The following is a 56,419-nucleotide window of genomic DNA, read 5'->3' as shown; positions in this document are numbered from 1 at the left end:
TGCATTTCGAGACCTGCTTCTATCAAGGCATGGACTACGCGATCGCCAACGGCTTTCAACGTTTTGACGCTGGAGCCCAGGGTGAACACAAGTTGATCCGCGGCTTCGAGCCGGTGATCACCCATTCCTGGCATTACCTTCGTCATTCGGGCCTGAAAGCCGCGGTCAAGGATTTCCTGCAACAGGAGCGCCTTGGCGTATTGGCCTATGCCGAGGAGGCGAGGTCTGCCTTGCCCTATCGACAAGGCTGATCCTCGCCCGGGGTTCAGGAATCTTCTTTACCCAGCCATCGATACGTCACGCCACCCATGACCGCGCCGAGCAGCGGCGCCACCCAGAACATCCACAACTGCGCGATGGCCCAGCCGCCGACAATCAATGCCGGGCCGGTGCTGCGGGCCGGGTTGACGGAAGTGTTGGTGACGGGAATCGAGATCAGGTGGATCAGTGTCAGGGCCAGGCCAATGGCAATCGGTGCCAGCCCGGCCGGTGCGCGTTTGTCGGTGGCGCCGAGGATGATCAGCACGAACATCGCCGTCATCACCAACTCGCAGACAAACCCTGCGGCCATCGAGTACTTGCCGGGGGAATGTTCGCCGTACCCATTGGAAGCGAGGCCGGCAGAGAGGTCGAAACCTTCCTTGCCGCTGGCAATGTAGTAGATCAAGCCGGCAGCGATGATCGCACCGATGACTTGGGCAATGATGTAGGCCGGCAATTCCCGTGCGGGAAACCGGCCACCCACGGTGAGGCCCACCGACACGGCGGGGTTCAGGTGGCAGCCGGAAATGTGGCCGATCGCGAAGGCCATGGTCAGCACTGTGAGGCCAAACGCCAGGGCTACGCCCAGCACCCCGATGCCCAGCGGAGAAGACGCGGCCAACACCGCACTGCCGCAACCCCCCAACACCAGCCAGAACGTACCTAACAACTCAGTGACTGAACGTTTGAACAGAGACATGAGCGTGTCCTTGATAGCGTGCTATCGAGACTGTATCGAGTAATGCATCCTGCAGACTTACGACAGGTTCATCTCCAGAACCTGTGGTGAGTACAGCACGATTTATGCGGATTTCCAGCGGCGATAAAAAAACCGCCAGGCCCCGCGGTTGGCGGGCTGTGGCGGTTTATTTGGTCGGGCGAGGTGCCCTGTAGGAGCGGGCTTGCCCGCGATTACGGTGTATCAGTCAACGATTCTGTTCAATGACCCACCGCAATCGCGGGCAAGCCCGCTCCTACAGTGGATTGCGGTGTCCTACGAGATCAATCAATCCCCACAAACCCACCCGTCTGGTGCTGCCACAACCGCGCATACAACCCGCCATGGGCCAGCAGTTCGGCATGGGTGCCGGTTTCGGCAATGCGGCCTTTCTCCAGTACCACCAGGCGGTCCATGCGGGCGATGGTCGAGAGGCGGTGGGCGATGGCGATCACGGTCTTGCCTTGCATCAGGGTTTCCAGGCTTTCCTGGATCGCGGCTTCGACCTCCGAATCCAGCGCCGAGGTGGCTTCGTCCATGATCAGGATTGGCGCATCCTTGAGCAGCACCCGGGCGATGGCGATCCGTTGGCGCTGGCCTCCGGAAAGCTTGACCCCCCGTTCACCGACATGGGCATCGAAGCCTGTTCGGCCTTCGGCGTCTGAAAGCAACGGGATGAACTCGTCGGCGCGGGCCTTGTGCACCGCTTCCCACAACTGCGCATCGGTGGCATCGGGTTTGCCATAAAGCAGGTTGTCGCGGATCGAGCGGTGCAGCAGCGAGGTGTCCTGGGTGATCATGCCGATACGCGCGCGCAGGCTTTCCTGATCGACCTCGGCGATGTTCTGGCCATCGATGCTGATGCGCCCGCCCTCTACGTCGTAGAGACGCAGCAGCAGGTTGACCAGGGTGGACTTACCCGCACCGGACGGGCCGATCAGGCCGATTTTCTCACCGGCCTTGATCGTCAGGTTGAGGCCGCCAATGACCCCTTTCTGTTTACCGTAGTGGAAGTCCACCTGCTCGAAGCGCACTTCGCCGCGCGGCACGACCAGCGGCTTGGCGTCGTCGCGGTCGGTGACGGCGATCGGTTGCGAGATACTCTGCAAACCGTCCTGGACCATGCCGATGTTTTCGAAGATGCCGGTGACCACCCACATGATCCAGCCGGACATGTTGACGATGCGGATTACCAGGCCGGTAGCCAGGGCGATCGCGCCGACGGTGATCAGTGACTGCGTCCATAACCACAGGGCGAGGCCGGTGGTGGTGACGATCAGCAGGCCGTTGAGACTGGTGACGACCAGGTCCATGCTGGTGACCACACGCCCGGCGAGCTGTGCCTTGACCGTCTGTTCGTCAATGGCTTCCCGGGCGTATTGCTGTTCGTAGTTGGTGTGGGCGAACAGCTTCAGCGTGGTGATGTTGGTGTAGCCGTCGACGATGCGGCCCATGAGTTGGGAGCGTGCGTCCGAGGAGACCACCGAGCGTTCCTTGACCCGTGGCACGAAGTAGTAGAGCGCGCCGATGTAGGCGGCGATCCAGCACAGCAGCGGGATCATCAGGCGCCAGTCGGCCTCGGCGAATAGCACCAGCGAACTGATCGCATAGATCAGCACGTGCCACAGGGCATCGACTGCCTGCACGGCGGAATCGCGCAGGGAGTTGCCCGTTTGCATGATGCGTTGGGCGATGCGTCCGGCGAAGTCGTTCTGGAAGAAATTCAGGCTCTGCTTGAGCACGTAGCTGTGGTTCTGCCAGCGGATCAGGCTGGTCATGCTCGGGCTCAGGGTCTGGTGCACGAGCAGGTCATGCAGGCCGACGAACACCGGGCGCAGGATCAGCGCCACGACCGCCATCCAGGCCAGTTCAAGGCCATGATCCTTGAAAAAATTGACGTTGGGCGTGCCCTGGGCCAGGTCGATGATGCGGCTCAGGTAGCTGAACAGCGCCACTTCAATCAAGGCGCCGAACAGGCCCACGGTCAGCAGGACCGCGAAGCTTGGCCAGACTTGTTTGAGGTAGTGGACGTAGAAGGGGAAGACACGGTCCGGCGGAGTGGCCGTCGGGGCGTCACGGAAGACATCGATGAGCTTTTCAAAACGGCGATAAAGCATTGGTTCTCCGCCCGGTAAAGGGCTTTTCCCGGAACTTCTGTAGGAGCGAGCATGCTCGCGATGGTGGTCAACGATTACGCTGGCTGTCTGGATGCCTGCGGTGTCTGGGCTACCATCGCGAGCATGCTCGCTCCTACAGTAAAGGGGGCTTAATCGATGCGCTTGGCCGACTTGATGTACACCGGGTCAGCCGGCACATCCTTCATGCCGCCGCGCACGGTGGTAGGGGAATTGACGATGATGTCGACCACATCCATGCCCTTCACAACCTTGCCAAACACGGCGTAGCCATCACCCTGGTCCAGGAAGTCGTTGTCCTTGACGTTGATGAAGAACTGGCTGGTGGCCGAATTCGGGTTCGAAGTACGTGCCATGGACAGCGTGCCACGCACGTTGTGCAGGCCGTTTTTCGATTCGTTCTGGATCGGTGCCTTGGTTTCTTTCTGCTGCATCTGTTGAGTGAAACCACCGCCCTGGACCATGAAGCCCGGGATCACACGGTGGAAAATCGTGTTGTTGTAGAAGCCGCTGTCGACGTACTCAAGAAAGTTTTTGGTACTGATCGGCGCCTTGACCGGGTCCAGTTCGATTTCGATCTGGCCGTTGGTGGTTTCCAGCAACACGTGTGGCGCCTTGGCCGGTGTGGCGGCCATCAGGTTGGCGGCAAACAGAACGGAGCCGGCGACGAGGGCGATTTTTTTCAGCATGGGTCAGTGATCCTGATTGGGGTGGTATCGACTGCGGTGAGAAACTCGAGCAGGGTTTGGTTGAAGCGTTCCGGTTGATCCAGCGGTGTGGCGTGGCGCGAATCGGCGATCACCACCAACCGCGCATCGGGCAGCAGTTTGACGTAATTCTCTTTCAGCGCGACCGGTGTGTAGTCACGGTCGGCGCTGACGATGAGGGTTGGACAGGACACCTTTGACAGTCGTTCCTGAACACCCCAGCCAACGATGGCATCGAAGCTGGCGAGATAAGCATGTTTGTCATTTTTTGCCCAGCGCTCGGCCATCATTTGCCGCAATTGGGCTTGTTCCGGTTTTGGGAACAGCTTGGCGCCAAGGGCCTTGCCGATGGTGCCCAGGCTCAGCATACGCATCAGGCTCCAGCGTTTGAACCACTGCCAGTAATCGTCGCGGCTGCGCAGCTTGACCTCGGGTGCGCTGTTGACGATGCACAGGCTCTTGAGCAAGGACGGGTGGTCCACCGCCAGTTGAAAACCGATCATGCCGCCCATGGACAGACCCACATAGTGCACGGGCCCGAGGTCCAGATGCTCGATCAAGGCGACCAGGTCGGCGCTGAATCCGGCGATGCTGTAGCGCTCGCGGGGTTTGTCCGAACGTCCGTGACCGCGTACGTCTGGCACGATCACCCGATAACGGGCCGAGAGTGCCGGGATCTGTTTTTCCCAGTCCAGGGTACTGGAACCCAGGCCGTGGACCAGCAGCAGTGGAGCGCCGTGGCCATATTCCTCATAGTGCAGGTGGCAACCTTCATGTTCGAAATAGGCCATCGGTTCACTCCGTGTCAGGCTTGTTCGGGGGCGGCGAAGGGCGCGTCCAGCGGCGCGGTGTCGAAATTGCGCAGCAGGTCGATGAGGATTTGCGTCGCCGGACCCAGCGGTTTGTCCTTGTTCGAATACAGGTAGAAGCTCGGGTTACGGCTGCCGCCCTGATCCAACGGTAGCAGCTTGAGCGAACCTTCCTTGAGTTCCCGTTCGATCATGTGCCGTGGTAACCAGGCGAAACCCAGTCCGCTGCTGACAAACGTCGCGGCAGTGGCCAGGCTGCCGACGGTCCAGCGCTGTTCGGCACCCAGCCAGCCGACGTCTCGCGGCTGTTGGCGACCGGAGTCGCGGATCACCACTTGCATCTGGCTTTCCAGGTCCTGGAAGCTCAATTCACGGTTCAAGCGGTGCAGGGCGTGCTCGGGGTGGGCGACGGCGATGAATTCGACGTCACTCAGTTCCGCCCCCAGGTAACCCGGAATACTGAAACTGGTAATCGCCAGGTCAGCCACGCCTTCGAGCAGCACCTCCTCTACGCCCGACAGCACCTCTTCGCGCAGACGCACTCGACAGCCACGGCTTTGCGGCATAAAGGCAGTCAGGGCACGGACGAGGCGTGCGCTCGGGTAGGCGGCGTCCACCACCAGCCGTACTTCCGCTTCCCAGCCCTGTTCCATGTGGTGCGCCAGGTCTTCGAGCTGGCTGGCCTGTTTCACCAGTTGCCGGGAGCGGCGCAGCAGCACCCCGCCGGCTTCGGTGAGCACGGCCTTGCGCCCATCGATACGCAGCAGCGGCACGCCGAGCTGATCCTGCATACGGGCGACGGTGTAGCTGACGGACGATTGCGAGCGGTGCAGCGCTTCGGCGGCCTGGGCGAAACCGCCGTGGTCGACCACGGCCTGCAACGTTCGCCATTGATCAAGGGTCACGCGGGGCGCTTTCATGTTGAGCTCCTCTTGTCCTAAGCTGGCGGTCCCTTATTGGAGACTGCCGAATGAGAAAATTCTGTTTCGTGCTGCTGGCGATCTTGCCGTTGACGGCGTTTGCCTACCCGATCGACGTACAAAAACAACTGAACGGCATGAGCATCGACTACAACGCCAATGACACGGATACCGACATTGCCTCCATCCAGGTCAACAATTACGGCGACGTCGACGCCTCCTGCAAGGTGGTCTTCAACAATGGTCCGGAGGCGCCGCGTACCCGCAGCATCGAAGTAGCCGCCGGCAAGCACAAGACCGCTACCGCCAAGTTCAACCGGTCCATCATCAAGATGCGCATCAAGCTCACCTGCACCCCGAAATAACATCAGGTTCCGGTGGGGACCGATGGTCCCCATAGGGCATGGACAGCTTATAAACGAATTTATTGATGGGTTGTAGCAGATATTTGCGCTTTTTCATCGATATGACTCTGTTTAACCTTCACTCCATCGACTTACAGCATTCTCAGATGGAGGCTACATCCCATGTCCCGCGTTCTGATCATCGAAAGCAGCGCCCGCCAGCAAGACTCGGTATCTCGTCAACTGACCCAGACTTTCATCAGCCAGTGGAAAGCCGCGCACCCGCAGGATGAGATCACCGTCCGCGACCTGGCCATCAACCCGGTGCCGCACCTGGACATCAACCTGCTGGGTGGTTGGATGAAATCGGCCGAGCAGCGCAACGAGATCGAACAAGCTTCCCTGGAACGCTCCAACGAGCTGACCGATGAAGTGCTGGCCGCCGACGTACTGGTGCTGGCCGCGCCGATGTATAACTTCGCGATCCCGAGCACCCTCAAGGCCTGGCTCGACCATGTGCTGCGTGCCGGCGTGACCTTCAAATACACCGAGACTGGCCCGCAAGGCCTGCTCAGCGGCAAGCGTGCCTATGTGTTGACGGCTCGCGGCGGGATCTACGCCGGTGGCCCGGCCGATCATCAGGAACCGTACCTGCGTCAGGTGATGGGCTTCATCGGCATCCATGACGTGACCTTCATCCACGCCGAAGGCATGAACCTGGGGGGCGACTTCCAGGAGAAAGGCTTGAACCAGGCCAACGCCAAGCTGGCCCAGGTGGCCTGAGCCGTTAATCGCCAGATAATCACCGGATGGTCTAGTGACCTGGCGAATCCCCTTCAAGGTTTCACGCGCATCGAACCTCCCTTTGCACTTTTTGCTCCTGAGTGCTACCGCCCGATTGAACGCTTAGCGAGATCGGGCTTTTTTTTTGCCTGGGATTTTGTGAGCACCCCAACCCTCTGTAGGAGCGAGCAAGCTCGCTCCTACAACTTCAGGGCAAAACCCGCTATCGTCGCCGCCATTCCAAATGAGGCGAACATGGGCTATCTACTTTTTGTCACGCTGATCCAGGCGTTTTCCTTCAGCTTGATCGGCGAATATCTGGCCGGGCACGTCGACAGTTACTTTGCGGTGCTGATCCGGGTGCTGCTGGCAGGGCTGGTATTCATTCCCCTGACACGCTGGCGCTCGGTGGAGCCAGCCTTCATGCGCGGCATGCTGCTGATCGGGGCGTTGCAGTTCGGCGTGACCTACGTCTGCCTGTACCTTAGCTTCCGGGTGCTGACGGTGCCGGAAGTGCTGCTGTTCACTATCCTGACGCCGCTGCACGTGACCTTGATTGAAGACGCGCTGAACCGACGCTTCAATCCCTGGGCGCTGATCGCCGCATTGGTCGCGGTCGCGGGCGCTGCTGTGATTCGCTATGACCGCATCAACCCGGACTTCTTCATGGGGTTCCTGTTGCTGCAATTGGCCAACTTCACTTACGCGGCGGGCCAGGTGCTGTACAAACACCTGGTGGCACGCCACCCCAGCGACCTGCCGCACTACCGGCGTTTCGGTTATTTCTACCTGGGTGCCTTGGCGGTAGCACTGCCGGCGTTCCTGCTGTTCGGCAAACAGAACTTCCTGCCCGAAGCGCCCTTGCAATGGGCCGTGCTTATTTTCCTCGGCCTGGTCTCCACCGCGCTGGGCCTGTATTGGTGGAACAAGGGCGCCTGCCTCGTCAACGGCGGCACGCTGGCGGTGATGAACAACCTGCACGTGCCCGTTGGGCTGCTGCTGAACCTGCTGATCTGGAATCAGCATGAGGAACTGGGGCGGTTGCTGTTGGGTGGGACGGTGATATTGGCGGCGGTGTGGATCAGTCGGTTGGGGATACGCAAAACTACCACTGCACACTGAACCAACTGTGGGAGCGGGCTTGCCCGCGATTGCGACTTCAGATCCAACATTTGTGTTGGCTGATACATCGCTTTCGCGAGCAAGCCCGCTCCCACAAGGGGACTGAGTTTTACATCAAGTGTTTTTCAGGCTCAGGAAGATGACTCGCCCCCAACACCGCCGGCAACAACCCGGCCCTTAGATCCCCACCACTGGGCTGCTGATACAGGCTCAAGCCAAACTCCGGAAGCACCGCCAGCAGGTAGTCGAAAATATCCCCCTGAATCCGCTCGTAATCGGCCCACACCGTGGTGCGGGTGAAGCAATAGATTTCCAGCGGGATGCCCTGGGCCGTGGTCTGCAGTTGGCGCACCATGCAGGTCATGTTTGGCGCAACCTCCGGGTGGCTTTTCAAATACGCTAATGCGTACGCGCGGAATGTACCGATGTTGGTCATGCGCCGGCGGTTGGCCGACATGGCCGCGACGTTGCCCTGGGCCTCGTTCCAGGCCTTGAGTTCGGCTTGTTTTCGATTGATGTAGTCGGTCAGCAGGTGCACCTGGGAGAGTTTTTGTTCTTCGTCGTCGCGGATGAAACGTACGCCGCTGGCATCGATGAACAGGCTGCGCTTGATTCGGCGACCTCCGGATTGCTGCATGCCGCGCCAGTTGCGGAACGACTCGGACATCAGGCGCCAGGTGGGGATGGAGACGATGGTTTTGTCGAAGTTCTGCACCTTGACGGTGTGCAGGGTGATGTCCACCACATCACCATCGGCGCCGACCTGCGGCATCTCGATCCAGTCGCCGACGCGCAACATGTCGTTGCTGGTCAGTTGTACGCTGGCGACGAAGGACAGCAGCGTGTCCTTGTAGACCAACAGGATCACCGCCGACATGGCACCCAGGCCCGACAGCAGCAACAGCGGCGAGCGGTCGATGAGCGTGGCGACGATGATGATCGCGCCGAACACGTACAAGACCATTTTCGCCAGTTGCACGTAGCCCTTGATCGAGCGGGTGCGGGCGTGTTCGGTGCGGGCGTAGATGTCCAGCAGTGCGTTGAGCAGGGCACTGAGGGCCAGCATCATGAAGAGAATGGTGAATGCCAGCGCGACGTTGCCGAGGAAGGTCAGGCTGGTCTTGCCCAATTCCGGCACCAGGTGCAGGCCGAACTGGATCACCAGCGGCGGCGTCATCTGGGCCAGGCGATGAAACACCTTGTTCTGCAAAAAGTCGCTGACCCAGTGCAAAGCCGGTTGGCGCGCGAGCATTTTGGTTGCATGCAGAATCAGGTAGCGCGCCACTCGTCCGAGGACCAGTGCCACCACCAGCAACGTCAGCAGGCCGAGGCCCGAACGCAGGAGCGGGTGCTGGTCGAGCGCTCCCCAGAGGTCCTGAATGTTGATCCAGAGCTGTTGAATATCCATAGGTAAACCGGTTCTTCTGTAGGACGCGTCGAGGTAATTAGAGCATTTAAGGCGCTTTCAATGACAATTGGGGACAAACAACGCAACACAAAAGCCACTGTTTACTGTCGATTTCGTAAAGAAACTCGGCCTTGGCGCTCGAAACCGGTAACCTATGCCGCTGATTTTCTGCATTTCTTCGAGGTAGCACCCGTGTTTTCCGAATTCGCCCTGCACGAACGCCTGCTCAAAGCCGTGGCCGAGCTTAAATTTGTCGAGCCTACGCCTGTGCAAGCAGCGGCCATCCCGCTGGCGCTCCAGGGGCGTGACCTGCGGGTGACGGCGCAAACCGGCAGCGGCAAGACCGCCGCTTTCGTTCTGCCGATTCTCAACCGCCTGATCGGCCCGGCGAAAGTCCGGGTCAGCATCAAGACCCTGATCCTGCTGCCGACCCGTGAGCTGGCGCAGCAGACCTTGAAGGAAGTCGAACGCTTCTCGCAGTTCACCTTCATCAAGTCCGGTCTGATCACCGGCGGGGAAGACTTCAAGGTCCAGGCCGCGATGCTGCGCAAGGTGCCGGACATCCTGATCGGTACGCCGGGACGGATGATCGAGCAACTGAACGCCGGCAACCTCGACCTGAAAGAGGTTGAAGTGCTGGTACTCGACGAAGCCGATCGCATGCTCGATATGGGCTTTGCCGACGACGTGCAGCGTCTGGTGGACGAATGCCCGAATCGCCAGCAAACCATGTTGTTCTCCGCCACCACCGGTGGTTCGGGCCTGCGCGAGATGGTCGCCAAGGTTCTGAACAACCCTGAGCATTTGCAGCTCAACGCGGTCAGCCAACTGAACGAAACCACCCGTCAGCAGATCATTACCGCTGACCACAACCAGCACAAAGAGCAGATCGTCAATTGGTTGCTGGCCAACGAGACCTATCAGAAGGCCATTATCTTCACCAACACCCGGGCCATGGCCGACCGCATTTACGGTCGCCTGGTGGCGCAGGAATACAAGGCGTTTGTCCTGCACGGTGAAAAAGACCAGAAAGACCGCAAGCTGGCCATCGACCGTCTGAAGCAGGGCGGCGTGAAGATCCTCGTGGCCACCGACGTTGCTGCCCGTGGCCTGGATGTGGACGGCCTGGACCTGGTGATCAACTTCGACATGCCGCGCAGCGGCGACGAATACGTTCACCGCATCGGTCGCACCGGCCGCGCCGGCAACGACGGCCTGGCGATCTCGCTGATTTGCCACGGCGACTGGAACCTGATGTCGAGCATCGAACGCTACCTCAAGCAGAGCTTCGAGCGTCGCACGATCAAGGAAGTCAAGGGCACCTACGGCGGACCGAAAAAGGTCAAGGCCTCGGGCAAGGCCGTCGGCGTGAAGAAGAAAAAGACCGACGCCAAGGGCGACAAGAAAAAAACCGCCGCCAAGACCCCGACCAAACGCAAGAGCGTCAACCGACCGAAGGCCGAAGCGCCGTCGCTGGTCAGCAAGGACGGCATGGCGCCGCTCAAGCGCCGCAAGCCTGAGGCGCCCGCCGCCGAATAATCACCCCATAAAAAAACCGGACATATGTCCGGTTTTTTTATGGGCGGGCGATCAACCTTCGGCCTTCTTCTCTGCCGAACCCAGCTCCTTCAAACGCTGGTCGATCAACTGGCACTTATCCGGCAAATCCGCGCTGGCCGTGCCCAGATCCATCTTCTGCAACTCGTCGTTGATCTCCTTGGCCTTGGCCGGGTTCTGCTCGGTCAGCCTGGTGACTTCCCTGGCGAGCTGTTCGCGTTTGGCGGTGGCTTCCTCGGGGGTGCAGGCCCAGGCGGGCAGGGCGCAGGCAAGGGTGGCGGCGAGGGTGATCTTCAGCAGGGTTTTCATGGGGTGGCCTCGGTTCCGTTTGGGCAGTTATCCGATTGAGGGCCCCGGCAGTGGGAAAGTTCCGCACCATCCATTAGTATGTGGCATCACTTTGATATCACGCTGTTTCAGGGATTGGAAATGCTTCGCCGAGTCATCACGACAAGTCTTCTACTGGCCCTGGCCGGTTGCACCAACGTTCAGGTCGAGCCCATCGCACCTTCGTACAACATTTCCCAACTGTGCATCGAGGAAAACCCGAAAGTGGTGGTGGGTGACTTCGTCGACGGCGTGCAAACGCTGTTGCGCCAACACCACATCGACAGCCGCCTGTATGTCGCGCCGGCGCCTGCCAGTTGCGAATATCGACTGACGTATACCGCCATTCGTTCGTGGGATTTCACCGCGTACCTGTCCGATGCCAGCCTGCGGCTGTACAAGGGTGACCAGCAGATCGGTTACGTCAAATACAACCTGACCAATAATGGCGGTCTTTCCCTGTCGAAATTCGGTTCGGTCGAGGAGAAGATGGCACCGCTCATCAACCAACTGCTGGGGCAAGCCAAATGAGCAAGGCAATCAAATATGGATCGGCCCTGTTGCTCCTGCTGTTGCTGACCGGTTGTGGTCACACACGCTCCAGCCAACCCTTCTTCGAACCGCCTGCGCTCCCTGAGGGCAAGGGACGGATCTACATGATGCGCACCCAGGTGATCCAGGGCAGCTTCTACGACAGCGTGTTCAGCATCAATGACAGCGCGGTGGTCGGGCTCAACGAGCAGACCTATTCCTGGGTGCTGGCAAGCCCCGGGATCCACAAGGTCTCCGCTGGGCAAAAACCTGTCTACCTCAACCTGCTGGTCGAGCCGGGCAAGGAGTACTTCGTCGAGTACACCCAGGAGAACAGGGTTGAAATGGTCCGGCTGCGCGACAAGGATGGCAAGTCCATGGTCAAGCGCTATGGGTACATACCGGTGAAGTAACGGCGCAGGCCGATGCCACGGGCGACCCTCGGGTCGCCCGTTTTCGTTTGCGGTCCAGGGCGATCTACCCGCCGTGGCAGCAGCTCGAAGACGCCTTGTCGTCGTAGCGATCGTGATGCCGCACCCATTCCATGATTTCCTCCTCGTTGCGGCCCTTGGGCGTCAGGTCGAGGAAGTTGTAGGCGCCGACCAGCAGGTCGAGGCCGCGGGCATAGGTGGAGTAGGTGTGGAAGATTTCCCCGGCGTCGTTGCGATAAAACACGCTGAGGCCCGGAAGCTCTTCTTCGGCACCGTCGGATTTTTCGTAGTTGTAGGTGGCCTTGCCGGCGGCCACCTCTTCCGCTCGGGCCGAGACGCCAAAGTCGTAGTTGAAATCGCAACCGGTTGACGAAACCCAGTCGAACTTCCAGCCCATACGCCGCTTGAACGCCTGAAATTCGGCCAGCGGTGCGTGGGAAACCGCCACGACCGCGATGTCGTGATGGGCCAGATGCTGATTGGCGCCGTCGATGTGGTCGGACAGGAACGAGCAACCAGGACAGCCTTCGTCCCAGCCTTCGGCGAACATGAAGTGGTAGATGATCAACTGGCTGCGACTGCCGAACAGGTCCGCCAGTTTCAGGTCGCCATCGGGGCCCTGGAAGCGATAGTCCTTGTCGATTTTCACCCAGGGCAGGGCACGCCGTTCGGCGCTGAGCTTGTCCCGTTCGCGGGTGAAGGCTTTTTCGCGGGCCAGGTGTTGTTTGCGGGCGGCGAGCCATTCTTCTCGCGACACCACGGGGTGGTTCTGAATGTCCATCGAGGTTTCTCCTGCGCAATGCTGGGAGGGGACTGACGTAGCTTAGTCGTTCAAGCCCCGCGTCAATCGACATACCGCCGGTCGGTAGTGACTCAGTACCAGGCTGAACGGCTGATCACGCTGCCGGTCACAGCCAAAGAAGGCCATCACAATCACGGGCTTTGGAGGTTGAACAGGATGACGACTTATAACTGGGATCTGATCGAACGCCTGCTGCACGAAGTGCAGAACGGCGCACCGAGTTTTACGCCAAGGCCATATGCCGAACAATATGCGGCCGAGAAGGCCACGGAAGGCGAGCCGACGGAAAACCTCGATCACCTGAAGGCAGTGGCGGGCGAATACGAAAAGTTGCTGCTGGAGCGCGGGTACATTGAGCCTCGTCCCGAGGAAGAGGGCGGCAGCGGGTCGAACTATATTCTGACGATGCGTGGCTCAAGACTGTTGAGCCTGATCGACAGCAGCATCCCCGGTAACGATCACCCACGGCAAGTGCTGGATGACCAGGAAGATGCGCTGGATGAGGTGACGTTTGATGAGGTGGCGTCGAAGGCGCAGATTGCCTGACCCCCTGTGGGAGCTGGCTTGCCAGCGATGGGGCCGTCACATTCAACAGTTGTGTTGACTGATCGGACGCTATCGCTGGCAAGCCAGCTCCCACAAGTCCTGTGGCCGGCTTGCTAACCTTGGCTAGCCGCCCTCAGGCACTTCAACTCGTTAAAGTCCTTGCGCACCCCTTCAATTTTCTTCTGCAAGCGCTGGCGCTGGGCCGGCGTGCTTTCGGCCATCAGGTCCACGATCAGGCTGCGGGCCTGGGCTTCGGTATCGGCGTAAGCCTTGCGGTAGTCGGCGGTCCACAAGCTTTCGCGATTGACCAGCAGGGTTTCGATGCGTTGTGGGAATTGTGGACTCTGGCGCTGTGCCACTGCCGCACTGAATTGCTTTTGCCAGTGGGCACGGTTGGCGATCCATTGAGTGTTCTGATCGCCAAGGGCGTTTGACCAAGTGACCACGCGTTGCTGCTGTGTCGGGCTGATCGGCCCGAGCCAGTCATTCAGGCGTTTTTCCATGCGCTCGCTTCGCTCTTTGATCTGTTGATCGAGGGGCGGCTTCAAGTATTCCTGTTGGCGTTTGCGCAGGTCTTTGGCGAACGCTTCGTTCATTTCCGCCACTTGCTTATCATCCAGTCCCCGCAACAGCTCGACAGCTGAAGGCGTGATTTCCCGCGCCGTCTGGGCGATCGCCTGTTTGGCTTCCTGGGTCCGGGTTTGCAGGGCGGCGTCGGTGACCTGGTGGGTGGCTACCATCCCTTGCAGACGGTCCAGCCAGTCGAGGTAGCCGGGCAGTTGGGTGGTGCAGTGCCAGCTCAGATGCTCTTTCAGGCGTTCGTTGAACCAGCCTTTCTGCTCGCCGTTCATGTCCAGGTAATCGCTGAGCGTCCATGGAATGATCACATCGAGATTGCGATAGGCCAGGCCCACGCGACTGCAGGCGCCGAGGGCGAGACTGAAGGTGATGATAACGGCGAAGCACTTCAACCAGCGTGACATGGGCGAGTCCTTGCGAAAGCCTGGGTTTTCATGTGAACGCAAGATGAGCCTGCCAGTTCAGCCGATCAATAGAACGTGCGTTCAGCCTTGAGGGTGACCAGGCCGTCGCATTGTCCGTTGCGCCCGGAATAGGCACTGCAATCGCTGCCGCTGAGGCTGGAGTCGCTGTAGATCAGGTCGAGGTCGATGCCCATGAACGGTCGGGAAAACTTCAGCGACCAATCGTTGAAACTACTGACATAACCGCCGTCCACCGAGACCGGGGTGTTGAGCTGGTGGGTAGTGTATTTGAGGCTTATCCCGATACCGAACGGCTGGTTGCCACTCAGGTCGGCGAAGAGTGTGCTGTTCTGTTTGTCCGGGTCGTTGCTGAATGCCGCGCCGAAACGGCTGCCCAGCAGGGTCAGGCCACCAAAGAACTCATGGGAGTCGAGGGTCTCTACTTTCGGGTAGCTGTAATGAATCATTCCGACTTCATAGCCCAGGGTCTGATCGAAGGGTTGTTTAAAACCCATGTAGGAATCGACTTCGAGGTTGTTGCCCTCGCTCAAGCCCATGCTGGGAGACCACTGGCCCGCGTAGAAACCGCTGTCGTGGCTCAGGTCAAGGCCGCCGTGGAACGAGCCGGTGGCCGAAGGCTTGACCAGCCCTTGCGCCATGCTGCGGCTCGGCGTGGTGCCCAGTTTGAGGTCGAAGTCTCCCAGTTCACGCTGGAAAACCTGCGCGTTGGCAAGCGAACACCAGAGCAGGCTGCCGAGCAGGAAAAAGAGGGCTTGAGCATGCGTCACTCCATGACTGCGGAGATTCGAGACGAAAACCTGATCAAATGCTTGATCTAGACGCGTGCAAGCATAACGGCGAATGCTCGGCATCGATGGCCGTTCGTCGATTTTTGCAGTGATTGAAGGGTGTTGGGGGGGGCAGTCCAAGCGCTTCGAAGCTCAAAGCGCTCAGGGACTCGATGTCGCGGGGAATTACTTCTTGCCCAGGGAGATCTGCTTGGACGGGGCGAAGGTCTGGCCGCTCACGCCTTTGGCGATTTGCTGAATCTCGCCACCGGATTTGAGGAAAGCGGCAATCTGGTCGTTGATCGATTCGCTGGTTTCAACGGCTGGAGCTGGCTTAACTTTGCTTTGGGATGCTTTTACGCGCATGGCGGCCAATCACCTGTAGGAATTTAATTTGGCCAGCCATCGTACACGAATGACCGGATAATTGCTTGCCAAATATCCATTCGATAACCATCAGCGTTCTGGTGAGGCACCTTAGTTGTGCATAAATATCCCCCTAAGCTGCTGTTTTAAATACGAACATCAGTAATGTTCTACCTGTGGTTGATCGGGTCGGTCCGGCGAATGATTTCATGGCGTCCTGACTAGTGGCCCAACGGGCGCAATCCAGACCATGAAAATGAAGGCTTCAGCGAAATTTTCTCGGGTCGCTGGAGAGGGGATCAGGCGCCGTCTGCAAAAACGGGTAGAATGCCGCCCAAGCAATGAGGGTATTGGAAATGGCTTTAGTCGGGCGTTACAACAGTTTGCAAGTGGTTAAACACACTAACTTCGGTTTATATCTGGACGGCGGTGCGGACGGCGAAATACTTTTGCCTAATCGTTATATCCCAAAGGATATTCCGAGTGAAGATGAAGACTGGCTCAATGTTTTCGTTTATTTGGACAGCGATGACAAACTTATCGCAACTACCGAGAAGCCGAAAGTTCAAGTCGGTGAATTCGCCAGTTTGAAAGTTGTTGAAGTCAACAGCATCGGCATTTTCCTCGATTGGGGGCTGCCGAAGGACCTGTTGCTGCCATTTTCCGAAGAAAAGCGCCAGATGACCGCCGGCGATTACGTGGTGGTGCATGTCTACCTCGACAAGCACACCCGACGCATCACCGCGACCGCACGCCTGGACCGTTATCTGGACAAGACATCGGCTAACTACGCGCCGGGTCAGGAAGTTGATTTGCTGGTTGCCGAAGCCACCGACATGGGGTTCAAGGCGATCATCAACAACAAGCACTGGGGCTTGATCCACAAGAATGAGATCTTCAAGTTCATGCGCTCCGGCATGAAGGAGAAGGGTTTTATCAAGGAAGTCCGGGCCGATGGCAAGATCAGCCTGAGCCTGCAGCCGGTCGGCCAGGAAGCGGCCACGAGTCTCAACGCGAAGATCCTCGCCAAGTTGCGCGAGAACAGCGGTAGCCTGGCGGTCAGTGACAAGAGCGATCCGGCGTTGATCAGCAGCTTGTTCGGCGTCAGCAAGGGCAACTTCAAGAAAGCCATTGGTGCGCTGTACAAGAATGGCCAGATTGTCATTCATGCCGACCGCATTGAACTAAGCTGACGTCGCACCGGCCCCATGTAGGTGGCTTACATGGGGACGTTGTGATGAAAAAGGCGCTGCTTGCGTACGTCACCAGCCTGCTGGTGTTGCTTGTGCTCGACGGGCTGTGGCTCGGCGTGCTGATGGCCTCGACCTACCGGGGGTTGTTGGGGCCGTTGATGCTCGAACAGCCGCTCCTGATTCCTGCGGCGATGTTCTATCTCCTTTATAGCGTCGGTTGCGTGGTGCTTGTGATATTGCCGGCGACCCACTGGCGGCGTGCGGCGGGTCATGGCGCCTTGTTGGGGCTGGTCGCCTATGGCACCTACGACCTGAGCAATTGGGCGACGCTGCAGGGCTGGTCGATGCCTTTGGTGTTGATGGACATGGCGTGGGGGACGGTAGCGACCACGGTGGTCTGTACCCTGGGTTATTGCGCCGCGCGCAAGGCCTGATCTCAACGCTGAGCCGTGGATGCGCCGTTGTTTGTGCAGAGTCCCCGCCCAGTACTGACCGAACCGAACGCCAAGCCTCCGGCCACGAGCAAGCCGCTACCCGCGATGATCAGCGCCGGTTGCAGACCCCCACTGAAATAGCTGCTCGAGGCGGCGAGCAATGGCCCGGCGAGCTGGCCGACGGCGAAGCACGCGGTCAACAGCCCGGCATTACGCTGGGTGGCGTGGGGAGCCAGTTCCCGCGAGCGTTGCATCACCAACTGCATGCAAGCCAGGAACGGCGAGCCGCACAACAGCACCCCCACCGCCAGGCCCAGACCGCTTCCCAGCAGGCAGGCAAACACGCCTGCCGCCTGCAACCACAATGTGGCCATCAACCAATGGCGTGTGGTGTCGGGGTTGTGTCGACGCAGGCTCACCAGCACCACGCCCAGGGCCGATGCCAGGCCAAAGCACGGCCAGAACAGATCCGCCTGCCACTTACCGTGGAACTGCGCACTGGCCATTTGCGAGAGGAACGTCGCCGGGATGATGTAGCCCAGGCCGTACAAGGCGTAGATCATCCCCAGGCGACCGATGCCTTGATTGCCCAATTGGCCTGCGTTCGGTGCAGCGGTGACGCTGGCGGCCGGGCGCGGCAGAAACGGCAGGATCACCAGCAGCATCACCAGGCCGACCGCCGCATACACCAGCCACAAGGTGGCAGAGGTCTGCCCCAGAAGGTTCGAACCCAAGGCCAGCAGTCCTGTCAGGAAAATCCCCAAGCCCGGTCCGGCAAAAACCAGCGCACCCAGTCGTGGACGGCCGGCTGCGGCGGCGATTGACTGGCTCAGTGCGGTAATCATTACCAACACCCAGGCGCTAGCCACGCCAGTGCCGAAACGCAGCAGCAGGTGAGACCAGAAACCGTTGGCCCAGAACGATGCAAGGGTCAGCACTACACACAGCCATAAGCCGCCGAGCAAGCGCTGGCGGACTTGCGCGGGACGACGGCAGAACATCGCGTCCACGGCACCGACGAAATAGCCCAGGTAGTTGGCGGCGGCGATCAGTCCGGCCGCCGTCAGGTCGATCTGCCCTTCACTGAGCAGGTGCGGCATTTGCGGGGTAAGGGCGAAGCGCCCGATGCCCATGGCCATCATGAGCGCGATAAAGCTGGCGAGTAAGCGAATCAGGGGCGACATGGTCTGGGATTCCTGTAGAGGATCATTGACCGTCAGGCTAGGACTGATTGACTTTCTTTAAAAATGAATAATAGTGAGTAACTTGTTCTGATTTGGAGAATGGCGTGGAATTTAGCCAGTTGAGGATTTTTCAGGCGGTGGCCGAGGAAGGCTCGGTCACCCGCGCCGCCGAGCGTTTGCACCGAGTACCTTCGAACCTTTCGACCCGGCTAAAACAGCTTGAAGAACAGCTCGGCGTAGAACTCTTCCTGCGCGAGCGTCAGCGCTTGCAGCTATCACCTGCAGGAAAAGTCTTGCTGGATTACACCGCCAGACTGTTCAGCCTGCATGACGAGGCTCAGGCGGCAGTGCAGGGCGGGCAGCCGGCGGGAGACTTCGTGCTCGGGACGATGTACAGCACCGCCGCGATCCACCTGCCAGGACTGCTCGCCCGCTATCACCGCACGTACCCGGCAGTGAACCTGCAAGTGCAGGCGGCGCCCAGCGGAGAACTGCTCGAAGGTTTGCTCAGCGGTCGCCTCGACGCGGCGCTGGTGGACGGCCCGCTGGAGCTGGCCGGGCTCGACGGCATACCGTTGTGCCACGAACGGCTGGTGCTGATCAGCGAAGCCGATCACCCGCCGGTACACAGTGCGCTGGATGTGCAGGGGCGGGCGGTGTTCACCTTTCGCCAAGGCTGTTCGTACCGCATGCGTCTGGAAGCCTGGTTTGCGCATTATCACGCGACCATGGGCCGGGCGATGGAGATCGAGTCTTATCAGGGCATGCTCGCCTGCGTGATCGCCGGTTCCGGAGTGGCGTTGATGGCGGAGTCGATGCTCGCCAGCCTGCCGGGGCGCGAGAGCGTCGCCGTGCACCCGTTGACCGAGCCGTTCGCCAGTGCGACCACCTGGCTGATGTGGCGCAAGGGCATGGTCGGAGCCAACCTGAATGCGTGGATTGAGCAACAGCAGATGGACTTTCCAGAGGCTGCCATTCCCGTGAAGGTTACGGCTTGAACGATCGGTCAGATATTTGGATCAATTCAGTAACAGATCATTGCGGATTTTGCTGCACATTGCGTAGGACTTCGGACTATTATCAGTGCGAAGGGGCTGCGAAATTTCAGCCACCCGGTATTACCCTGAAGGGGGCACCATGAAAGAGAAAATCCAGAACTGGCTCCATGACCTCGGTGTAGCACTCGGTTTGATCGAACCACCGATGCAACCTGTGCCGATCCGTACGGACGACGAGCAGCGTCGACGCCAGCAGCGCCGCCGGTAATTGCGACCGATAGGCAGTTGCTGTAGCCACTAGCGAGCACCGCGAGGCCAGTGCCGCTTCGGGCGCCGGGCAGCAGGGCGCTGTCGAAAGTGCCCGGTCAATGCCGTCCGATGGCAATCAAAAACCGGCTCAAATCATTCGCCGTCCTGGCGGCCTTGAGTATCCGGTCTTCTTCTGCGGTTAACGCCGTCAGGCCCAATTCATCTTCCAGATGAAAGATCAGGTCTTCGATATCGGCTTTATCCAAACCCAACTCCGCCAGACTGGTGTGATCGTCGAAGTCCTCCTGGTCTTCAAGCAATCGGCTGATGAAGCGATGCACGGCGGCACGCACGGCAGCTTTTTTCATAACGGTTCTTCAACACGTTGTTGGTGCATTGAGTACAGCAGCCTTCACTCGTGCGAGCGCTGCCACTCGTCAATCATGTGCCGTAAATGTTCCCCGGAAAAACTGCCGAAATGGCCACCGTGTACCGTGCGGATGGGCAACGTGCGCAGCCGTTGCAAACTGCGGGCGTAGTCGTCGAGGTTGGAGTGGTAGGCGTCTTCGATCAGTGGTCCGTCGTAGATGATGTCACCGCTGAAGAGGGTTTCGCTGGTGGCTTCATACAGGCTGATACCGCCTGGTGAATGGCCGGGCGTGTGCAGCACCTGCAGGACGCGATTGCCCAGGTCCAGTACGTCGCCTTCTTCGATTGTGCCGGTGGCTGGCGCAGCCTTGACCCGATATTCGGCGTAACACAATGGGCAGTCGGGGTGCGCTTCGAACATGTCGTCGCCGACGAAGGCGCGGCTCAAATCGTTTTCGCCGTCAGGCGTCGCGAGGATGTCGGCTTCGGCGGGATGCACCAGGCGTTCGGAAAATTCATGGTGGCCGGCGATGTGATCGAAATGGCAATGACTGGCCACCGCCACCAGTGGCCGCTCGGTTATCCACGGCAATTGTTCGCGCAGGCTGACCAGGCCGGAACCGCTGTCGAGCAGCAAGTCCTTCTCGCGGCCCTGGATGTGCCAAAGGTTGCAGCGGTAAAAGGGGCGTATCCACGGCTCATGAATCAGGCGGATGCCGTCGCTGAGCTGTTTGACTTCGAACCATTGATTGCGGGGAACGATTTTCATCTAGGGTTTTCTCCGGACGAAAAAAAACGAGTGTGGCGACCGACGCCACACTCGTCGAAGAAAGCATCGTAACTTTATGTTCAGCCTAGATGGCGCTGGCCACCACTGCCGGGCGGCGGGACATCAGGCTCACCACCACAAAACTCACCAGGCCTACGGCCAGGCTGTAGTAGATGGGGGTGTTGGCGTCCAGACCGTCCTTGAACATGAACAGCAACGCGGTGGCAAAACCCATGCCCATGCTGGCGATGGCGCCGCCAGTGGTTGCACGCTTCCAGAAGATGGCCCCCATCAACGGGATCAACATGCCGCCCACCAGCAGGTTGTAAGCCAGGGTCAGGGCGCTGATCACATCGTTCACTACCAAGGCGATACCCAGCACGACCACACCGGTCAACAGGGTCACCAGACGGTTGAGGCTCAGGCTCGATTGCTTGCCGCCGCGCAGTTTGGGCAGCAGGTCTTCACTCAGGGTGGTGGCGGCCGCGAGCAGGCCCGCGCTGGCAGTGGACATCATCGCGGCGAGTGCGGCGGCGATCACCAGGCCACGGATGCCGTCCGGCAGGGACAGTTTGACGATGGCGGCGAACGCATTGTTGACGTTGTCCAGGTCCGGGATCAGCACGTGCGCAGCCATGCCGATCAGGGCGCAGGCCAGCCCGTAGAGGATGCAGTAGAGACCCGCAGCGGTGCCGGCGTATTGCGCGACCTTGGCGGTCTTGACGGTGAATACCCGTTGCCAGATGTCCTGACCGATCAGGATGCCGAAGAAGTAGATCATGAAGTAGGTGATGATCGTGTCCCAACCGATGGTGGTGAAGCTGAAGCTCGCCGCCGGCAGTTTGGTCACCAGTTCATCCCAGCCGCCGACGCGGTACAGGCAGATCGGCAAAAGGATGAACATCAGGCCGACAGTCTTGATGATGAACTGGACGATGTCGGTCAGGGTCAGTGACCACATGCCGCCGATGGCCGAATAGACCACCACCACGCCACCCCCGAGCAGTACCGAGATCCAGAAGGGCAGGCCGAACAGCACTTGCAGCACGGTGCCGATGGCCAGGATCGAGGTCACGCCGATCATCAGTGCGTACGCCAGCATGATCACCGCGCTCGCTGAGCGGGCCATCGGGTTGTAGCGCTTTTCCAGCACCTGCGTCACGGTGTAGATCTTGAGTTTCAACAGCGGTTTGGCGAGGAACAGGTTCAGCGCCACGATCCCGCAACCCAGTGCGGCGCACAGCCAGAAGCCGGAGATGCCATGCACGTAACCCAGGCGCACGGTGCCGACCGTGGAAGCGCCGCCCAGTACCGTGGCCGCCATGGTGCCCATGTACAGGGTTGGGCCGAGGTTGCGTCCGGCGACCAGAAACTCTTCGTTGGTCTTGGCCTTGCGCATGCCGAAGTAGCCGAGAACCAGCATCGCAGCGGCGTAAATGAGTACGACGAATAAATCCAATGCCATGATGGCGTGTCTCCGATTGTCTTTTTTATGGTGAAACAAAGTTCTTTTGGCGAGCACCGCTCCTACAAGGGAAGGTTTCAGGCCACCTGACGCAACGCAGTATCCGCAGCCGCACCCTTGCTACGAACATCCCCCGGCCCGTACACCGCTGCCGGTTCCGGGAACAGACTCAGCAGCACCAGATACACAACCGACGCCAGGCCCAGGGTGACCGGCAGACTGATGTCGATGCCGTCTGCCAGGTTGCCGAGCACGCCGACGAATTGCCCGGGCAGGTTGACGAAGCACAGGCCCACCAGTGCACTCGGGATCCAGGCACCCAGCCCGCGCCAGTTCCAGCCGTGGGCGAACCAGTAACGGCCACCTTTTTCCCCTCGGGTGAACACTTGCAGGTCATCCGGGCAATAGAAGCCCCGACGCACCAGAAGGCCGATGATCATGATCACCATCCATGGCGTCGTGCAGGTGATGATCAGCACGGCGAAGGTCGACACGCTCTGCACCAGGTTCGCGGCAAAGCGCCCGATGAAGATGAAGGCAATCGACAGCACCCCGATCAGCAGCGTGGCCTTGACCCGTGACAGCACGCGCGGGAACACACTGGACATGTCCAACCCGGTGCCATACAGCGAGGTGGTGCCGGTGGACATGCCGCCAATCACTGCGATCAGGCACACCGGCAGGAAGAACCAGCTCGGCGAAACGGCCAGCAGGCCACCGACGTAGTTGTTGGCGGCAATGTAGTCCGGCGCCTTGATCGCGACGATAGTGGCGGTGGCGAGGCCAAACAGGAACGGGATGAACGTGGCGACTTGCGCGAACACCACGGCCAGCATGATCCGGGCCTTGGGGGTGTGGCGCGGGATGTAGCGTGACCAGTCGCCGAGGAACGCACCGAAGGAAATCGGGTTGCTCATTGCCACCAGTGCCGCGCCGATGAACGCTGCCCAGAAGCCCGGTTGACCCAGGTTCACGGTGCCGGCGTAGTTCACATCGAAAGGACCGGCGAAGGCGAAGACGCCCAGCAGGAACAGCAGGCTGGCGCTCCACACCGCGACCTTGTTGACCCACAGCAAAAAACGGAAGCCGTAGATGCACACCGTCAGTACCAGAATCGCGAACAGACCGTAGGCCAGGCCCAGGGTCAGGTCGGTTTCCGGCAGACCGATCAGGCGTTTCGCCCCACCGATCAACGCATCACCCGAGCTCCACACCGACAGCGAGAAAAAGGCGATGGCGGTCAGCAACGACAGGAACGAACCGACGATCCGTCCGTGTACGCCAAAGTGCGCACCGGACGACACGGCGTTGTTGGTGCCGTTAAGCGGGCCGAACAGGCCCATGGGCGCAAGAATCAGCGAACCGAGCAGCACACCGGCCACAATCGCCGCGACGCCCGCCTGGAAAGACAGGCCAAACAGCACCGGAAAGCTGCCAAGCACGGCGGTGGCAAAGGTGTTGGCGCCACCGAAGATCATCCGGAACAGGTCCGTTGGGCCGGCGGTGCGCTCGTTGTCCGGGATCTGTTCGACCCCGTGGGTTTCAATCTGCGTAAGGCTTTGGTCGTTGTTGTTGTTATTCATGATCTGCTCCGATCATAAAGGCGCGCTCATCGTGTGTGAGCGTCACCTGTTTGGCTAAGGTGTGGGCAGCCCTTCCGGCATCGCGGATAAATGTTCGTGACAGGCCAGCCACAAGCCTTGTTGTTCTTGGCCAGACGCTTGTTTTTTGAAAACAATCGTCTCGCGTTCCTGGCTGAAGTGTTGCTCCCCTTGCATGCGCAGCTCGGTGGCCACGTCATGGATGAAAATCGCCACATCACCCTGCAGGCTGACGAAGGCGTTGCTCGAAGTGCACGACACCACCTCGAAGCCATCCTCGGCGCGCCAGCTGTCCCACATCGCCTGGTAGGCATCGCGCGACAGCAGGGGCTGTTCGAGGGTGTAGAACACGAAGCTGGCATCAACGCTGAAGGCGCCGAAATAAGCTTCGCGATCATTGCGGGCGAAGGCGGCTACCAGGTCGGCGGCCGCTTTCAAAACCTGATCATGTTCAGTCATGGCCGGTCCTCAGCGATGGACGACGCCGGGCAGTACGCAGAGCATTTCGTACAGCAGGTTGGCGGCCAGCAGCGAGGTGTTGCCGGTGGTGTCGTAGGCGGGCGAGACTTCTACCAGATCGCACCCGATGAGGTCGAGGCCCTGGCAGCCACGGACGATTTCAATCGCCTGAATGGTCGTCAGGCCACCGATTTCCGGGGTGCCGGTGCCCGGCGCCCAGGCGGGGTCGATGCCGTCGATGTCGAAACTCAGGTACACCGGCCCGCCACCGACTTTCTCGCGAACCTCGGCCATCAGCGGCGCGAGGGATTTGTGCCAGCACTCTTCGGCCTGGACCACACGGAAACCCTGGTCACGGCTCCAGTTGAAGTCGTCGGCGGTGTAACCCTGGGCGCGCAGGCCGATTTGCACGACGCGGTCGGGGTCGATCAGGCCTTCCTCGACGGCGCGACGGAAAGTGGTGCCGTGGGCGATTTTCTCGCCGAACATGTGATCGTTGACATCGGCATGGGCGTCGATGTGCACCAGGCCTACCTTGCCGTGCTTTTTGTGGATAGCACGCAGGATCGGTAGGGTGATGGTGTGGTCGCCGCCCAGGGTGAGCGGGATCACGTCGTGTTCAAGGATGTTGTCGTAGGCTTCTTCGATGATGCGTACGGCATCCAGCAGGTTGAAAGTGTTGATCGCCACGTCGCCGATGTCGGCCACCGACAGCGAGTCGAACGGGGCAGCACCGGTGGCCATGTTGTACGGGCGTATCATCACCGATTCGGTGCGGATGTCGCGCGGTCCGAAGCGGGTGCCGGGGCGCAGCGAAGTACCGATGTCCAGCGGCACGCCTACGAAGGCAGCGTCCAGGCCGGCAGCGGTCGGTACATGGGGGAGTCGGAGCATGGTGGCGATGCCGCCGAAGCGCGGCATTTCGTTGCCGCCCAGTGGTTGGTGGAGAATCTTGTCCACGGGTAAGGCCTCATCGTCGTTGTTTTAGTTATGGCGGTGGCACAGGCCGGGAAGGCTCGGGCACCGTTGTGGGGCGATTCTGCGAAATGGTGTGGGGCGGAAGAATCGCTACGGGCAAATACTTAGTTCAGATTTTTCTAAACTAATGACGGGTGGGGCGATAGACTTCCCGCCAACGCAATCTGCGCTCCCACAGGTTCCGCGCTCGGACAGGAGCTCCCATGGCCAATGCTTTACCCGACCTGAAATTGTTGCGCATCTTCGTCAGCGTGGTCCGTCACCAGGGGTTCGCCAACGCCCAGCAGGAGCTGAACCTCTCGACTTCGGCGATCAGCACCTACATGAGCCAGCTCGAAGCGGCCCTGGGCCTGGTGCTGTGTCATCGGGGACGTGGCGGTTTCAGCCTGACCAGCAAGGGCGAACTGTTTCATCAGGAAACCTTGCGCCTGCTTGGCGAACTCGAGGGCTTCGAACAATACGCGGCGGCCTTGAAAGGCGAATTGCGCGGCACCTTGAACCTGGGGGTGATCGATTCCACCGTTAGCGACAAGGCCTTGCCTTTCGCCGAAGCCATCGGCGCCTACAGTCAGGAACACCCGGCAGTGCATTTGCACCTCTCGGTCATGAGCCCGTATGAGCTGCAACTGGGGGTGCAGGACAACCGCCTGGACCTCGCCATCGGTGCGTTTTCCACGCGCATGAGCGGGCTGGTCTACATGCCGCTGTATCGCGAGCAGCACTGGTTGTATTGCAGCAACCGTCATCCGTTGTTCAACGAGCGGCGCATTCCGGAGCAGGTCATTACACAGCAACGCATGGTCGGGCGTGGGTATTGGAGCCAGGCTGAACTGGCGCGTCACGGTTTCAAGCACAGCGCCGCCACGGTGGAAAGCATGGAGGCACAGTTGATTCTGGTGTTGTCCGGCGCTTACATCGGTTACCTGCCAGAGCACTATGCCCAGGCCTGGGCGGACAAGGGTGATCTACGCGTTCTGCTGCCGGCGACTTTCGGTTACCAGGCACCGTTCTCGATGATCATTCGCCGGGGGCGTAGTCGCGAACCATTGATCCAGACATTCCGCGACCTGCTCAAGGCGCAACTGAACCAGGCCGCTTGAGGAGCAGAAACGATGTCCAGACTCCAATGCCCGCGCTGCCTGCGCCCGCAAACCCACTGCCTGTGTGCGTTGATCCCGAGCCTGGACAGCCGCACCCGGGTCTTGCTGCTGCAGCACCCCAGCGAAGTGAATCACGCGTTGAACACCGCACGGCTGGCGGCGTTGGGATTGACCAATGCCGAGTTGATCGTCGGTGAGGTGTTCGAGGATTTGCCGCGGTTGTTGAACCCGCCGGGTTATCAGGCGCGATTGCTGTTTCCGGGTGACGCTGCACAGCCGATACGGGCCTACCACGCGGGTGATCAGCCAATGCTGCTGGTGGTCCCGGACGGCACCTGGCGCAAGGCGCGCAAGATGCTGCACCTCAATCCGCCGCTGGCAGCGTTGCCCCGGGTGACGCTTGCCGAAGGCGGGGTGTCACGCTACCGGCTGCGCAAGGCGCCGGGGCCGGGGGCCTTGTCGACGGTGGAGGCGATTGTGCAGGCGTTGCAGGTGCTGGAAGCGCCGGGCGATTTTGCGCCGTTGCTCAAGCCGTTCGAGGCGTTGATCGAGGGGCAGATTGCGGCGATGGGGGAGGAGGTTTTTCAGCGTAATCATGGGCCGAAATAGTTGTTGTCAGCGCCGGACCCATCGCGGGCAAGTACTGACAACACACATCAACGCTCGCGCATCGCCTCGGTCCGCGCCTTCAACACCGGTTTCAACAGGTAATCGAGCACGCTCTTCTCGCCGGTAATGATGTCCACGGTCGCCACCATCCCCGGAATGATCAGCAGTGGTTTGACATCCCCGCCCAGATGATTCTTGTCGGTACGTACCTGGATCAGATAGAAGCTGTTGCCCTTGTCATCGGTGATCGTATCCGCGCCGATCAACTCCAGCTTGGCGCTCAAGCCGCCGTAGATCGTGTAGTCATAGGCGGTGAACTTGACCATGGCTTTCTGTCCCGGGTGCAGGAAAGCCACATCCTGTGGACGCACCTTCGCTTCGATCAGCAGGTTGTCTTCGATCGGTACGATTTCCACCATGTCGCTGCCCGGCTGCACGACGCCGCCAATGGTATTGACCTTCAACAACTTGATGATCCCGTGCACGGGTGACACCACGGTGGTTCGGCTCACCCGGTCATCGATGGCGATGCTGGAGGCTGTTATTTTTGACAGGTCGGTGCGTTTCTCGTTGAGTTCCTTCGCCGCTTCGGAGCGGAAGGTTTGCTCCGACTCATCGATCTTGCTTTTAATTTCGGCAATGGCGGCTTCAGCCCGGGGAATCGCCAGTGTCGTGGCATTGAGGGAACCGCGAATTTCCACGGCGCTGCGTTTGAGTCGCAGGATTTCCACTGGTGATACCGCGCCGGTGCCGACCAGGGGCGCGGACATGTTCATTTCCTGTTGCAGCAAGGCCAGGCTGGAGCTGTATTGACCCTGCTTGGAACGAAATTCCGCCAGTTCCTGGGTTTTCTGCCGCAGTTGTTCGGTCAGCGTGCGCTGCTCGCTGGCCAGTCTGCGTTGCCGTTGTTCGTACAGCGAACGTTCGTCCTCGGCCACTTGTGGCGCCTTGTCGATCACTTCCTGGGACACCTTGAACGGCCGTCCTTCAGCCTCGGCGGACAGGCGTTCGACCTGCGCAGTCAGCGCGTAGCGGTCGGCCTCGCTTTCCCCCTTATTTGACAGAAAACGCGTATCGTCCAGGCGCAGCAAGGTGTCGCCCTTGTTCACCATCTGCCCTTCGCGTACGAAGATCTCGGTGACGATGCCGCCCTCGAGGTTTTGGATCACCTGAATCTTGCTCGAAGGAATCGCCTTGCCGTCGCCCATGGTGACTTCGTCCAGCACCGCGAACTTGGCCCAGACCACTGCACTGATGATCAACGCCGCCGCCAGCCACACGGTGATCCGCGACCAGCGTGGTGAATCCTGTAACGAAGCGCCGGCGGTTTCCGGCATGTACTCGCTTTCGGCGCTTTTGCTGAAGCTGTCGAAGTAACCGCGTGAACTTTGTGAAGATGCCATGGCGGCCTCCTAGACGGCCGCAGAGCCGACACGGCCCTTGCGCAGTGCGTCGATGACCGCTTCTTTCGGACCGTCGGCGACGATCCTCCCGTTGTCCAGCACCACCAGCCGATCCACCAGGCTGAGCATCGACGTGCGGTGCGTCACCAGCAGCAGGGTCTTGCCCTGGACCAGGCTCTGCATTTTTTGCCGCAGTACGTCTTCGCTGCTGTTGTCCATGGCGCTGGTCGGCTCGTCGAGAAGCATGATCGGCGGGTCGAGCAGCAGCGCTCGCGCCAGCAACACCGCCTGGCGCTGACCGCCGGACAGCAGCTGCCCACGCTCGCCCACCGGCCGGTCGAACCCTTGAGGATGCTGGCGTGCCAGTTCGGTCACACCGGTCAGTTCGGCCACTTCGAGCATGCGCGAATCGCTGATGTAGCGTGCGCCCAGCGTCAGGTTGTCGCGCAGGCTGCCAGCCAGGAGCGGCAGGTCATGCGCCACATAGCCGATTTGCTGGCGCAAGTCGGCGACATCCAGTTGCCGCAGGTCCAGGCCATCAAGCAGCAGTTGGCCTTCATTGGGTTCAAAAAAACCCATCACCAATCGACCCAGGGTACTTTTGCCCGAGCCGCTGCGGCCGATGATGCCCACTCGCTCACCGGGTTTGAGGCTGAAACTGATGTTGTTCAACGCCGGCGCGTTCTGGCCATTGTAGTGAAAGGTCACGCCGCTGACGTCCAGTGCACCTTGCAGTTGCGTGCGCTCCAGTGGGCGCTGCTTGACGTCACGCTCCTGGGGCAGGCCCATCAGCGCATCGGTGCTTTTCATGGTCAGTTGCGCCTGCTGATAGCGTGTGATCAACCCCGCGATCTGGCCCAGTGGTGCCAGCACGCGGCTGCCGAGCATGTACGAAGCCACCAGCGCACCGACGCTCATGTTGCCGGCGATGATGCTGTAGACGCCCGCAACGATGGTCGCCATCCCGGAGAATTGCTGGATGAACAACGTGCCGTTGGTGGCCAGCGCCGAGAGGTTGCGCGCATGGCTGTCGAGGCGGGTGAGGGCGCCGTGGGTGCTTTCCCACTTGTGCTGGCGTTCGCTTTCGGCGCTGCAGGCCTTGAGGGTTTCCAGGCCGCCGAGGGTTTCGATCAACAGGGCCTGGCGTTCGGCCCCCAGGGCAAGGCTTTTTTGCACGGTGTCTCGCAAGCGCGCCTGAATCACCATGGCAAACACAATGGTGATGGGGAAGGCGAACAAGGGGATCACCACCAGCCAGCCGCCTAGCAGGCCGATCACCGCGAGCATCAGCACCACGAAAGGCAGGTCGATCAGGCTGGTCAGGGTGACGGCGGTGAGGAATTCACGCAGGCCCTGGAAGTCATGGATGCTCTGGGCAAACCCACCGATGGTGGCCGGGCGCGCTTTCATGGACATGCCGGTGATGCGCTCGAACAGGGTCGCGGACAGGATCACGTCGGTTTTCTTGCCGGCGGTGTCCAGCAGGTGCGCGCGCACCACCCGCAACGCCAGCTCGAAACCGGTGCCGATCAGCAAGCCAATGGACAGCACCCACAGCGTTGAGGTGGCTTGGTTCGGCACCACTCGATCGTAGGTCTGCATGACGAACAGCGGCACCATCAAGCCCAGCAGGTTGATCAGGAAACTGGCGAGGATCGCGTCGCTGTACAGCCATTTCGACAGTTTGAGCGTGTCACGAAACCACGCCTCGACCCGCGGCACCAAGGGCGAGCGCAAGTCTTCGAGTTCGTGTCGTGGCCGGGCGAACAACGCCTGGCCGCTGTAGTCCTGCGTGAGTTCTTCGCGGCTGACCCATTGCTCGCCGCCGTCGGCTTCGCTGGGCAGGATCAGCAGGCGGCCATCCTCGCCAAAGCGGCGCAGGATGGCGGTGCGCCCGTTGTTGAGGATCAGCATCACCGGCAGGTTGAGCGGGGAAATATCTTCCAGGTCGCGGTTCAGCAGGCGCGCCTGCAAACTGGCCCGGGCCGCTGCACGAGGCAGCAGGTCCGGGCTCAGGCGTTGGTGTGCCATTGGCAGCCCGGCACTGAGGCTGGCGCGGCTGACGGTCGCGCCATGGAGTTTGCAGAGAATCAGCAGACCGTCCAGAAGGGGGTCATCGAAGCTCAGTCGCGGATCGACACCGGAGTTGCCCGGCTCCATGCTGGTCACAGGGATCGTTCCATTGCGTTATCTCAACTCAGGCAGACGGGCTTCACTCTTCACTTCGCTGCTGGCAATCGCATCGGCGGGCAGCACCACGCGTTGTTTGCTCAGCAACTCGCCCATGTTTGCCAGGACACGGTACATCGAGAACTCCTCGGTGTAGCGAACCTCGGTGTAGCGGCGGTTGGCATTGTAGAGCTCGTTTTCACTGTCGAGCACGTCGAGCAGGGTACGTTGGCCCAGGCCGAACTGATCCTGATAGGCCGCCCGCACGCGGGTGGTGGTCTCGGCATATTCACGAGCGGTCGGGGTCTGTTTGCGCGCGTTGAGCATGGCGTTCCAGGCCAGGCGAATGTTCTCGTTGAGCTGGCGCAGAGCGTTGTTACGGATGTCCAGCGCCTGATTGATTTTGTGCGCGTCGGAGGCCAGTCGCGCCTTGTCGCTGCCGCCGCGGAACAGGTTGTAGTTCATCACGATGCCCACGCGCCACTCGTTGTCGTGGCCTTCTTCACCGGCGATGTTGTTGTTGGCACCCACCGCAGCCTCGGCGTCGAAGCGCGGGTAGAACGGCGACTTGGCGACTTCGTACTGGCTCTCGGCCGATTGCACGTCGGCCTGGGCCGATTTCAGGTACGGGTTGTTCTCCACCATGCTCTGCTGGGCGTCAGGAAGAGAGGGAGGCAGCTCTCCGCGGATCGACGGCGGCGCTTCCAGTTCGTCGGGCATGCGGCCGACGACGGCGTAGAAGTTCGCTTCCGCGTCGGCCAAATCGACTTCGGCGGTGTCGAGGTTGTTCTCGGCCAGTGCACGACGGGCGACGGATTGGTCGGCGTCGGCGTTGCTGCCGATGCCGCGCTGGGTGCGCAGGCCGATCTGGTCGTTGACCCGCAAGTGCGCCTGCAGGTTGTTCTTGGCCAGGGTCACCAGCTCGCGGCGCTTGAGTACTTCGAGGTAGACCTCGATGGTGCGCAGCGCCAGGTCCTGGGCCGTGCCTTGGGCGTAATAGGCCCGGGAGTTGACCACGCCCTTGGTGCGCTGGACTTCGTTCGACGTGTTGAAACCGTCGAACAACATCTGCCGCAGACGCAGCTCAGACTGGGTGTAGTTGAGAATTTCGGTGTGGTGATTGCCGAAGGCTCGGGTATTGGTGTTGTCGCTGTACCCGCGCCCGTACGAGGCATTCAGATCGACCGATGGGTAAAAACCGCCTTTGGCGACTTTCACGTCTTCATCCGCCGACAGACGGCTGTCGACCCGCGACGCCAGTTCCGGGTGAGTGGCGATGGTGCTCTGGATCGCCTCGGTGATCGTGATGGCTTGAGCCTGAGAGATGCAGGCCATGGCCAAAAGAATCGAACTGCAGAGCGGGGTCAACTGGCGCATGGGTACATCTCCCTGAATCCTAATGGTGCTTTATCAGTCGCCAAATATTTGACGGCATTTATGGGTAAAACCGTTTCATACTTGTAACATCAGAGCTAAGAACATTATTCAAAGAAGCTTAGAAGTTTTTTTCATAATTGTTATTCTAAAAAAAACTTATGCACTCCGAAAAATCCAGCACATTGTTCTCAGCGAAAACCCTTGATTTATGTGCGTTACGGAGCTTATCTACGGTTCAGATGAAGTTCCAACAACTTTTCGACATAGGGCGAAGAAGTGCTGGAGGGGAGGGAGGCGGGACGATTTTTGAGCGACGGTTTTTTGTCGTTCGGTGCTTCAAAATCGTTACGCATCGCTCGCAGGAGGGATGGATTCGCAATAGCACCCCAATGTGATTGATTGCATTGGGTTTTAGGCTGAGGCGCACATCCCGGACGCGAGCGAATCGCCTGGCGAGTTCGTCGCCGGGGCGGCGGCTTGCTGGATCAGGCCGCGGCCCGGCAGACGTTCCGCCGATGACATGCCCAAGCCACAAGCCGTTCTTCGAAAACAACAGGATGCCAACAGCCGTTGGCAGCGGAGGAAATGCATATGGCTACGCTCATCGGTATCGTCAGTAAGGTCATTGGTCAGGTGTTCGCCGAGTCCGGCGACGGCACTCGCCGCGCGCTGATCGAGGGGGATCGACTGTTTGCCGGCGATCAACTGGTGACCGGGGCCGATGGCGCCGTGGCTGTGCATTTGCAAAATGGCCAGGAACTCACGCTTGGGCGTGGCAGCAGCCTGCAGATGAACACGCAGTTGCTGGCGGACCGCGTGCCGCATGTCGACACCAATGACGCGGGAACGCCGACCCAGGCGCAACTGACCGACGTCGAGCAAATCCAGAAAGCCATTGCGGCCGGCGATGACCCGACGCAAAGCGCAGAGGCCACGGCAGCAGGCCCTGGTGCTCCTGGCAACCCCGGGGGGGGGCGCCCTGGGCGGCGGCCATAGTTTTGTGATGCTGGAGGAAGTCGCCGGGCGGGTCGATCCGACCGTCGGTTTCCCTACGGCGGGCTTCAACGGCATTCCCGAGTTTCCCCGCGGACTACTGGCGGGTGATCCGGACAACGGCGGCCCGGATGCACCGATTGCCCCGATCGTGCCTGATGCTCCGGACAATCCCGTCACCCTTACGGGCTTGACCGTGGAGGGCGGCGAGCTGACGCTCAATGAAGCCAACCTGGAGAGCGGCACCCTCAACAATCCGGCAGCGTTGACCCAGAATGGCACGTTCTCGGTGTCCGCACCGGACGGGTTGAACAACCTCAGTGTCGGCGGGATCAACGTGGTCAGCAACGGCGTGATCGCCGGTTTTCCTCAGGTGATTACCACGCCGTTGGGCAACACCCTGACCGTGACCGGTTACAACCCGGCTACCGGCGTTGTGAGCTACAGCTACACCCTCAACGGCAACGAAACCCATTCGGCGGGTGACGGCCCGAATAACCTGAGCGAGCACTTTACCGTGGTCGCCAGCGACAGCGATGGTGATACCGCCACTGGCTCGCTCGACGTCAACATCACTGACGACGTGCCCAAGGCAATCGACGACAGTAACGCCGGTACGGCCACGTCGAATCACCTGACCCTGGAAGGCAATGTGCTGACCAACGACGTGCAGGGCGCGGACCGAGTACCGACCGGCCCGACAACTGGGCCGATCACCGCGGGTACGTTCGTCGGCACTTATGGCACCCTGGTCCTGAATGCCAACGGCACCTACACCTACACGCTCAACACCAGCGATCCGCAATTCCAGGCACTGCACGAAGGCGGCAGCGGCACGGAAACCTTTACCTATGTGCTCACCGATGCCGACGGAGACAGCAGCACGGCCAACCTGGTGCTGAACATTCAGAACCACGGCGTCAGCCTGGGTGGCCTGGACGTCACAGGCGGCGAGATCACCGTCTACGAGAAAAACCTCACCGAAGGCACCGACCCTGATGCGACGGCGCTGACCCAGACCGGCACCTTCACCGTCAATGCAGCCGATGGCCTGCAGAGCCTCACCGTGGGCGGCATCGCGGTGATCAGCGGCGGTGTTGCCGCAGGATTTCCGCAGACCATCGTGACCGACAGCGGTGCGCAATTCATTATCACCGGCTACGACCCGGCAACCGGGGTGGTGAGTTACAGCTACACCCTGAAGGACAACAGTGCTCACCCGAATGCCGATGGCAGCAACAGCATTTCTGCGAGCTTCGACGTCGTTGCGACGGATACCGATGGCAGCACGGCCACCGGCCAGATCAACGTTAACATCGTCGACGACGTGCCCACCGCCCATGCGGACAAAGCGTCGGTCGGCGAGGGCGGGATCATTTCCGGCAACGTGCTGGACAACGATGTGCGCGGCGCCGATGGTCTGGCGGCGGGCGGTGGCGTGGTCGGCGTGCGGGCTGGTTCGGACACCTCGACGCCGGCCCACGGAGGCCTGGGCACCCAGATCAACGGCACCTACGGTTACCTGATCCTGGATGCTCAGGGCAATGCCGAGTACCACAGCTATCCAAACGCGGTGAACGGCTCCGGTGAGAGCGATACGTTCACCTACACCATTCGCGATGCCGATGGTGACGAGAGCACGACCACGATCACCGTCGACGTGATCAACAGTTGCCTGACCGTGGTGGGCACGGCTGAAACGACGGTCTTCGAGAAAGCCCTCGACCTCACCAAGGACGGCCAGGACCTGGCTCCAGGCACTGTCGAAGGCAGTCAGCCGGGGCACACGGGCGAAACCGCGACCGGGACCCTGGTCGGTACGGTAACCGGCGGCGCCGGTCACACCTATGCATTGGTGGGCAGTGCAACGGGCACTTACGGTGAGATTCTGATCAACCCGGACGGCACTTACACCTACACCCTGACCTCGCCGGCCAGCACTTCGCCGCAGGCGAACGACGGTCCCAACACCCTCTCTGAAACATTCACCTATCAGGTCACCGACTCCCAAGGCAACACGGTCACCAGCACCCTCACCGTCAACATTGTCGACGATGTACCGACCGCCCACGCGGACCAGGCGTGGGTCGGCGAGGGCGGGATCATTTCCGGCAACGTGCTGGACAACGATGTCAGCGGCGCCGATGGCTACGCCGCAGGTGGTGGCGTGGTCGGCGTACGGGCTGGCTCGGACACCTCGACACCGGCCCACGGCGGCCTTGGCACCCAAATCAATGGTACCTACGGCTACCTGATCCTCGATGCCCAGGGCAATGCCGAGTACCACAGCTATCCAAACGCGGTGAACGGCTCCGGTGAGAGCGATACCTTCACTTACACCATTCGTGATGCCGATGGTGACGAGAGCACGACCACAGTTACCGTCGACGTGATCAACAGTTGCCTCACCGTGGTGGGCACTGGCACTGCGACCGTCTACGAAAATGCACTGGACCTCACCAAGGACGGCCAGGACCTGGCACCGGGCACCGTCGAAGGCAGCCAGCCGGGGCACACGGGCGAAACTGCGACCGGCACCCTGGTCGGCACAGTCGTCGGCGGCGCCGGTCACACTTATACGCTGGTGGGCAGCGCGACTGGCACCTATGGCCAGATCCTGATCAACCCGGACGGGACCTACACTTACACCCTGACCTCGCCGGCCAACACTGCGCCACACGCGAACGATGGCGCCAACACGGTCTCCGAAACCTTCACCTACCAAGTCACCGATTCCCAGGGGAATACGGTCACCAGCACCCTCACCGTCAACATCGTCGATGACGTGCCGACCGCTCATGCCGACAAGGCGTGGGTCGGCGAGGGCGGGATCATTTCCGGCAACGTGCTGGACAACGATGTCAGCGGCGCCGATGGCTACGCCGCCGGTGGTGGCGTGGTCGGCGTACGGGCTGGCTCGGACACCTCGACTCCGGTCAGTGGCGGGCTCGGCACCCAGATCAAAGGCGCTTATGGGTATCTGATTCTTGATGCCCAAGGCAACGCGGAATACCACAGCTATCCAAACGCGGTGAACGGCTCCGGTGAGAGCGATACATTCACCTACACCATTCGCGATGCCGATGGTGACGAGAGCACCACGACCATTACCGTCGATGTGATCAACAGCTGCCTCACCGTGGTGAAAGGCAGCGAAGTGACCGTTTATGAAAATGCCCTCGACCTGACCAAAGATGGCCAGGACCTGGCACCGGGTACCGTCGAAGGCAGCCAACCGGGGCACACGGGCGAGACCGCGACGGGCACCCTCGTTGGAACCGTCACCGGTGGCGCCGGCCACACCTATGCATTGGTGGGCAGTGCAACGGGCACCTACGGTGAGATTCTGATCAATCCGAACGGGACCTACACCTACACCTTGACCTCGCCGGCCAGCACGACGCCGCACGCGGACAACGGTGCCAACACAGTGACTGAAACCTTCACTTATCAGGTCACGGATTCCCAAGGAAACACGGTCACCAGCACCATCACCGTCAACATTGTCGACGACGTTCCCACCGCCCATGCGGACAAGGCATCAGTGGGCGAAGGCGGGATTATCTCCGGCAACGTGCTGGACAACGACGTCAGTGGCGCCGATGGCTACGCGGCGGGTGGTGGCGTGGTGGGCGTGCGTTTCGGTTCGGACACCTCGACTCCGGCCCACAGCGGTGTCGGTACCCAGATCAATGGCACCTACGGCTACCTGATCCTCGACGCAATGGGCAATGCCGAATACCACAGCAACCCGAACGCGGTGAACGGCTCCGGTGCAAGTGACACCTTCACCTACACCATCCGTGATGCCGATGGGGACGAGAGCACCACGACCGTCACCGTCGATGTGATCAACAGTTGCCTCACGGCTTCGGTCGATAACGAAATCACCGTCTACGAGAAGGCGCTGGACCTGAGCAAGGACGGCCAGGACCTGGCCGCCGGCACGGTGACCGGCAGCGACCCGGGCCACACCGGCGAAACCGCTTCCGGCACCCTGGTCGGTTCTGTCACCGGCGGCTCGGGGTCGATCACCTACACCCTGGTGGGCAATGACCACGGCACTTATGGCCAGATTCAGCTCAACCCCAACGGCACCTACACCTACACCCTGACGTCGCCAGCCAGCACCAACCCTTCGGCCAACAACGGCGCGAATACGTTGAGTGAAAGCTTCACCTACAAGGCGACTGATAACCTGGGCAACTCCAGTATCAGCACGATCAAGGTCAACATCGTTGACGATGTGCCCAAGGCTGTCCCTGCCGAGCGCTCCGTGTCGGCGGCGGAGGTCGACACCAACCTGCTGCTGGTGATCGACGTGTCGGGCAGCATGAAGGACGCATCCGGCGTGGGTAACCTGTCTCGCCTGGACCTGGCCAAGCAGGCGCTCAATGCCCTGCTCGACAAGTACGACGATCTGGGGGACGTGAAGGTGCAGATTGTCACGTTCAACCACGACGCCTCGGACAAGACGCCAGTCTGGGTCGATGTGGCCGGTGCCAAGGCGATCATCGCCGGCCTGACAGCAGGCGGTAACACCAACTACGATGCCGCGGTTGCGACGGCCAAGGATGCGTTCGACACCAGTGGAAAACTCACCGGGGCACAGAACGTCAGTTACTTCTTTTCGGACGGTAAGCCCAACGAGGGCGATATTGGCAAGAACGACGAAGCGAACTGGAAATCGTTCCTCGAACAGAATCACATCGAAAGCTACGCCATTGGCCTGGGCAGCGGTGTCAGCAATTCCAACCTCGATCCGCTGGCCTATGACGGCAGCGCCGGCGTCGGTCAGGGCAGCAACACCAATGCGACCGTCGTGACCGACCTCAACCAGCTCAATTCGGTGCTTTCGGGCACAGTGACCGGCGCGCCCGTCACCGGTTCGCTGCTGGGCGAGGGTGGTTCATTCGGCGCCGACGGTGGTTTCGTCAAGTCGATCACCGTTGATGGCACCACCTACACGTTCGACCCCAAAGGCAACAGCAACCAGGGTTCGCTGAATGTCAGTGGCGGTGCCAACCACGGCACCTTCAACACCACCAACAATACCCTGAGCATTGCCACCGGCGGCAAGGGCACCCTGGTGGTCAACCTCGACACCGGCGAATACACCTACACCTCGCAGACGGCCACGACCAAGGTCATCACAGAGAACATCAGCTACACCCTCAGCGACAACGACGGCGACCTGGCCAGTTCCACCCTGGTGGTCAAGGTGGTGCCGAACGCGCCACCGGTGGCGATGGCCGATCACGTCATCACCAACGTGCTGTCGGGCAATATCACGTTGCCGGGTGACGCGCTGCTAGCCAACGACACCGACCCAAACGGCAATCCGCTGAGCGCCTCGCCGACCACGTTCAACACCGGTTGGGTCGCCAAGGGGGCGGACTTCACCGGCAGCAATCCGAACGTCAGCTTCACGAATGGCAATGTGCAATCCATTGCGCTTGCCCGCAGTGCCTTCGTCGCCAATGCCACCGCCATGACAGCGATGCTGGTGGTCAGCGGTGCACTGGGTGCCGTAAGCAATAACAACAGCAATGACGTTGACCGCATCACCGTCAACCTGAAACAGGGTGAGACGCTCAGCCTGGATCACAATCTGGCTGCCGGTCACGTGACGCTGGAATATTCGCTCAACGGAGTCGACTACCAGTTCATCGGCAATGGCCAGTCGATTACCGCCCAGGCTGATAGCACTTACCAGATCCGTGTCACCAACATCGACGACGGTGGCAAGTACGGCAAAGGTGCAGAAAACTACAAGCTGACCATGACGGTCGATTACTCAGGGGCCCATGACGTCACCCCGGACTACCACGGCACCTACACCGCCAACGACGGCCACGGCGGCAGTGATAGCGCCGCTGTGAGCATCTCCTACCAGGACGGTCACACGCTCACTGGCACCACCGGCGATGACGTGTTGGTGGCGGGTGTTGGCAGCAACGTGATCAACGCCGGCGACGGCAACGATGTGCTCACCGCAGGGGCCGGCAACAACGAACTGCACGGCGAGGCCGGCAACGACCTGCTGTACAGCGGCGCCGGAAACGACCTGCTCGACGGCGGCACCGGCATCGATACCGCGAGCTACGCCCACGCCACCGCCGGGGTCAAGGTCGATCTCAGCCTGCTGACCCCACAAAACACCGTGGGCGCCGGCATCGACAAGCTGACTGGCATCGAAAACCTGATCGGCTCCGATTACAACGACACACTGATTGGCGACCACGGCAACAACGTACTCGTTGGCGGCCTCGGTCACGACGTGCTTAACGGTGGCGGGGGCGATGACCTGCTGATCGGCGGCATGGGCAACAACACCCTGACCGGTGGTGCCGGTGCCGACACCTTCCAGTGGCTGCAGGGCAACAGCGGCCACGACGTTGTCACCGACTTCAACCCGGGCATCGACAAGCTCGACCTGTCGCAGTTGTTGCAAGGGGAAAACGGCACTGCGGCGTCGCTGGATGATTACCTGCACTTCAAGGTCACCGGCAGCGGCGATTCACTGGTCACCTCCATCGACGTCAGTGCCATGGCCGGCGCCGCGCCGAACCAGACCATCGACCTGGCCGGTGTGGACCTGGCCAGCCATTACGGCGTGACACCTGGTGCCGGTGGGGTGATCAACGGTGCGGACACGGCAACCATCATCAACGGCATGCTCAATGACCATTCGTTGAAGGTCGATACGGTGTGACCTGAGGCCGAGACGACAAAACCCGCCATCCCCGATATGAGGGTGGCGGGTTTTTTGTGCCTGCAAAGGATCAGGTCAGCGTTTTCTGCCTGAGAATGTAGATCGTCACCAGCACTGCGCTGGTCAGCATGAAGCCGCGTGCCCAGGGCAGCGGCACCAGATAACAGGAGAACAGAATGCTGAACCACATCAGGCCGATGGCGTAGACCTTGCCCTTGAGTGGAATGCCGTTGCCCTCCAGGTAATCACGAATCCACGGACCCAAGCGTGGATGCTCCACCAACCAGTGGTAAAAGCGGGGTGAACTGCGAGCGAAGCAGGCAGCGGCCAGCAACAGGAAGGGTGTGGTGGGCAACACCGGCAGGAAAATACCGATCACTCCCAGCGCCACGCTGAGCCAGCCGATGGCCAGCAGCACGTAGCGCAACATCAAGGGCCGGTTGCCTATGGGGTTGTCCACAGGCACAACCTTAGTGGTGGCGTGGCTTGAGGATCGCCGGTTTTTCGTCTGGCGCGTTGCACAGCAGGTACAGCGCCGTCAGGGCTTCCGGAATTTGAACGATCATGTCGTCCATCAGGTTGGCGTCCGCCGCGATGTCGGAGAACTCGGGCTGCTCGTCGAACAGGCCGGAGCCGACCATGATCGGCAGGAGCATTTCGCTGACTTCTTCTTCGGCGGTTTCGAACCAGGCCGCTTCGCGCAGGAACACGCCCTCCATGAAGCCGATGCACCAGCCGCGCAGGTCGGAGTCGTCCGGGTCGTCGCCCAGGTCCAGCTCGCAAGGCAGCTCGAACTCTTCGTCCGACGCCAGTTGGCGGGCAATGTGCGCCTTGAGGGCGAGCAGCGTGGATTCGATCGCTTCACGCTCGGTATCGTCCGCGTAGTGCGGCTCTTCGGCGAAGAGGGCATCGATCCACTCGCGGTCCGGAACCTGCTCGGAACAGATCGACAGCGCGGTGAGGTAGCCATGGGCGGCCACGTAGTCCAGCGCCTCGTCATGCAGTTCATCGGCGTCGAGGAAGACTTGCAGGCGGGTCAGTTGCTCAGCGAAGGACATTAAAGGGCTACCTTGGGAATTAAACAGATGCGGGAATTCTAGGCCTTCTTGAGCACACAGGCCAGCCGCGCGGTGTAATCGATCCGCAGAACACCGCCATCCCCCCTGTGGGAGCAGGCTTGCTCGCGAAGAGGGCGTGTCAGGCGACATCAACGTTGTCTGACCCACCGCATGCGCGAGCAAGCCCGCTCCCACAGGGGATCTCATTGTATTTGAGTTCTAGTGTCTTCTCAGCGGCACCCTGCGCACGGAAGGCCTCGGGTATACTTGCGCGTTTTGTGATGCCCTGCCGGCGTTGCGGCTCAAATGTACAGCGTCATGCAATGCGCACTTACCATTTGCCAGTGCAGCGTTGTCGCTAGTGAACCAGCCTTGCAGGGATGTTTCGGTGATTTTTGGAGTTTTTATGCTCGAACAGGCTCAACGCGTCCTCAAGGACATCTTCGGCTACGACAGTTTCCGTGGCCGCCAGGGTGCAATCATTGAGCGCGTGGCCAGCGGCGGCGATGCCCTGGTACTGATGCCTACCGGGGGCGGCAAGTCCTTGTGCTTCCAGGTGCCGGCGCTGTTGCGCGAAGGCCTGGCGGTGGTGGTTTCTCCGCTGATCGCGCTGATGGACGACCAGGTCGCGACCCTTGAAGAACTGGGCGTTGCGGCGGCCTCGTTGAACTCCACGCTGAGCGCCGAGCAGCAACGCGACCTTGCCGAGCGGATCCGCCGTGGCGAAGTGAAAATGCTCTATCTGGCACCCGAACGCCTGGTCCAGCCGCGCATGCTGGCATTTCTGCAAAATCTCGATATCGCCCTGTTTGCCATCGATGAAGCCCACTGCGTTTCGCAATGGGGCCACGATTTCCGTCGCGAATACCTGCAACTGGGACAACTGGCGGAATTGTTTCCCCATGTTCCGCGCATCGCCCTCACCGCGACCGCCGACAAGCGAACCCGTGAAGAGATCGTCGAGCGCCTGCACCTGCAGAATGCCGAGCGTTTTCTCTCCAGTTTTGACCGCCCGAATATCTTTTACCGCATCGTGCCCAAGGAACAGCCGCGCAAGCAGTTGCTGGCGTTCCTCGCCGAACGGCGCAGCGATGCCGGCATCGTTTACTGCCTGTCGCGCAAGAAAGTCGACGAAGTGGCCGTGTTCCTCAGTGAACAGGGCTTTCCTGCGCTGCCGTATCACGCGGGGCTGGCCAACGAAACCCGTGCCGAGCACCAGCGGCGATTCCTCAATGAAGAAGGCCTGATCATGGTGGCCACGGTGGCGTTCGGCATGGGCATCGACAAGCCGAACGTGCGTTTCGTCGCACACCTGGATTTGCCCAAATCCCTTGAGTCCTACTACCAGGAAACCGGTCGCGGCGGCCGTGACGGTCTGCCGGCAGACGCGTGGATGGCCTACGGCCTGCAAGATGTGGTGATGCTCAAGCAAATGCTGCAAAACTCCGAAGGCGACGAACGTCACAAACGGCTGGAACAGCACAAGCTCGATGCGATGCTGGCGCTCTGCGAGGAAACCCGCTGCCGTCGACAGACGTTGCTGGCCTACTTCGACGAAGACATGCCCGAGCCGTGCGGCCACTGCGACAATTGCGTCGATGGTGTACAGACCTGGGATGCCACCGAACCGGCTCGCCAGGCGCTCTCGGCGATCTATCGCACCGGCCAGCGCTACGGCGTCGGCCATCTGGTGGATGTGTTGCTGGGCAAGGACAACGAAAAGGTCCGCAGTTTTGGTCACCAGCATTTGTCGGTCTACGGTGTGGGCAAGGCGATGGGCGAGAGCGAATGGCGCTCGCTGTTCCGGCAACTGGTGGCGCGGGGTTTGGCCGACATCGACCTGGAGGGCTACGGTGGACTGCGCCTGAGTGATACCTGCCGGCCGCTGCTCAAGGGCGAAGTCACCCTGGAACTGCGTCGCGACCTCAAACCACAGACCACGGCGAAAAGCAGCAAGAGCCAGGCGAGCCAGTTGGTGCGCGGGGAGGAGCGCGAGCAATGGGAAGCCTTGCGCGCCCTGCGTCGCAAGCTTGCCGAAGAGCACGGCGTGCCGCCTTACGTCATCTTCCCCGATTCGACCCTGCTGGAAATGCTGCGCAGTCAGCCGACTTCGCTGGCGGAAATGGCCCGGGTCAGTGGCGTCGGTGCTCGCAAACTGGAGCGTTACGGCGAGGCGTTCCTCGAAGTGCTTGGCGGTCAGGTCGAGGCACCGAAGGCGGTGGCCGACGTTCGCCACGAATTGATCACGCTGGCACGCGCCGGCATGACCCCGTTGCAGATTGCCGGCCAACTGCAATGCTCGGAAAAGAATGTCTACACCATGCTCGCCGACGCCATCGGCCAGCAGCAGTTGTCGCTGGAGCAGGCGCTGGATTTGCCGGAAGAACTGATGGGTGAAGTGCAGGATGCATTCCTCGACGGTGAAGGCGAACTGCCGTCGGTTGCGCAGGTCGCTGAACTGTTTGCCGGGCGGGTGCCTGAAGGGGTGTTGTACTGCGTCCGGGCTGCGCTGCAATCGGAATTCGAGATCTGACGCGCAAAACTTGATCTCGGTCTATTGATGTAACGATTCAGTGCAGAGCAAACCTTGCCTCGAGCCGAAGGCCATGCTTAGCTGACTAATAATTAGTTTTATCGATTTCAGTCTAACCATGAGTGTTTTATGCCGTTAACCGAACAACACCGCTTTGGCATGCAATTGGCTCAGATGTCTCGCGGCTGGCGTGCCGAACTGGATCGCCGGCTGGCCGGCCTGGGTTTGTCGCAGGCGCGCTGGCTGGTGCTGCTGCACCTGGCGCGTTTCGAAGCAGCACCTACCCAAAGGGAGCTGGCGCAAAGTGTCGGCGTAGAAGGGCCAACCCTGGCACGCCTGCTCGATAGCCTGGAAGGTCAGGGCCTGGTGCAGCGCCAATCGGTGGTGGAAGACCGCCGGGCAAAGAAAATCGTGCTGTGTGCGCCGGCTCGCCCTTTGATCGAACAAATCGAAACCATTGCCACCCAACTTCGCCACGAAGTTTTTCAAGGTGTCGATGAGGCGGATCTGAAGGTGTGCATGCGGGTTCACGGGCACATCCTGGCGAATCTGGAAAAATTATGAGGCACAAACGAATCTCGGCTTTTTGAGAACCCCCGCTGAGCAGACTATAAAGAACTAGTAGGCAATATCGTGTTCGTACCGGATATGCGAACACGCATGGTTGTGTTCTGTTATCTAAGGGATGCTCATGCTTGAGAGTCGGCACGTAGTACTGCGAGGGTTCGCCAGGTGTTTGCTGGCCGTTGGATTAGTGGCTTACTCGGCATGGGCGTCCGCGCTGGGGCTGGGGGAAATCACCGTGCATTCGGCGCTTGATCAGCCGTTTCGCGCCGATATCGCCCTGGAAGATGCAGCAGGACTGGAGGAGAGCGACCTGTCGGTCAGTCTGGCGACAGCGGATGAATTCAGTCGTGCCGGCGTCGAGCGCGTGTTCTTCCTCAATGACCTCAAATTCACCCCAATCCTGCGCGGCAATCGCCACCTGATCCGCGTGAGTTCCAGCAAGGCCGTCACTGAACCCTTTCTCGATTTCCTCGTCCAGGTCAATCAGCCCAATGGACGTGTGCTGCGCGAATACACGGTGCTGATCGATCCACCGGGCACGCCGGGCATCGTACCGGTTGCCGATGAGCCGGACACCCGCACGGCGAATTCTCCGTTTCCAAGTGTCACGCCGGCTGCCGCTGCGCCCCCTGCGGCGAAGAAACCTGCCACAGCCACGCAGCCTGCTCCGCCTGCCGCTGCGGTTGCCGATGAATCCGCCGAGCAGTTGGCCGCCAGCGTGCTGAGCAACCAGCAGCTGCAAAAAAACGTCGACGAACTGAACGCCAGGCTGCAAGCCCAGGACGAACAGATTGCGGCACAGAAAAAACAGATCACCGAACTGCAAACCCGTCTGGCGGAAGTCCAGACGGCACCAGCGGCCGCTCCGCAACAGGCAATACCGGCGCCGGTCGCGGTTGAAGAGCCCGAAGGCATCAACTGGCTGCTGGTTGTCGGTTTGCTGGCATTGATCGCCTCGTTGCTGCTGGTGGCGTTCGTTCGGCGTCAACGCCAGCAAGCTCGGGCGGTGCCCGAAGACTCACCCGCATCGGCGTCGCGCCATGAACCGGTGCTTGAGCCGGTCTTTGAACCGGTGCAACAGTCTTCTCTGTCGAAACCTGAACAAGACCATCACGACGAATCGCCCACCGGCGATGTGTTGGAAGGTGTGGGCCTTTATCTGACTTACGGTCGTTTTGCCGAAGCGGCCGCCCTGTTGCGCGATGCGCTGGCCAAGGAACCCCAGCGCACGGATCTGGCCATGCAATTGCTGGACGTTCTCGGTAAGCAGGGTGACGAACCCGCCTACAACGCCCAGGAAAAAAGCCTACGCGAGGCGGGGTTCGATCCACTGCAACTCCGGGACATGCGAACCCGTTTTCCTAAACTGAGCAAGCCCGCGCCGGTTACAGCGATACCCGTCGTCTCGGCCGCCGCCCCCGTCGTGACTCCCACGATCGAAAACAACGCTGGCGATGAGTTTCAGTTGAACCTCGATGAGCTGTCGATGGATTCAAACTGGGATCTGGTCAGCCCCTTCGAAGGCAGTGAAATGGCGGAAAAACCAACGGATCCGGCATTTGCATCGAACCTGCATGTGTTGCCATTCGAGATGCCGGGAGAACCGACGCGGGATGAGCCCGAGCTGGAGTGGATTGCCGAACCGGATTCCCAGACGCTGGACGATGACTTTCTCAATGAGTTCGCTGATCCCGGTCAGTCGCTTGAGCTTGAAGCGCTGGAGCTGGAACCGTCGGGGACGAGCAACGCGGACAAACTGGAACAGGCGCAGACCTGCATCGATGAGGGTGATCTGGACAGCGCCATTGACCTGCTTAACCAGTTGCTTGAAGACGCTGATGAACCACTCAAGCAAACCGCACGTACGTTGTTGGCCGGTATCCGCTGAGCCTCTATCATGACGGCGCCCTTTGGCTCAGGAATCTGCCCCGTCATGAATACGCAAAAACCCGAAATTGTCATCACCTACTGCACGCAATGCCAATGGCTGTTGCGTGCCGCCTGGTTGGCGCAGGAACTGCTCAGCACCTTTGGCGACGATCTGGGCAAGGTGTCGCTGGTGCCAGGCACCGGCGGAGTGTTCCACGTTTTCTGCAATGGCGTGCAGATTTGGGAGCGCAAGGCGGATGGTGGTTTCCCCGAGGCCAAGGTGCTCAAGCAGCGGGTCCGTGATCAGATCGATCCGGACCGCGACCTCGGGCACAACGATCGCGCTCAGTGAGAGGCGGCTTCGGTAACCATCACTTTTTTGCCGGGTCCGCCTGACAATCTGGCGGACACCACAATGGCGACGATGATCAAGGCGCCACCGATCAGCATGCGTAGCGTCGGACTTTCGTTGAACAATAGCCAGGCCACGGTAATGCCGTAAACCGGCTCCATGGCAAACACGACAGCGGCGGTCCTGGCCTTGATGACGGCGAGACTGGCGACGAACAGGCTGTGGGCCAGTCCCGTGCAGAACACCCCGAGCAGGGCAATCCACAGCCAGTCGAGCGCGTGTACTTCGATCAGTTGAGGCGCGGCCACCGGCAACAGGCATACCGCAACCACCACGTTCTGGCACAGCGCTGCCTGTACCGGGGCTATTTTTGTGGAGCTGGCACGGTTGGTCAGCGACAGCAGTGAAAACAGCAAGCCGGACCCCACCGACCAGAGCAGCCCGATGGTGGCGCCACTCGCGAGGTCGAAATCCGGTGTCACCAGCACCAGTCCGACACTCACCAGCACCACCAGGATGATTTCATTGGCACGAATGCGCTCGCGGAAAATCAGCCCTTCGAGGATGACGGTGAACGCCGGGAAACTGGCAAAACCCAGGGTGGCAATGGCGACACCGGCGACTTTCACGGAAATGAAAAAACTCACCCAATGGCCGGCCAGCAGCAGGCCACCGAGCAGCAGGCGGCGCCAATCCGAAGCGTTGAGCTTGTGCCAGCGCCTTTGGCTGGCCAGGCGTGAGAATACGCCGAGGGCGAGCACGGCGAAGGCTGCACGGCCAAAAACGATGATGGCGGGGGAGGCGGCGGCGAGTTTGCCGAGCACGCCGGTCAGGCCAAACATCAGGGCACCGATATGCAGGGCGCCAAGGGCGGTACGGGGAGTCATTGCAATCCTTGGAGAACGTTGAGTCACGCTGACGGGCATCGTCAGTGGCTCCATTAAAGCGCATCGCCTCCCGCGCGGTCTGTCGCCAGGCTAGCGAGTTTTGTCGCTGGCCTCTCGTCGCAGTTTTCCTGGTGAGGTGCCAAATTCGCGAAGCACGGCTGCGCAAAATGCACTTTGTGAACTGTAGCCTGCCCGGACGGCGATCTCGCCAATGGGCAATGCCGAGGTGCGTAACAGCCGCACCGCCATATGCAGGCGTCGACTGCGGATGTAGTCCATCGGCGTCTGGCCGCATTCGGCAACGAACCGCGCGTGCAGCCGTGCAGTGGACAGGCCGCAGATACGCGCCAGATCAGCCACTTGCAGCGGGTAGGCTGCGCACTGGTCAATGTGGGCATTGAATTCGGCGTAGGGCAGTCGGCGGCCGCCGCCTGTCTCGGGTACGACCCCGTTGAGACTGGCCAGCAGCAACACGGCGCCTTGTTGCGCAATGACCGGGTCGTTGACCGGGCTGTTCGCCAGCCAGTTGACCAGGTTGTCTTGTGCAGTATTCAGAGGCAGGCGCCCGGGATGGTCGAGCAGGTGCCGGCTGGCGTCGGCATGATCGCCAAGGTTTTGTGTCACCCACCCGTCACTCGGCACATCCAGCACCAGGCAGCGGCTACCGTTGGGGCTGCCACAGGCATGGTGGAAGCCGGAAGGAACCACCACGAAACTCTGCTGGACCACTTGGCTGCCACGCCCGTCGACTTCGAAATCCAGTGCGCCCGACAATCCGAACACCAGTTGCGCGTGGTCGTGGCTGTGGACGATCTGGTCATGGGTGTATTGGCGCAGTGTGAGCAGCGGTCTCATCGCGGGTCTCCCAAATAAGGCTGACAGTTTACACCGCGCTCGCCCTGGCGCGTTGTCACAGGACTGACTCGCGCCTGTCATGGGCGATTAACCCGCTCGGCGCAAGCTTGCAAAAACAATCGCAGAGGGTTGCCCATGACCAGCGCCGAGCTCGCCAAACCCAGTCGTAAGCAACGTGTGCGAACCTTGTGGATTTCCGATGTGCACCTGGGCACCCGGGATTGCCAGGCCGAACACTTGTCGCAGTTTCTCAAGGGCTACCACGCCGACAGAATCTACCTGGTCGGCGACATCATCGATGGCTGGAAGCTGCGCGGTGGCATGTACTGGCCCCAGGCGCACACCAATGTGATCCGCTGCCTGTTGACCATGAGCAAGCGCGGTACCGAAGTGATCTACGTCACCGGCAACCACGATGAATTCCTGCGGCGCTATTCCAAGCTGATTCTTGGCAACATCCAGTTGGTGGACGAAGCGATACACGTGACTGCAGACGGTCGCCACCTGCTGGTGATCCACGGCGATCAGTTCGACGTAATCACCCGTTATCACCGCTGGCTGGCCTTCCTCGGTGACTCGGCCTACGAGTTCACCCTGACCCTCAACCGGTGGCTCAACCACTGGCGCGCTCGTTACGGTTACGGTTACTGGTCGTTGTCGGCGTACCTCAAGCACAAGGTCAAGACGGCGGTCAGCTTTATCAGCGACTTCGAAGAAGCCATCGCCCACGAATGTGTCAAACGGGAGTTGCACGGGGTGGTGTGCGGCCACATTCACCACGCCGAGATACGCAAGGTTGGCGAGGTGGATTACCTCAACTGCGGTGACTGGGTGGAATCCTGCACAGCATTGATCGAGCACTGGGACGGCTCGATCGAGCTTTATCGGCTGGCGGATGCCCAGGCGCGAGAGGCGGAATTGAAGGCCCTGAAAATCCCGGAACCTGCTTGACCTCCTGTAGGAGCGGGCTTGCCCGCGATAGCGGTCTTCCAGTCAGAGGAATTGGTGACTGACACTCAGCCATCGCGGGCGAGCCCGCTCCCACAGTAGATGTGGTGCTCACAAATTGTAGGAGCGAGCTTGCTCGCGATCGGGTCACCACGGTCCATCAGGCCGGCGCATGCTCGGCCATCGCCGCCTTGTAGATCGACTGCTTGGGCTGGGTAAACAGGCGTTGCATCATCGGTTCGAAGAAACTCAATGGCAGCGTGTCGTAAGCCGGGTCAAATGCCGCCGCATCGTATTTGGCACAAAACTCGATGGTCGCCTGGTACTGCGGATGGTCGCTGAATTGCTCGCGTAGATGCCGGTCCATGCCCAGGTGATGAAAGAAGTAGTAGCCCTGGAAGATTCCGTGCTTCTCCACCATCCACAGGTTTTCGGCACTGACGAAAGGCTTGAGAATCGCTGCTGCGATGTCCGGGTGATTATAGGAGCCCAAGGTGTCGCCGATGTCGTGGAGCAGGGCGCACACCACATATTCCTCATCGCGACCGTCGCGCCACGCACGGCTGGCGGTTTGCAGGGAATGGGTCAGGCGATCCACCGGAAAACCGCCAAAATCACCCTCGAGCAGTTTCAGGTGCGCCATGATCCGTGTCGGCAATTGTCTGGCGTAGGCACTGAAATCTGCGGCGATGATCGCCCAGTCCTCTTGCGTGCCATCCTGCATGTGGGTGAAGCGGGCATTGGCATTCATCGCTCATCCTCTTGTTCTGTACGAGGGGGGCAGCCTCGGGCCTAGAACGGCACGCGGCCCAGGACCATGTCGCGGTACATGACGAAATCGCCGAGCAGGCTGTAAAAAGGGTGCTGAAAGGTCGCTGGCCGGTTCTTCTCGAAAAAGAAATGCCCGACCCAGGCGAAACTGTAGCCTGCCAGCGGGAGCGCCAGCAGCCACAGCCACGCGCCTTTGCCAATGCTCAGGGCCACGATCAGGATGACCAGCGTCGTGCCGATAAAATGCAGTCGTCGGCAAGTGCTGTTGCTGTGCTCACTCAGGTAATACGGGTAAAACTCAGCAAAGCTGTTGAAACGCCTGATATTTTCCACGACCGCGATCTCTGTGTTTATTGTTATGACTGCAAGTTGTTCTGCGGGGAGCTTATTTGAGTCTAGAGTGATCATTGGCGTCAGCCAGTGACAATGGGCGCCACTTTAGTATCCTTCGGAAATTGGCCGTAAGATGCGGCTCTTCATGTAAGTAAACGCCATGAGCGAAAGAACGACTTCTGCAAGCTGGGCGATGGGGATTGTCAAGGCACTGGAAATGGACGGTCTGGATTGCCGGGCGTTGTTCAAGCAGCTGGGGCTCGACTACGCGTTACTGGAAGATCCGGACGCGCGCTTCCCGCAGGATTCCATGACACGGTTGTGGCAGCGCGCCGTCGAGCTGTCCGGCAATCCGGCCATTGGTCTCAACATGGGCAAGGTGGTGAGACCGGCCTCCTTCCATGTAGCCGGTTATGCCTTGATGTCCAGCCAGACCCTGGCCGATGGCTTCAAGCGGCTGGTGCGCTATCAGCGCATCATTGCCGAAAGTGCCGACCTGAGTTTTCGTCTTCTGGATGAAGGTTATGCGCTGATCCTGACCGTGCACGGCGATCATCTGCCACCGACCCGACAAAGCGCCGAGGCTTCGCTGGCTTGTGCGCTGGCCTTGTGCGGCTGGTTGAGCGGACGCACGCTGCATCCGCACAAAGTGCTGATCCAGGGTGAGGAACCCGTCGATCTTGAACCCTATAAACAAGCCTTCCATGCCCCGTTGGTGTTCAACGCGCCGTATGACGCGCTGATTTTCGAGCGCGCTGACATGGAAGCGCCGCTGCCAACCGCCAACGAGGCGATGGCGCTGCTGCATGATCGCTTTGCCGGGGAATATCTGGCGCGGTTCTCCGAGAGTCGGGTGACCCATAAGGCTCGCCAGGTGTTATGTCGCCTGCTGCCCCAGGGCGAACCCAAGCGCGATGCAGTGGCGCAGACCCTGCACCTGTCGCAACGCACCTTGCAGCGACGATTGCAGGAAGAAGGCACCAGTTTCCAGACCCTGCTCGATGACACCCGTCGCGAACTGGCCGAGCAATACCTGGCGCAACCGACCATGACCCTGCTGGAAATCGCCTACCTGCTGGGGTTCGCCGACCCGAGCAATTTTTTTCGCGCTTTCCGTCGCTGGTTCGATGCCACCCCCGGCGAGTACCGGGTGCGGCTGTTGGAAGCGCCTAACCGGGTCAGTGACGCCAGAACGCCGGAATACACAATACGAACACCGTAATGATCTCCAGTCGGCCCAGTAGCATGCCGAACGAGAGGATCCACTTGGCGGCATCCGGCAGGCTGGCGAAGTTGCCCGCCGGGCCGATGGTTTCACCCAGCCCCGGGCCGACGCCGGACACGGTGCTTGCCGCCCCCGTCAAGGCGGTCATCCAGTCGACGCCCAGCAACGACAGTAGCAGTGCAATAACGCAGATGGTGATGGCGAAGAAGAAGGAAAACGTCAGGATCGAGCGCACGATTTCTTCGTCGAGTCGGTGACCGTTGTACTTCTGCTTGATCACTGCGCGCGGGTGTATCAGCTGGTTAAGGTTGGCCTTGAGCAGGATGTAGGCGACCTGGAAGCGGAAGATCTTGATCCCGCCCGCCGTCGAGCCGGAACAGCCGCCGACAAAACCCAGATAGAAGAACAGCATCAGGGAGAAATTGCCCCAGAGGCTGTAGTCCCCCAGCGCAAAACCGGTGGTGGTCACCACCGAGGTCACGTTCAGCGCCACATGGCGCAACGCATCCAGCCAGTGCAATTGGGTGGTCCACCAGTACCAGGTGCCGAGCACTAACCAGGTCACCAGCAACATGCCGAGCAGGCCCTGTACTTGCTGGTCCTTGAGCAGAGCCTTGCGGTTACCGCGCAGGGTCGCCACGTACAGGGTGAACGGCAGGCTGCCCAGAATCATGATGACGATGGCCACCCAGTGCACCGCCGGTTGTGTCCACTTGGCCAGGGACAGGTCGGAGGTGGAGAAGCCCCCGGTTGAAATCGCCGACATCGCATGGTTGATCGCGTCGAACGGACTCATGCCGGCCCACCAGAAGGCCAGGCTGCCGAGAATGGTGATACCGACGTACGCCGCCACGATCAGGCGCGCGACCATGTGCGAGCGGGGCATGACCTTTTCCGAGCGGTCCGACGATTCGGTCTGGAACAGGCGCATGCCACCAATGCGCAGCAATGGCAGGATCGCAACCGCCATGCCGATAAAACCGATGCCGCCTATCCAGTGCAGCAGCGAGCGCCACATCAGGATGCCCGGAGACATGCTGTCCAGGTGGTTGAGCACCGTGGAGCCGGTCGCCGTGATCCCGGACATGCTTTCGAAGAACGAGTCGGTGTAGCTGATGTGCTGGGTCAGCAGGAACGGCAGTGCCGCGAAAATGCACACCACCAGCCAACTGCTGACCGTCAGCAGGTACATGTCCCGCGGACGCAGGTGCACATGCTCGGGGCGACCGGGGATCACCAGCGCCAGGCCGGCCAGGAAGGTGATCATGCTGGACCAGAGGAACGAGGGCATGTCGCTGGTGCGGTCGAAAATGATCAAGGTGGCCATGGGCACCACCATGGCGATTGCCAACGTGATCAGGAAGAGGCCGATGATGAAACCAATGGTTCGTAAGGTCGGCAACGCCATGAAGTCCGCTCGGGCTGAAAGGGGGAAGGGCGCCATTCTACCCATGGGGCAGGGCATGTAAACCGGCACTGCCGGACGCTTACCGCTAGAATAGCCGGACAATTTTTTCAGGAGGTGGCCGATGCAGGCTCTCGACGCTTTGCTCAACCGTGTTTCCGTTCCGCGTTTGCTCGATCCGGCTCCGACCGCAGCGCAGCGTGAAGTGCTGTTCAACGCGGCGATGCGCGCTCCGGACCACGGTCACTTGCAGCCTTGGCGCTTCCTCACCGTCGAAGGCGCAGCACGGGAGCAGATGGGCGAATTGCTGGCCGAAGCGGCGAAACTGCAGGACAGCGAAGTGTCGGAGGCGGCGTTGGACAAGGCCCGTAACGGGCCGTTGCGCGCGCCACTGGTGGTCGTGGTGATCGCGCGGTTGCAGGATCACGTGAAATACCCGAAGTCCGAACAACGGCTGGCGGCAGGTTGCGCAGCCCACGGGATTTTGCTGGCGGCCTATGCGCAGGGGATTGGCGCCGTGTGGCGCACCGGTGAACTGGCCTACTCGCCGCACGTGGCCAAGGGCCTGGGTCTGACTGAAGGCGAGGAGGTGATTGCCTTCCTGTACCTCGGCACGCCGCAGAAAGACCCGCGTGTAGCGGAGAAAGAAAACCTGACGAAGTTTGTCAGTGCGTGGTCGGGTCAGTAATTGACAGAACTACCCACCCTGTGGGAGCGGGCTTGCCCGCGATAGCGGTCTTTCAGTTTAAAAATTTGGTGACTGACACGCAGCTATCGCGGGCAAGCCCGCTCCCACAAGTGGGGAAAGTACGACCAAGTTACGGCTGCGCCACCACCCCCGGCACCAGCGGCAACTCCAGCGTGGCCACAAACCCGCCCTGCGGATGATTGGCCAGCGCCAGGCTGCCGCCATGCCGTTCCGCCGCACGCCGGGCGATCGCCAACCCCAGGCCATGGCCCGCTGCGGTCTGCCCGGGCGCCCGGTAAAACGGTTCGCCCAGCTGACTCAAATGCTCGTTGTCCACACCAGGACCATGGTCGCGCACCTGAACCACGATTCGTTCGCCTTGACGCCGAGCCTGCACTTCGATCGGTTGACCGACCGGGTTGAAGCGTTGGGCGTTGCGCAACAGGTTATCCACCGCGCGTTCGATCATGGTCGGCCAGCCCCTGAGGCTGAGGTTTTCCTCGGCGTCCAGGTCGACGGTCTGCTCCGGCGAGCCCAGTTGCGCGTCCTTCTGCAGGGTGCTCAACAACGCATTGAGATCGACCTCTTCAGCGCTGGCGTTGTCGGCATCGACCCGCGCCAGCACCAGGATCTCGCTGATCAGTGCTTCCAATCGATCACACTCGCGGGTCAGGCGCGGTGACAGTTTTTCGCGCTCCTGCGGGCTGGCTCGCTCGGCCAGCGCCAGCGCAATGCGCAATCGTGCCAGCGGTGAGCGCAGTTCATGGGACACGTCACGCAGGAGCTGTCGCTGACTGCCAATCAGGCTTTGCAAGCGTGCGCCCATGCGATTGAAATCGTTGGCCAGTACGCCGAACTCATCGCGACGATTGGCCAGTTTCACCAGGCTGTTCTGTTGGTAAGTGGTCTGTCCCAGGTCATGCACCGCGCCACGCAGGCGACTCAGCGGGCGAGTGATGGACAAGGTTACGAGCAGGCTGAACAGCGTCAGCACCACCAGTGCGATGCCCAGGGCGCTCAGTGGCCAGAGCAGGCTTTCGCGGTGCCAGGCGTCCAGTTCCGGGTGGGGAATTCGGTAGATCAGCAGATAGGTGTCGCCGGTCTTGGTGCTGGTGTACTCATCGGTCACGCGGCGCCAAGGCAGGCGTTTGTCATCGTTGTTCTGGCGCGCTTCGAAGGCGGCGGCACGGCGCGGGAAGGTGCCCCGCACCACCGGATCACCGCTTTCGTTGAACACCTGGACATCGATGTGATACTGGCGTTTGCGCTGTTCGAGGATGTCCTGGGCTGCGTCTTCACCCTGCGCCTCGTAGGTCTGCGTCCATTCCTCGGCCAGGGTGTTGAGGCCCGGATGACGGCTGAGGATCCAGGCGTCCTGGTTAAGCATGTGCCCGAGCAGGATCGACAGCCCGGCAACCAGGGCGATGGCCAGCCAGAAGCTGGCCAGGATACGCCAGAACAATGAACGCACGGAAATCTCCAGGCAGACGATGATTGGTGTGGCCCCGCTATTCACTGTAGGAGCGAGCTTGCTCGCGATAGCGTACTGTCAGTTGACCTATTTGCAGACTGACACACCGCCATCGCGAGCAAGCTCGCTCCTACAGGTTTCCGGTGTTGCCATAAACACCCGGGAGCAGCAAAAACAAACCCGGCGGTATCAACCGCCGGGTTCGGGGTTAACGCATTATTGCGCTTTTTGCGGTTGTTGCGCTTTCCAGGCCTTGAACTCGGCCCATTCAGCTTGGCGCTCCGCTCGCTTTTTCTGGATTTCGTCGAATTTCTTCTGTTGATCCGGTTTCAGCAGCGCCCGTACATCGGACTCGGCTTTCTTGTGGTTGGCCGCCATCTCGTCTTTCATGGCTTTCTGGTCCGCTGGCGAGAGTTTCTCCAGGTACTTGTCGACCACTTGCTTACGCTCGTGCATCTGCTCGCCCATGATCTTGCGGATCTGCTCGCGCTGTTCGCGGCTCAGGTCCAGTTGGCTGTAAGGGCCTTTACCGCGCATCTCGTGCATCTGGCCGCCGTGGCGAGGGCCGTCCAGCGGGCCACCCATGGGGCCAGCACCTTCAGGCATGGCCATGGCAACGGTGGGCAGGGCAGCTGCGAACATCAGGGCGATAAGAGTCTTGCGCATGGTGAATCTCCTTGTCTCGTTCCCGGTACGTTCCGGATGAGTTCAGATTACGGAGTTCAAGGTCAGCGGCGGTCAGCGCAACGTAAAGCTTGGGTAAAGACGATTTCGTCGCGTGCTGACACATCAGCAGCCGTGCGTGAGCCCGGCTGCCGCAAAAGGTCAGAGACTGTAGTAATAACCGCGGCTGCGCAGGGCGACGATGCGGGGGCGGCCGTCAGGGTGGGGGCCGATTTTCTTGCGCAGGTTGCTCACGTGCATGTCCAGGCTGCGATCGTACAGGGTCAGTTTGCGGCCGAGGGCGATTTGCGCCAGTTCCTGCTTGTCCAGCGGTTCACCGGGCTGCTTGAGCAAGGCTTCCAGCAAGCGACTTTCGGAGACGGTCAGGCTGAACTCCTGTTCATCGATGCTGACCACGCCACGCACCGGGCTGAAACACAGGTCGCCCAATTCAAGCTGGCTGGATACTGCTGCCGGATGACTGCGACGCAGCACGGCGCGCAGGCGGGCGGTCAGTTCCCGGGGGTCGCAGGGTTTGGCCAGGTAGTCGTCGGCGCCCAGTTCCAGGCCGAGGATGCGGTCCAGCGGTTCGCCTCGGGCCGACAGCATCAACACCGGCAGATCCGGGTGGTCGCCGCGCAGTTGCTTGAGCAACTCAAGACCGCTGCCGTCCGGGAGCATCACATCCAGCACCACGGCCGCCGGGGAGGTTTCGGCCAGTGCCCGGCGGGCGCTCTGGCCATCGTGGCAGGCACGCACCTGGAACCCTTCCTGGCTCAGCCAACTGACCAGCAGCTCACACAGCTCCTGGTCATCATCAATCAGTAACAACTCGCTCATGACTCACTCAATTTAGCCATTGTCGACGTTTTCGACTTGCACCACTGGCGAAGATACCGCAGAGCAGGGCCAAAAGCGCAACTCCCGCACCGATCACAAACCATTGCTGCTGATCTGTGAGGAAACGTTGCAACGGACTGCTGGCCTGGGCCTCCTTGAGTTGCAGCTTCAATCGCTGGTTCTCCTGGCGCAACCGCGCCAGTTGCGCGCTTTCACGTTCGGCATCGACATTTTGCAGTTGTTTGCTCAGTTCTTCCCGCTGCGCCTCGCTAGCCTTCAAGCGTTGCTGCAACTCGGTGATCTGGGCGCCGGCGCTCAAGGACAGCGGCGTCGAATGGCTGCCCTCGGTGG

The 56,419-nt window shown here is 60.6% G+C and carries 54 protein-coding genes and 1 pseudogene (2 of these 55 running past the window's edge); 23 read left to right on the top strand and 32 right to left on the bottom strand.

Translation table 11 applies throughout. The features are described from left to right. Window positions 1-251 carry the 3' end of a GNAT family N-acetyltransferase gene (locus tag AB4N33_RS14755; protein WP_476457631.1) on the top strand. The gene continues 874 nt to the left of window position 1, outside the view, so the window shows 251 of its 1,125 coding nt (coding positions 875-1,125); its start codon lies beyond the left edge, outside the window; its stop codon occupies window positions 249-251. A 14-nt stretch (window positions 252-265) separates the two neighbouring features. On the opposite strand, the gene aqpZ is transcribed toward AB4N33_RS14755, so the two are convergent. The 5 genes and pseudogenes from aqpZ to AB4N33_RS14730 all read right to left on the bottom strand — a co-directional run bounded on the left by aqpZ (window position 266) and on the right by AB4N33_RS14730 (window position 5,550). Beyond that, complete coding sequence (aqpZ, locus tag AB4N33_RS14750; RefSeq protein ID WP_460117249.1) at window positions 266-961, bottom strand: aquaporin Z; 696 nt, start codon at window positions 959-961, stop codon at window positions 266-268. Between the two features lie 302 nt (window positions 962-1,263). Continuing rightward, entirely contained in the window at window positions 1,264-3,096 is a 1,833-nt protein-coding gene (locus tag AB4N33_RS14745; RefSeq protein WP_476457630.1) for an ABC transporter ATP-binding protein, read from the bottom strand. 149 nt (window positions 3,097-3,245) lie between these two features. Then, complete coding sequence (locus tag AB4N33_RS14740; RefSeq protein ID WP_368557584.1) at window positions 3,246-3,803, bottom strand: peptidylprolyl isomerase; 558 nt, start codon at window positions 3,801-3,803, stop codon at window positions 3,246-3,248. A gap of 3 nt (window positions 3,804-3,806) precedes the next feature. Next, a pseudogene (locus AB4N33_RS14735) lies at window positions 3,807-4,612 on the bottom strand (alpha/beta fold hydrolase). Between the two features lie 14 nt (window positions 4,613-4,626). Further along, the gene (locus tag AB4N33_RS14730; RefSeq protein WP_460117247.1) at window positions 4,627-5,550 is read right to left on the bottom strand and encodes a PA3225 family LysR-type transcriptional regulator; all 924 of its coding nucleotides are present in this window, start codon (window positions 5,548-5,550) and stop codon (window positions 4,627-4,629) included. A gap of 50 nt (window positions 5,551-5,600) precedes the next feature. Here AB4N33_RS14730 and AB4N33_RS14725 point away from each other — a divergent pair, with 50 nt between their 5' ends. The 3 genes from AB4N33_RS14725 (at window position 5,601) to AB4N33_RS14715 (ending at window position 7,799) form a co-directional block, all read left to right on the top strand. Further along, window positions 5,601-5,915, top strand: coding sequence for a 3-phosphoglycerate kinase (locus AB4N33_RS14725; RefSeq protein ID WP_460117246.1), 315 nt, complete (start codon window positions 5,601-5,603; stop codon window positions 5,913-5,915). A 162-nt stretch (window positions 5,916-6,077) separates the two neighbouring features. Further along, complete coding sequence (locus AB4N33_RS14720) at window positions 6,078-6,677, top strand: FMN-dependent NADH-azoreductase (protein WP_460117245.1); 600 nt, start codon at window positions 6,078-6,080, stop codon at window positions 6,675-6,677. A 255-nt stretch (window positions 6,678-6,932) separates the two neighbouring features. Further along, a complete protein-coding gene (locus tag AB4N33_RS14715) occupies window positions 6,933-7,799 on the top strand; it encodes a carboxylate/amino acid/amine transporter (protein WP_476457629.1) in 867 nt (288 codons plus the stop codon). 109 nt (window positions 7,800-7,908) lie between these two features. Here AB4N33_RS14715 and AB4N33_RS14710 read toward each other — a convergent pair whose 3' ends face one another. Continuing rightward, the gene (locus AB4N33_RS14710; protein ID WP_460117243.1) at window positions 7,909-9,207 is read right to left on the bottom strand and encodes a mechanosensitive ion channel family protein; all 1,299 of its coding nucleotides are present in this window, start codon (window positions 9,205-9,207) and stop codon (window positions 7,909-7,911) included. Window positions 9,208-9,399: 192 nt separating this feature from the next. Here AB4N33_RS14710 and AB4N33_RS14705 point away from each other — a divergent pair, with 192 nt between their 5' ends. Continuing rightward, a complete protein-coding gene (locus AB4N33_RS14705; protein ID WP_476457628.1) occupies window positions 9,400-10,746 on the top strand; it encodes a DEAD/DEAH box helicase in 1,347 nt (448 codons plus the stop codon). Window positions 10,747-10,797: 51 nt separating this feature from the next. On the opposite strand, the gene AB4N33_RS14700 is transcribed toward AB4N33_RS14705, so the two are convergent. Continuing rightward, window positions 10,798-11,073, bottom strand: a complete 276-nt coding sequence (locus AB4N33_RS14700; protein WP_460117241.1) for a hypothetical protein — start codon at window positions 11,071-11,073, stop codon at window positions 10,798-10,800. A 120-nt stretch (window positions 11,074-11,193) separates the two neighbouring features. On the opposite strand from AB4N33_RS14700, the gene AB4N33_RS14695 reads away from it, so the two are divergent. Both AB4N33_RS14695 and AB4N33_RS14690 read left to right on the top strand, forming a co-directional pair. Continuing rightward, window positions 11,194-11,622, top strand: a complete 429-nt coding sequence (locus AB4N33_RS14695; RefSeq protein ID WP_460117240.1) for an Sbal_3080 family lipoprotein — start codon at window positions 11,194-11,196, stop codon at window positions 11,620-11,622. Then, window positions 11,619-12,035 (top strand): DUF2846 domain-containing protein, encoded by a 417-nt coding sequence (locus AB4N33_RS14690; protein WP_460117239.1) that lies wholly within the window; start codon window positions 11,619-11,621, stop codon window positions 12,033-12,035. The genes AB4N33_RS14695 and AB4N33_RS14690 overlap by 4 nt, the downstream gene beginning before the upstream one ends. Window positions 12,036-12,099: 64 nt before the next feature. On the opposite strand, the gene AB4N33_RS14685 is transcribed toward AB4N33_RS14690, so the two are convergent. Further along, complete coding sequence (locus AB4N33_RS14685) at window positions 12,100-12,834, bottom strand: DUF899 domain-containing protein (RefSeq protein WP_476457627.1); 735 nt, start codon at window positions 12,832-12,834, stop codon at window positions 12,100-12,102. A gap of 177 nt (window positions 12,835-13,011) precedes the next feature. Between AB4N33_RS14685 and AB4N33_RS14680 the strand changes: the two genes are divergently transcribed. Further along, window positions 13,012-13,401, top strand: a complete 390-nt coding sequence (locus AB4N33_RS14680; RefSeq protein ID WP_460117237.1) for a transcriptional regulator — start codon at window positions 13,012-13,014, stop codon at window positions 13,399-13,401. A 113-nt stretch (window positions 13,402-13,514) separates the two neighbouring features. On the opposite strand, the gene AB4N33_RS14675 is transcribed toward AB4N33_RS14680, so the two are convergent. From AB4N33_RS14675 to AB4N33_RS14665, 3 genes are all read right to left on the bottom strand, one after another. Then, window positions 13,515-14,384 (bottom strand): DUF6279 family lipoprotein, encoded by an 870-nt coding sequence (locus AB4N33_RS14675; RefSeq protein WP_476457626.1) that lies wholly within the window; start codon window positions 14,382-14,384, stop codon window positions 13,515-13,517. A 65-nt stretch (window positions 14,385-14,449) separates the two neighbouring features. Further along, a complete protein-coding gene (locus AB4N33_RS14670; protein WP_476457625.1) occupies window positions 14,450-15,172 on the bottom strand; it encodes a TorF family putative porin in 723 nt (240 codons plus the stop codon). A gap of 186 nt (window positions 15,173-15,358) precedes the next feature. Beyond that, the gene (locus AB4N33_RS14665; RefSeq protein WP_460117234.1) at window positions 15,359-15,538 is read right to left on the bottom strand and encodes a hypothetical protein; all 180 of its coding nucleotides are present in this window, start codon (window positions 15,536-15,538) and stop codon (window positions 15,359-15,361) included. Window positions 15,539-15,894: 356 nt separating this feature from the next. Here AB4N33_RS14665 and AB4N33_RS14660 point away from each other — a divergent pair, with 356 nt between their 5' ends. Together AB4N33_RS14660 and AB4N33_RS14655 are read left to right on the top strand one after the other, a co-directional pair. Beyond that, window positions 15,895-16,731 carry a CvfB family protein gene (locus tag AB4N33_RS14660; protein ID WP_460117233.1) on the top strand — a complete coding sequence of 279 codons (837 nt, stop codon included), beginning with the start codon at window positions 15,895-15,897 and terminating at the stop codon, window positions 16,729-16,731. A gap of 44 nt (window positions 16,732-16,775) precedes the next feature. Then, window positions 16,776-17,165: a DUF2177 family protein gene (locus AB4N33_RS14655; protein WP_476457624.1), complete on the top strand. Its 390-nt coding sequence runs from the start codon at window positions 16,776-16,778 to the stop codon at window positions 17,163-17,165. A gap of 2 nt (window positions 17,166-17,167) precedes the next feature. Here the strand turns inward: AB4N33_RS14655 and AB4N33_RS14650 are convergent, their stop codons facing one another. Next, window positions 17,168-18,349 carry an MFS transporter gene (locus AB4N33_RS14650; protein ID WP_476457623.1) on the bottom strand — a complete coding sequence of 394 codons (1,182 nt, stop codon included), beginning with the start codon at window positions 18,347-18,349 and terminating at the stop codon, window positions 17,168-17,170. A 104-nt stretch (window positions 18,350-18,453) separates the two neighbouring features. Between AB4N33_RS14650 and ptrR the strand changes: the two genes are divergently transcribed. After that, on the top strand, window positions 18,454-19,347 hold the full coding sequence (ptrR, locus tag AB4N33_RS14645) for a putrescine utilization regulator PtrR (RefSeq protein ID WP_460140017.1): 894 nt from the start codon (window positions 18,454-18,456) through the stop codon (window positions 19,345-19,347). Window positions 19,348-19,486: 139 nt separating this feature from the next. Continuing rightward, complete coding sequence (locus AB4N33_RS14640) at window positions 19,487-19,615, top strand: PA1414 family protein (RefSeq protein WP_257737111.1); 129 nt, start codon at window positions 19,487-19,489, stop codon at window positions 19,613-19,615. A gap of 97 nt (window positions 19,616-19,712) precedes the next feature. Here the strand turns inward: AB4N33_RS14640 and AB4N33_RS14635 are convergent, their stop codons facing one another. The 6 genes from AB4N33_RS14635 to speB form a co-directional block, all read right to left on the bottom strand. Continuing rightward, window positions 19,713-19,964, bottom strand: a complete 252-nt coding sequence (locus AB4N33_RS14635; RefSeq protein WP_476457622.1) for an acyl carrier protein — start codon at window positions 19,962-19,964, stop codon at window positions 19,713-19,715. Between the two features lie 44 nt (window positions 19,965-20,008). Beyond that, on the bottom strand, window positions 20,009-20,734 hold the full coding sequence (locus AB4N33_RS14630) for an MBL fold metallo-hydrolase (protein ID WP_460117228.1): 726 nt from the start codon (window positions 20,732-20,734) through the stop codon (window positions 20,009-20,011). Between the two features lie 85 nt (window positions 20,735-20,819). Then, window positions 20,820-22,199, bottom strand: coding sequence for a sodium:solute symporter family protein (locus AB4N33_RS14625; RefSeq protein ID WP_460117227.1), 1,380 nt, complete (start codon window positions 22,197-22,199; stop codon window positions 20,820-20,822). Between the two features lie 77 nt (window positions 22,200-22,276). Then, window positions 22,277-23,782, bottom strand: a complete 1,506-nt coding sequence (locus AB4N33_RS14620) for a purine-cytosine permease family protein (RefSeq protein ID WP_476457621.1) — start codon at window positions 23,780-23,782, stop codon at window positions 22,277-22,279. A 54-nt stretch (window positions 23,783-23,836) separates the two neighbouring features. Next, entirely contained in the window at window positions 23,837-24,259 is a 423-nt protein-coding gene (locus AB4N33_RS14615) for a YybH family protein (RefSeq protein ID WP_460117225.1), read from the bottom strand. Window positions 24,260-24,268: 9 nt separating this feature from the next. Then, window positions 24,269-25,219 carry an agmatinase gene (gene speB / locus AB4N33_RS14610; RefSeq protein WP_476457620.1) on the bottom strand — a complete coding sequence of 317 codons (951 nt, stop codon included), beginning with the start codon at window positions 25,217-25,219 and terminating at the stop codon, window positions 24,269-24,271. 221 nt (window positions 25,220-25,440) lie between these two features. Here speB and AB4N33_RS14605 point away from each other — a divergent pair, with 221 nt between their 5' ends. Beyond that, window positions 25,441-26,337, top strand: a complete 897-nt coding sequence (locus tag AB4N33_RS14605; RefSeq protein WP_460117223.1) for a LysR family transcriptional regulator — start codon at window positions 25,441-25,443, stop codon at window positions 26,335-26,337. A 12-nt stretch (window positions 26,338-26,349) separates the two neighbouring features. After that, a complete protein-coding gene (locus AB4N33_RS14600; protein WP_476457619.1) occupies window positions 26,350-26,946 on the top strand; it encodes a tRNA-uridine aminocarboxypropyltransferase in 597 nt (198 codons plus the stop codon). A 47-nt stretch (window positions 26,947-26,993) separates the two neighbouring features. On the opposite strand, the gene AB4N33_RS14595 is transcribed toward AB4N33_RS14600, so the two are convergent. From AB4N33_RS14595 to AB4N33_RS14585, 3 genes are read right to left on the bottom strand one after another with little or no spacing between them, the layout of a single operon-like run. Continuing rightward, complete coding sequence (locus AB4N33_RS14595) at window positions 26,994-28,349, bottom strand: HlyD family type I secretion periplasmic adaptor subunit (RefSeq protein WP_476457618.1); 1,356 nt, start codon at window positions 28,347-28,349, stop codon at window positions 26,994-26,996. 9 nt (window positions 28,350-28,358) lie between these two features. After that, a complete protein-coding gene (locus tag AB4N33_RS14590) occupies window positions 28,359-30,518 on the bottom strand; it encodes a type I secretion system permease/ATPase (protein ID WP_476457617.1) in 2,160 nt (719 codons plus the stop codon). Window positions 30,519-30,536: 18 nt separating this feature from the next. Further along, a complete protein-coding gene (locus AB4N33_RS14585) occupies window positions 30,537-31,895 on the bottom strand; it encodes a TolC family outer membrane protein (RefSeq protein WP_460117219.1) in 1,359 nt (452 codons plus the stop codon). 591 nt (window positions 31,896-32,486) lie between these two features. Here AB4N33_RS14585 and AB4N33_RS14580 point away from each other — a divergent pair. After that, window positions 32,487-32,891: a retention module-containing protein gene (locus tag AB4N33_RS14580; protein WP_476457616.1), complete on the top strand. Its 405-nt coding sequence runs from the start codon at window positions 32,487-32,489 to the stop codon at window positions 32,889-32,891. Next, window positions 32,845-39,603 carry an Ig-like domain-containing protein gene (locus tag AB4N33_RS14575; protein ID WP_476457615.1) on the top strand — a complete coding sequence of 2,253 codons (6,759 nt, stop codon included), beginning with the start codon at window positions 32,845-32,847 and terminating at the stop codon, window positions 39,601-39,603. Before AB4N33_RS14580 ends, AB4N33_RS14575 begins: the two co-directional genes overlap by 47 nt. A gap of 70 nt (window positions 39,604-39,673) precedes the next feature. Here the strand turns inward: AB4N33_RS14575 and AB4N33_RS14570 are convergent, their stop codons facing one another. Beyond that, the gene (locus tag AB4N33_RS14570; RefSeq protein ID WP_476458826.1) at window positions 39,674-40,033 is read right to left on the bottom strand and encodes a YbaN family protein; all 360 of its coding nucleotides are present in this window, start codon (window positions 40,031-40,033) and stop codon (window positions 39,674-39,676) included. Window positions 40,034-40,073: 40 nt separating this feature from the next. Continuing rightward, window positions 40,074-40,661: a UPF0149 family protein gene (locus AB4N33_RS14565; RefSeq protein ID WP_192302196.1), complete on the bottom strand. Its 588-nt coding sequence runs from the start codon at window positions 40,659-40,661 to the stop codon at window positions 40,074-40,076. Between the two features lie 406 nt (window positions 40,662-41,067). Here AB4N33_RS14565 and recQ point away from each other — a divergent pair, with 406 nt between their 5' ends. From recQ to AB4N33_RS14545, 4 genes are all read left to right on the top strand, one after another. Continuing rightward, a complete protein-coding gene (gene recQ / locus AB4N33_RS14560; RefSeq protein WP_476457614.1) occupies window positions 41,068-43,194 on the top strand; it encodes a DNA helicase RecQ in 2,127 nt (708 codons plus the stop codon). A gap of 129 nt (window positions 43,195-43,323) precedes the next feature. Beyond that, entirely contained in the window at window positions 43,324-43,758 is a 435-nt protein-coding gene (locus tag AB4N33_RS14555) for a MarR family transcriptional regulator (RefSeq protein ID WP_460117215.1), read from the top strand. Window positions 43,759-43,885: 127 nt separating this feature from the next. Continuing rightward, window positions 43,886-45,649: a motility hub landmark protein FimV gene (locus tag AB4N33_RS14550; protein ID WP_476457613.1), complete on the top strand. Its 1,764-nt coding sequence runs from the start codon at window positions 43,886-43,888 to the stop codon at window positions 45,647-45,649. Between the two features lie 45 nt (window positions 45,650-45,694). Further along, entirely contained in the window at window positions 45,695-45,982 is a 288-nt protein-coding gene (locus AB4N33_RS14545) for an Rdx family protein (RefSeq protein WP_460117213.1), read from the top strand. Here AB4N33_RS14545 and AB4N33_RS14540 read toward each other — a convergent pair. Next, entirely contained in the window at window positions 45,976-46,869 is an 894-nt protein-coding gene (locus tag AB4N33_RS14540) for a DMT family transporter (RefSeq protein WP_476457612.1), read from the bottom strand. The genes AB4N33_RS14545 and AB4N33_RS14540 overlap by 7 nt on opposite strands. Before the next feature lie 90 nt (window positions 46,870-46,959). Then, window positions 46,960-47,724: a helix-turn-helix transcriptional regulator gene (locus AB4N33_RS14535; RefSeq protein ID WP_460117211.1), complete on the bottom strand. Its 765-nt coding sequence runs from the start codon at window positions 47,722-47,724 to the stop codon at window positions 46,960-46,962. Between the two features lie 135 nt (window positions 47,725-47,859). Here AB4N33_RS14535 and AB4N33_RS14530 point away from each other — a divergent pair, with 135 nt between their 5' ends. Further along, complete coding sequence (locus AB4N33_RS14530; protein ID WP_476457611.1) at window positions 47,860-48,675, top strand: UDP-2,3-diacylglucosamine diphosphatase; 816 nt, start codon at window positions 47,860-47,862, stop codon at window positions 48,673-48,675. Window positions 48,676-48,832: 157 nt separating this feature from the next. On the opposite strand, the gene AB4N33_RS14525 is transcribed toward AB4N33_RS14530, so the two are convergent. After that, complete coding sequence (locus AB4N33_RS14525) at window positions 48,833-49,423, bottom strand: HD domain-containing protein (protein WP_460117209.1); 591 nt, start codon at window positions 49,421-49,423, stop codon at window positions 48,833-48,835. A gap of 41 nt (window positions 49,424-49,464) precedes the next feature. Beyond that, on the bottom strand, window positions 49,465-49,776 hold the full coding sequence (locus tag AB4N33_RS14520) for an Mpo1-like protein (protein ID WP_460126792.1): 312 nt from the start codon (window positions 49,774-49,776) through the stop codon (window positions 49,465-49,467). A gap of 160 nt (window positions 49,777-49,936) precedes the next feature. On the opposite strand from AB4N33_RS14520, the gene AB4N33_RS14515 reads away from it, so the two are divergent. Next, window positions 49,937-50,998: an AraC family transcriptional regulator gene (locus AB4N33_RS14515; protein WP_460117208.1), complete on the top strand. Its 1,062-nt coding sequence runs from the start codon at window positions 49,937-49,939 to the stop codon at window positions 50,996-50,998. Here the strand turns inward: AB4N33_RS14515 and AB4N33_RS14510 are convergent. Continuing rightward, entirely contained in the window at window positions 50,955-52,409 is a 1,455-nt protein-coding gene (locus AB4N33_RS14510; protein ID WP_460117207.1) for a TrkH family potassium uptake protein, read from the bottom strand. The two genes, AB4N33_RS14515 and AB4N33_RS14510, sit on opposite strands and share 44 nt — an antisense overlap. Before the next feature lie 121 nt (window positions 52,410-52,530). Between AB4N33_RS14510 and AB4N33_RS14505 the strand changes: the two genes are divergently transcribed. Continuing rightward, on the top strand, window positions 52,531-53,094 hold the full coding sequence (locus tag AB4N33_RS14505) for a nitroreductase family protein (protein ID WP_476457610.1): 564 nt from the start codon (window positions 52,531-52,533) through the stop codon (window positions 53,092-53,094). A 130-nt stretch (window positions 53,095-53,224) separates the two neighbouring features. On the opposite strand, the gene AB4N33_RS14500 is transcribed toward AB4N33_RS14505, so the two are convergent. The 4 genes from AB4N33_RS14500 to AB4N33_RS14485 form a co-directional block, all read right to left on the bottom strand. Further along, on the bottom strand, window positions 53,225-54,565 hold the full coding sequence (locus AB4N33_RS14500) for a sensor histidine kinase (RefSeq protein ID WP_460117205.1): 1,341 nt from the start codon (window positions 54,563-54,565) through the stop codon (window positions 53,225-53,227). Window positions 54,566-54,781: 216 nt separating this feature from the next. Then, window positions 54,782-55,231 (bottom strand): Spy/CpxP family protein refolding chaperone, encoded by a 450-nt coding sequence (locus AB4N33_RS14495; RefSeq protein ID WP_460117204.1) that lies wholly within the window; start codon window positions 55,229-55,231, stop codon window positions 54,782-54,784. Window positions 55,232-55,390: 159 nt separating this feature from the next. After that, window positions 55,391-56,068, bottom strand: a complete 678-nt coding sequence (locus AB4N33_RS14490; RefSeq protein ID WP_460117203.1) for a response regulator transcription factor — start codon at window positions 56,066-56,068, stop codon at window positions 55,391-55,393. Between the two features lie 7 nt (window positions 56,069-56,075). Further along, window positions 56,076-56,419: the 3' portion of an SH3 domain-containing protein gene (locus tag AB4N33_RS14485; RefSeq protein ID WP_460140009.1), read on the bottom strand. 70 nt of this gene lie beyond the right edge of the window; the window shows 344 of its 414 coding nt (coding positions 71-414); its start codon lies off the right edge, out of view; its stop codon occupies window positions 56,076-56,078.

The organism is Pseudomonas sp. S1_E05 (assembly GCF_056337105.1).
Note: the sequence above shows the minus strand (reverse complement) of the source record. Positions and strands in the feature narration are given on the sequence as shown.

Coding starts and splice junctions, on each gene's coding strand:
- AB4N33_RS14505 (WP_476457610.1), top strand. CDS start 52,531: ATGCAGGCTCTCGACGCTTTGCTCAACCGTGTTTCCGTTCCGCGTTTG.
- AB4N33_RS14495 (WP_460117204.1), bottom strand. CDS start 55,231: ATGCGCAAGACTCTTATCGCCCTGATGTTCGCAGCTGCCCTGCCCACC.
- AB4N33_RS14720 (WP_460117245.1), top strand. CDS start 6,078: ATGTCCCGCGTTCTGATCATCGAAAGCAGCGCCCGCCAGCAAGACTCG.
- AB4N33_RS14605 (WP_460117223.1), top strand. CDS start 25,441: ATGGCCAATGCTTTACCCGACCTGAAATTGTTGCGCATCTTCGTCAGC.
- AB4N33_RS14545 (WP_460117213.1), top strand. CDS start 45,695: ATGAATACGCAAAAACCCGAAATTGTCATCACCTACTGCACGCAATGC.
- AB4N33_RS14525 (WP_460117209.1), bottom strand. CDS start 49,423: ATGAATGCCAATGCCCGCTTCACCCACATGCAGGATGGCACGCAAGAG.
- AB4N33_RS14740 (WP_368557584.1), bottom strand. CDS start 3,803: ATGCTGAAAAAAATCGCCCTCGTCGCCGGCTCCGTTCTGTTTGCCGCC.
- AB4N33_RS14580 (WP_476457616.1), top strand. CDS start 32,487: ATGGCTACGCTCATCGGTATCGTCAGTAAGGTCATTGGTCAGGTGTTC.
- AB4N33_RS14615 (WP_460117225.1), bottom strand. CDS start 24,259: ATGACTGAACATGATCAGGTTTTGAAAGCGGCCGCCGACCTGGTAGCC.
- AB4N33_RS14515 (WP_460117208.1), top strand. CDS start 49,937: ATGAGCGAAAGAACGACTTCTGCAAGCTGGGCGATGGGGATTGTCAAG.
- AB4N33_RS14675 (WP_476457626.1), bottom strand. CDS start 14,384: ATGTCACGCTGGTTGAAGTGCTTCGCCGTTATCATCACCTTCAGTCTC.
- AB4N33_RS14650 (WP_476457623.1), bottom strand. CDS start 18,349: ATGTCGCCCCTGATTCGCTTACTCGCCAGCTTTATCGCGCTCATGATG.
- AB4N33_RS14620 (WP_476457621.1), bottom strand. CDS start 23,782: ATGAATAACAACAACAACGACCAAAGCCTTACGCAGATTGAAACCCAC.
- AB4N33_RS14745 (WP_476457630.1), bottom strand. CDS start 3,096: ATGCTTTATCGCCGTTTTGAAAAGCTCATCGATGTCTTCCGTGACGCC.
- AB4N33_RS14710 (WP_460117243.1), bottom strand. CDS start 9,207: ATGGATATTCAACAGCTCTGGATCAACATTCAGGACCTCTGGGGAGCG.
- AB4N33_RS14600 (WP_476457619.1), top strand. CDS start 26,350: ATGTCCAGACTCCAATGCCCGCGCTGCCTGCGCCCGCAAACCCACTGC.
- AB4N33_RS14585 (WP_460117219.1), bottom strand. CDS start 31,895: ATGCGCCAGTTGACCCCGCTCTGCAGTTCGATTCTTTTGGCCATGGCC.
- AB4N33_RS14640 (WP_257737111.1), top strand. CDS start 19,487: ATGAAAGAGAAAATCCAGAACTGGCTCCATGACCTCGGTGTAGCACTC.
- AB4N33_RS14730 (WP_460117247.1), bottom strand. CDS start 5,550: ATGAAAGCGCCCCGCGTGACCCTTGATCAATGGCGAACGTTGCAGGCC.
- AB4N33_RS14625 (WP_460117227.1), bottom strand. CDS start 22,199: ATGGCATTGGATTTATTCGTCGTACTCATTTACGCCGCTGCGATGCTG.
- AB4N33_RS14635 (WP_476457622.1), bottom strand. CDS start 19,964: ATGAAAAAAGCTGCCGTGCGTGCCGCCGTGCATCGCTTCATCAGCCGA.
- AB4N33_RS14555 (WP_460117215.1), top strand. CDS start 43,324: ATGCCGTTAACCGAACAACACCGCTTTGGCATGCAATTGGCTCAGATG.
- AB4N33_RS14695 (WP_460117240.1), top strand. CDS start 11,194: ATGCTTCGCCGAGTCATCACGACAAGTCTTCTACTGGCCCTGGCCGGT.
- AB4N33_RS14490 (WP_460117203.1), bottom strand. CDS start 56,068: ATGAGCGAGTTGTTACTGATTGATGATGACCAGGAGCTGTGTGAGCTG.
- AB4N33_RS14595 (WP_476457618.1), bottom strand. CDS start 28,349: ATGGCATCTTCACAAAGTTCACGCGGTTACTTCGACAGCTTCAGCAAA.
- AB4N33_RS14510 (WP_460117207.1), bottom strand. CDS start 52,409: ATGGCGTTGCCGACCTTACGAACCATTGGTTTCATCATCGGCCTCTTC.
- AB4N33_RS14655 (WP_476457624.1), top strand. CDS start 16,776: ATGAAAAAGGCGCTGCTTGCGTACGTCACCAGCCTGCTGGTGTTGCTT.
- AB4N33_RS14715 (WP_476457629.1), top strand. CDS start 6,933: ATGGGCTATCTACTTTTTGTCACGCTGATCCAGGCGTTTTCCTTCAGC.
- AB4N33_RS14725 (WP_460117246.1), top strand. CDS start 5,601: ATGAGAAAATTCTGTTTCGTGCTGCTGGCGATCTTGCCGTTGACGGCG.
- AB4N33_RS14565 (WP_192302196.1), bottom strand. CDS start 40,661: ATGTCCTTCGCTGAGCAACTGACCCGCCTGCAAGTCTTCCTCGACGCC.
- AB4N33_RS14540 (WP_476457612.1), bottom strand. CDS start 46,869: ATGACTCCCCGTACCGCCCTTGGCGCCCTGCATATCGGTGCCCTGATG.
- AB4N33_RS14665 (WP_460117234.1), bottom strand. CDS start 15,538: ATGCGCGTAAAAGCATCCCAAAGCAAAGTTAAGCCAGCTCCAGCCGTT.
- AB4N33_RS14660 (WP_460117233.1), top strand. CDS start 15,895: ATGGCTTTAGTCGGGCGTTACAACAGTTTGCAAGTGGTTAAACACACT.
- AB4N33_RS14690 (WP_460117239.1), top strand. CDS start 11,619: ATGAGCAAGGCAATCAAATATGGATCGGCCCTGTTGCTCCTGCTGTTG.
- AB4N33_RS14550 (WP_476457613.1), top strand. CDS start 43,886: ATGCTTGAGAGTCGGCACGTAGTACTGCGAGGGTTCGCCAGGTGTTTG.
- AB4N33_RS14700 (WP_460117241.1), bottom strand. CDS start 11,073: ATGAAAACCCTGCTGAAGATCACCCTCGCCGCCACCCTTGCCTGCGCC.
- AB4N33_RS14530 (WP_476457611.1), top strand. CDS start 47,860: ATGACCAGCGCCGAGCTCGCCAAACCCAGTCGTAAGCAACGTGTGCGA.
- AB4N33_RS14570 (WP_476458826.1), bottom strand. CDS start 40,033: ATGTTGCGCTACGTGCTGCTGGCCATCGGCTGGCTCAGCGTGGCGCTG.
- AB4N33_RS14535 (WP_460117211.1), bottom strand. CDS start 47,724: ATGAGACCGCTGCTCACACTGCGCCAATACACCCATGACCAGATCGTC.
- recQ (WP_476457614.1), top strand. CDS start 41,068: ATGCTCGAACAGGCTCAACGCGTCCTCAAGGACATCTTCGGCTACGAC.
- AB4N33_RS14630 (WP_460117228.1), bottom strand. CDS start 20,734: ATGAAAATCGTTCCCCGCAATCAATGGTTCGAAGTCAAACAGCTCAGC.
- aqpZ (WP_460117249.1), bottom strand. CDS start 961: ATGTCTCTGTTCAAACGTTCAGTCACTGAGTTGTTAGGTACGTTCTGG.
- AB4N33_RS14685 (WP_476457627.1), bottom strand. CDS start 12,834: ATGGACATTCAGAACCACCCCGTGGTGTCGCGAGAAGAATGGCTCGCC.
- AB4N33_RS14680 (WP_460117237.1), top strand. CDS start 13,012: ATGACGACTTATAACTGGGATCTGATCGAACGCCTGCTGCACGAAGTG.